This is a genomic window from Devosia sp. GW821-FHT12F11 (genome assembly GCF_058806655.1).
On the sequence record NZ_JBXAPX010000011.1, the window covers coordinates 1 to 57671 of the forward strand.

A 57671-nucleotide genomic window follows, 5' to 3' on the forward strand; every position below is an offset into this window, starting at 1 on the left:
CGACATCAACTTGACCCAGCCCAAAACTGTCAGTCATGTCTCCGAACAGCTGTCAGCTATCTCCCCGGAATGAACACTTGCGGGGAGGGGACAGGGGTGGGGGTCAGCCCACACCGGATATGAAGCCACAAACGACAAAACCCGCCTCGGCTGCCCGGGCGGGTTGGTCGTCAGCTCCGGAAGGTCTCAGCCTTCGCGGTAGTGCTGGATCCAGGTCGTGCGCAGACCAGCAAGGCCATGCTTGTCGATGGCGGCCTGCCAGTTCAGGAATTCGTCGACGGAAAGCGTGTAACGCTGACAGGCTTCCTCGAGGCTCAACAATCCACCGCGAACGGCGGCGACAACCTCGGCCTTGCGGCGGATAACCCAGCGACGGGTGTCCCTGGGAGGCAGATCCGCAATCGTCAACGGACTTCCATCCGGGCCGATCACGTACTTTACACGCGGACGCATTTGTACGGTCATTGTACTCACTTACTCAACCTGACCACATCCCGAACCGTAGCCCATCGCACTTAAAATTCGGCTAAGGCATTACTTAAAATGCGTTAAAAGCCGGGGCTCTCGGGATGTCTCGGCATTAACATTTGCATGAGCTAGGCGCGACCGATTCCAGCGACAAGGCTTGGTCGCAAGTTGCATGAAATGTGTCTCTATTTGACGTTATCGGCTGCATGAAAGGGATCCCCGCCATGGCCAAGGACTTCCCCGCGCTCTCCGCGCACCACCGTGACTTCATCAGCCGGCAGCATTTCTTCTTCACCGCCTCCGCCGCGGCGGGGACGCGCATCAACATCTCGCCGCGCTCGACCGACATGTTCCGGGTGATGGGCGACAACGCGGCCTGCTACCTCGACCGCACCGGCAGCGGCAACGAGACCGCCGCGCATCTCAAGGCCGACGGGCGGATGACCATCATGTTCTGCGCCGTCGAAGGGCCGCCGCTGATCCTCAGGCTCTATGGCCGCGGCCGCATTATCGGGCGCGGCGGCGAAGAGTACGCGCGGCTGCTGCACGAGCAGTTCGCCGATACCGAGCCGCTTGGCGCCCGGCAGATCACCTGGCTGGATTTCGACCTGGTCAAAACCTCATGCGGCTACGGCGTGCCGCTGATGAGTTATGAAGGCGAGCGCGACACCATGGACCGCTGGGCGGAAGCCAAGGGGCAGGGCGGCCTCGAGGCCTATTGGCAGGAAAAGAACTTGCTCAGCATGGACGGGTTGCCGACCGGGTTCGGGGAGATCGCCGACTGATAGGGACGGCCCCCTCCCGGCCTCCCCACAAGCGGGGAGGTGAAGCGTCGAGGCTGGGGCGCGATCGCGCCAGACACTGGATGCGGCACCTCCCCCTTCATGGGGGAGGATGGGAGGGGGCCCTCTGCTTCGGTTCTTGCCTCTACACCGCGGTCTCCTCATCCTTCGGCTCGTCCGCCGCCGTCTTGGCGCGCACCGACAGGATGGCGGAGAGGTTGACGCGGGCGCCGCCGACGATGAGCACCGGCTCGGAGCCGGAGAAGTCGATGCCGGTGACTTCGCCGGTCATTTCGGTGGCGACGCCGACCAGTTTGCCGGTGGCGGTGTCGCGGGCTTCGATGCTGACCGAGTAGGTGCCTTCGGGTTTCTTCTGGCCGTCATTGCCGATGCCGTCCCAGGTGAAGACGCTCTCACCCTTATCGACCGTGCCGGCCTTGGTATAGACGACGTTGCCCTTGGCATCCTTCACCGTCGCGACGATGTCGGCTTTGCTGTCGACGGCGAAGTGCCACTTGGCCTCGCCTTTCACCAGCTCCGTCTTGACGCCCGAGGCGGTAACGATCTTGCCGACATAGCTCACCGCCTGGGAATTGTTGGCGGTCTGCGTCGAGGTCATCATCGCCTCGAGGAATTCGTTGGTCTTCAGCTGCTGCTCGACGCCGGTGAACTGCACCAGCTGCTGGGTGAACTGGTTGGTGTCGAGCGGATCGAGCGGGTTCTGGTTCTTCAGCTGCGTGGTCAACAGCTGCAGGAAGGTATCGAAGTTCTGCGCGATGGTCTGGCGGGTGCCGGTCAGGGCGCTGTTATTGTTCGAGCTGACACCGGATACGGCCATCTGGGCCTCCCTAGTGGGTCAGACGTTCCTGACCCCAAGACAGAAAAAGACTAGAGCGACATCGCCCTAGACGAAGAGATTGAGGCCACTGGCCGAAGCCGTGCCGCGATAGGTGGTGGTGGCGGTTTCCGCGCCAGTGTCGTCGCCGCCGGCAAGGCTGTCGCCGCGGCCACTGAAGCCTTGGTGGTCGCCGCGGCCGTCGCCCATGCCGCCCTGCTGGGCGAATGGGTTCTGGCGCAGTGAGAATTCGAGGTTGGTTTTCGACCCATCGAGCCCGGCCTGCTGCAGCGCCTGCTGCAAGGCGCGCTGGTCGCGCTGCATCAGGTCGAGCGTTTCCGGGCGCTCCACGGTGAGCCGGGCGTTGACCGTGCCGGACTTGTCGACATCGAGTTTCACATCGATCCGGCCAAGCTCGGGTGGATCGAGGCGGATCTGGAAGCGGGTGTTGCCGGCCTCGAACTGGCGCACCACCTCGAAGGCCACCTGCGGCAGGTTCACCTGCTGCAGCGGCGTCTGGTAGGCGGCGTGCACGGCGCGGGCGACGGGGACCGCGGCGGGCTGGGTGGCCGGTGTATTGGCGGTCGCAGCGTCGACAGGCGTCGATTGCGGCTGCGAGGCCTGCGCCGGGGCGGCCGCCGGCTTGCTGTCGCCCGTTTCCGGCTTTTCGGTTTTCGTAGTGGTCGCGGCGGTGACCGGCCGGGCGATCTCGGGTGCGCTGGCTTCGAGCTTTGGCGTGGGCGCCGGCTCAGGGGCCGCAGCGACGGCGGTCGTGGGTTCGGCCTGCTTGGTTGGTGCGGTGACGGCCCGCGGCAGCTCGAGCGTCGGAGCGGTGAAGGGCTTTGCTTCGACCGGCTTGGCGGCGTTGGGCTTGGGCGTCGCGAGCGCTTCGATGATGCGCTTCAATTCACGCTCGGTGACCGCCTGGTCGAGACCGAGCGCGGCCTTCAGGTCCTCGGGCAGTGTTCCGGACTTCAGCGAGGTGGCGAGGGCCTCGAGCTTTTTTGCCAGCTCAGGGTCCTGAGCCGCCAGTTTCTCGCTGAGCTTGCCGATAGAGAGGCCGAGCTGGCGGAGAGCCGGCGGGGCTTGCTCGAGCGTCGTCGCGCCCCTGGAAGGAGTGGGCTCGGGAGTCGTGGCTTCGGGATCCATGGTTTCGGGCGCGGTGGCATCCGGGGCGGCGTCCGCCACCCGCTGTGCAAAGGCTTCCGGCAGATCGGGAACGTCAGCGGCGGGTGCCGGCTGAGTTGCGATGGGCCCCGGCTGGGCGGCGGCCGGCGCGTCGGCAGTCTCGGGGACATCAGTCGCGGGAGCCGCTGCCGCCGGAGGCGTCGCGGGCGTAGGGGCGGTGTCCACCACGCTCGGAATGACGCCGTCGCCGCTGGCGAGCGCAGTGATCTTGGGATCGATCTGCGGGGCGGGCGGCGCGAAGGTGCCGAGATAGGCGGCGACGGCATCGAGGGCGTCGCTGAGCTTGTTGTGGAGCGCCGGATCGACAGGCTTGCCGGCGTCGAGCGCGTCGTTGATGGCGATCAGGGCGTCGCTGAGTGTCTTCAGCAGCGATTTTCCCTGCTCGGTCTGCATCGGAGGCTGGTCGTTGATGGCGATCAGCGGCGTTACCGTGGCCGTCTCGGGTAGCACGGCTGCCGGGCGCGGAACGGCGGTCTCGGCAAGAGCAGTGGCTGGGGTTTCGTTTTCGGGTGTGGGTTGTGGGGCGAGCAGCGCCAGCAGCGCTGCGAACAGACCATCGGGCGCCGCTTCCTCCGGCGCAGCCGCGTCGCCCCCGGTGATCAAACCGGGAGTTGCCGCCGCTGCAAATCCAACCGTAACCGTCACAAACGCCTCGCGGGAAACAATGCTCCACCAAGAGTGATGCAAGGCGCGTGCCGGATGGTGAGGCAAGCAATCTCAATGGGTTGGCCCTGGTTGTCCGGAATCGACAGCGGCAGCTTGCGCCGGTGGCGGCAGAATTTGCCGAGTTACTGTGGAGCTGGTGCGGGCTGACCCCCACCCCTGGGGGTCAGCCCGCACTGGATTTCCGTGTGGCACGTGACACCGGCACACAGAACGACTATACCGCGCCGCATCCGTCGGACCTTGAACCCTTCTGGATGAGAGATATGGACCTGAATTCGCTTGATCTGCCCAAGCGTCCCGAAGACACGCGCGTCGTGGTCGCGATGTCGGGGGGCGTCGATAGTTCCGTAGTCGCCGGGCTCCTGGCCCGCCAGGGCTACGATGTGGTGGGCGTTACACTACAGCTTTACGACCATGGCGAAGCGACGCACCGCAAGGGCGCCTGCTGTGCCGGCCAGGATATTCACGATGCGCGGCGCGTAGCGCAGGCGCTCGGGATTCCGCATTACGTGCTCGACTATGAAGAGCGCTTCAAGAATTCGGTGATGGAGCCGTTCGCCAATGCCTATCGGCAGGGCGAGACGCCGGTGCCGTGCATCGCGTGCAACCAGAGCGTCAAGTTCGTCGACCTGATGGAAGTGGCCAAGGATCTCGGCGCCGACGTGCTGGCCACCGGCCACTACGTGCAATCGAAGCTCGTCGACGGCAAGCGCCGGCTGTTCCGGCCGGTCGATGACTCGCGCGACCAGAGCTATTTCCTGTTCGCCACTACCGAACAGCAACTGGATTTCCTGCGCTTCCCACTCGGCGGCATGACCAAGCCGGCGGTGCGCGAGCTGGCGCGTGAGTTCGGGCTGGAGATCGCCGAAAAGCACGACAGCCAGGACATCTGCTTCGTACCGCAGGGCAAGTATGCCGACGTGATCCGCAAGATGCACCCGGAAGCCTTGGCCGAGGGGGAGATCGTCCACCTCGATGGGCGCGTCTTGGGCAAGCACGAGGGGATCGTCAATTACACCATCGGCCAGCGCAAGGGCCTCGGGGTTGCGGCAGGCGAGCCGCTCTATGTGGTCAAGCTCGAGCATCGCACCGGCCGGGTCATCGTCGGCCCGCGCGAGGCGCTGATGACCAGGACGGTGCGGTTGCGCGACGTGAACTGGCTGGGCGAGCGCGAACTCGCCTCGCTGGCGGCCGGCAATGGCATGCCGATCGAGGTGAAGGTGCGTTCAACCCGGCCGCCACAGTCGGGCGCCGTGCACATGGCCGATGGCGAGGTGTTCGTCACGCTGTTCGCCGGCGAATACGGCATCTCGCCGGGGCAGGCCTGCGTATTCTACGCCGACGAGAGCGAGACCAGCGAAGTGCTGGGCGGCGGCTTTATCGCCGAAGCGGTGCCGCAGGCGCTGGTGGCCTAGGGCGTAGTGCTGGTGGTTTCGGTGGCCGGCTGCGTCGCCGATTCCTTGAGCTGCTGATAGTTGCCGAGCCCGCCCAGCATGGCCGAGATGATGTAGGTCAACAGCAGCGCGCCGAGCAGCAGCAACAAGATGCGGCTGCGGTTGAGGCGGAACGGGCTGTCGGGCTTTTTCGGATCTTCGGACATAGGAATGGGTTAGCCCTCCCGTGCCCTCGTCGCAAGTGCAGCAGGTGCGGCGTGTGGCTGCGGGGCACTTCCCATGCCAAACGCACCGGCCCCATCTCCCCCGCAAGGGGGGAGATGGCAGAGGTTGGGCAGTCCCCCGCGAGAAAAATCTTCACCTCCACCCCCAAGGATCAGTCGGCGTTCATCGTCTTAGTCCTAGAACACCGGCTGAAAGCTCACACAGGTGCTACGGTCCTTGACGCCTGAATTCATCAATAGCGGGGTGCTCGACGCCCCAGTGGCCGATGAAACGCTGATCGCGCGAGCGGTCGGCGGCGATCGGCGTGCGTTCGGCGAACTGGTCGAACGGCACTACGATTTCATCTTCCGCACGGCGTGCAAATGGTGCGGCAAGGTGTCGGATGCCGAGGACGTGGCGCAAGAGGTGTGCATCAAGCTCGCCTCGGTGCTGAAGAGTTTCGACGGGCGTTCGGCGTTCACCAGCTGGCTCTACCGCGTTACCCTCAATGCGGTGCGCGACATGCAGCGGGCGCGCAGCCGGCGCGGGCGCAATGCCGATCGCTATGCCGAGGTGGCGCCGGATGAATACCTGCCCGAGCAGGAAGACGCAGCGACTTCGAAGGAGCTGTGGACCGCAGTGCGCAAACTTCCCGAACAGCAACGGGATGCGGTGCTGCTGATTTACGCGGAGGGGATGAGCCACGCCGAAGCCGGCGTGATCATGGGGTGCAAGGAGGCGACCGTCTCCTGGCACATCCACGAAGCCAAAAAGACCCTGAGGGGGCTCCTATGAGCAACCACATGAACGACGACGACAAGCTCAACGCGCTCAAGCAGGCGCAAACCCCGGCTCCCTCGGAGGCGGCGCGCCGCCGTGCGCTCGATGCTGCCATGCTGGCTTTCGATGCCGAGCAGGCGAACGCCAAAAAGGCCGCCCAAGGAAATCCGCTCACCCAGCGTCTCAGGTCCATCTTCGCCAATGCGAAAGGGACCTGGATCATGGATAACCGCCTCACTTACGGCCTCGGCACTGCAGCCGTGGCACTGCTGCTGCTGCCGCTCGGCTACCAGCTCTACACCAGCACCGCGATTACCCCGGTCGGCGTGCCGCCGGTGACCGTCAGCAGCAAAGATGCAGACCAGCCGGTGGCGCAGCCCGAACCGGCGCCGATGGAACTCGGCCGCGCCGAGGAACCGAAGACGGAAGCGGCCGGCACTGCCGCGACCACGGCGCAGGAAGCTCCGGCAACGGTCGGGACAGATGCCAGCACCTCGAACCTCGCGGCCGCCGCGCCGGACGGCGAGGCCGACCTTGCTTCGCGGGACGAGGAGCAGGGCGTCGCAAACCTCGGCGTCCTGGATGCCGTGCCGCAGAACAGCATGGCGGTGGATGCGGTCCCACCGGTGATGCCGGCGGCGCCGACGGTCGAGATGCGGATGGCGGCGCCTAAGCAGATGGCCGCGCCTGGTGTGATGCAGAACGAAGCCTTAATGGCGGCCCCTGCGCCTGCCGATGCGATGATGGCGAAGCCCACCGAGCCGAGCGGCGACGAGTTTTCGAAGTTCACCGAGTCGCCGCTCAAGCTGGTGAAGACCGATCCGGTCTCGACCTTCTCGATCGATGTCGACACGGCGTCCTATGCCTATGTGCGGCGCTCGCTGACCGAAGGCTGGGTGCCGGAGCCCGATGCTGTGCGCATCGAGGAACTGATCAACTACTTCAACTACAACTACCCGGCGCCAACCGACGCGACGACGCCGTTCAAGCCGACCGTGTCGGTGTACCCGACGCCGTGGAACGGCAAGACCCAGATCGTCCAGATCGGCATCAAGGGTTACGTGCCGGAGGTGACCGAGGATAAGGCGTCGAACCTGGTGTTCCTGATCGACACTTCGGGGTCGATGGATGAGCCGGACAAGCTGCCGCTGCTGAAGCGCGCGTTTGCGCTGCTGGTCGACCAGCTCGGGGCCAACGACACCATCTCGATCGTTGCCTATGCCGGTTCGGCCGGCGTGGTGCTGGAGCCGACCAAGGCCACCGACAAGGCCAAGATCATCGGCGCGCTGGAGAACCTCTCGGCCGGTGGCTCGACCGCCGGCGCCGAAGGCATCGAGCTTGCGTATCGGCTGGCCGAGCAGAACAAGGTTTCGAATGGCGTCAACCGGGTGATCCTCGCCACAGACGGCGATTTCAATGTCGGGATCGACGATCCGGAAGACCTGAAGACCTACATCAAATCCAAGCGCGACGGCGGGGTGTTCCTGTCGGTGCTCGGCTTTGGCCAGGGGAACCTCGGCGACGACACGATGCAGGCGCTGGCGCAGAACGGCAACGGCAATGCCAGCTACATCGACAGCTTCAAGGAAGCCCAGAAGGTGCTGGTCGAGGATGCCGGCGGCACGCTCGAGACCATCGCCAAGGATGTGAAGATCCAGGTCGAGTTCAACCCGGCGGTGGTCAGCGAATACCGGCTGATCGGCTACGAGACCCGGGCGCTGAACCGCGAGGATTTCAACAATGACAAGGTCGATGCTGGCGAGATCGGGGCGGGCACTACCGTCACCGCGCTCTACGAGATCACCCCGGTCGGCTCGGGCGCCGAGCTGAACGATCCTCTGCGCTACAGCACCGATGCCACGGCCGAAACGGCCGGCAATGGTGAGATCGGTTTCCTCAAGATGCGCTACAAGCTGCCCGACGAGGAGACCAGCAAGCTGATCGAGCAGGCCATCGGCAAGGACCAGGCGGTTTCGAGCCTGTCGGAAGCCTCCGAGGACTCGCGCTTTGCCGCGGCAGTCGCGGCCTTCGGACAGAAGCTCAAGGGCTCGAACTATGGCGAGATGAGCTGGGCCGATATCCGGTCCCTGGCTCAGGGCGCCCGCGGCACGGACGAAAACGGCTACCGCGCCGAGTTCATGCAGTTGATCGACATGGCCAGGTCGCTGGCGCCGGAGACGGAAGAACCGCTCTGCACGGCGCCGGAAGGCAACCGTAACTGCCGCTGAGGCGCTTTCGAGAAAAAGCGCCGCTGCCCCCCACGGCGCTTACGAGCGCGGCCCCGCTGCTGTCGGAGCCGCGCTCGACTGTTGTGCGCAGTCTGCAGCGGGGATCGCGCATGGGGAGCCACCGGAGTCTCGGTGATCCTCCCCCGCGTGGCGGGGGAGGGGGACCGCCGAAGGCGGTGGAGGGGGAAGCAAGAGTCGCCGGTTGGTTTTGGCTCCCCCCTCCACCAGCTTCGCTGGTTCCCCTCCCCCGCCACGCGGGGGAGGATCAGGGAGAGGCCGGTGCGAATGAACTACAGCGGCTTCAACCCCGCCTCGATCTCGGCCCGGCGGCCCTCGAGGAACGGCGGAAGCGCCAGGCGCTGGCCGAGGGTTTCGAGCGGCTCGTCGGCGGTGAAGCCTGGGCCGTCGGTGGCGATCTCGAACAGGATGCCGTTGGGCTCACGGAAGTAAAGCGACTTGAAGTAGAAGCGCTCGACCTCTCCGCTGGAGCGGACGCCGAATTGGGCGGTGCGCTTCACCCACTCGTCGAACTCCTCCTTGTTGGGGGTGCGGAATGCCACATGGTGCACGCCGCCGGCGCCCTGGCGGGCCTGCGGCAGGTCGGGGTTCACTTCGACATGCAGCTCGGCAGCGGCGCCGCCCTCGCCCATTTCGAAGACGTGGATTTCGCCGTTCTTCTCGCGCGCCGGGTAGGAGCGGACTTCGCGCAGGTTCATCACCTTCGTCAGCACCGGCTCGGAGCGGCGGAGATCGGGGACGGCGAGGGTGATCGGCCCCAGCCCGATGATCTGATGTTCGGCGGGGATCGGGCTCTCGGCCCAAGGGTGTGCCGGGGCGGATTTTGGGTCGGCGATCAGCCGGAAGCGCTGGCCCTCGAAATCCTCGAAGTCGAGGGAGAGGTGCCCGGCGCGCTCCTTGATGTTGCCCGAGGCGATGTCCTTTTCCTTGAGGTGCTCCTTCCACCAGCTGAGGTCGGCTTCGGAATGGACCCGCAGCCCGGTGCGGGACACCTCGTGGTTGCCGCGCTTGTTCGGAGCCGCCGGCCAATCGAAGAAGGTGAGGTCGGCGCCGGGCGAGGCGATCGCGTCGCCGTAGAACAGGTGATAGGCGCTGACATCGTCCTGGTTGACGGTCTTCTTGATCAGCCTCAGGCCAAGCGTGCGGGTATAGAACTCGACGTTACGCTGCGCCGCTGCGGTGATGGCGGTGAGGTGGTGAATGCCTTTGAGTTCGAGGGTCATGCGGACCTCCTGATGAAAAGCGCTTGCTGACGAAAGCTCGTGACAACCAGATAGGCGGTCCAGGGACAGCCAGATAGCCGGCTGCGGCCGACGCATTGTCCAGCAATCGTGAACGATAGCGCCTAGGGCGTTTCCTGCACGTCATCCTGACATGTCTTTTTGAGTTGAACGGCAGGCGGCCTCAGGAGCAGGGTTCGGCACGAACATAAAGTGAACAAATGACCCAGCTGACCCTGCAGCGAAAACTGTCGATCCTCTCGGATGCGGCGAAATACGATGCGTCCTGTGCGTCGAGCGGATCGGTGAACCGCTCTAGCCTCACGACCGGTGGCATCGGCTCGACCGAGGGCAGCGGTATCTGCCACTCCTATGCGCCCGATGGTCGCTGCATCTCGCTGCTGAAAGTGCTGCTGACCAATTTCTGCGTCTACGACTGCAGCTACTGCATCAACCGCTCGTCCTCGAACGTAGCGCGGGCCCGCTTCTCGGTGGAGGAGGTGGTCGGGCTGACGCTGGATTTCTACAAGCGCAACTACATCGAGGGACTGTTCCTCTCCTCAGGCATCATTCGGTCGCCCGACTACACCATGGAAGAGATGGTGCGGGTGGCGCGGACGCTGCGCGAGGCACACCGGTTCGGCGGCTATATCCACCTCAAGGTAATTCCCAACGCCTCGCCGGAGCTGCTGGCCGAGGCTGGACTCCACGCTGACCGCCTCTCGACCAATATCGAGCTGCCGACCGATATCAGCCTCGAAACGCTGGCGCCGGAGAAGAAGCCGAGCGCCATCCGCACGGCGATGGCGCATATCGAAGCAAAGCGGGAGGAGAGCCGGCCGGACGGCAAGCTCGAAGGCAAGCGCAAGCCGACCAGGCTGGCGCCGGCCGGGCAATCGACGCAGATGATCATCGGCGCAGACCGGGCGACGGACGCCACCATTCTGGGCCGCAGCGCGGCGCTCTATTCGGGCTATGGGCTGAGGCGGGTCTATTATTCGGCGTTCTCGCCGATCCCCGATGCGAGCTCGAAGCTGCCGCTGGCGCCTCCGCCGCTGCTGCGCGAGCACCGGTTGTACCAGGCGGACTGGTTGATCCGCTTTTATGGCTTCGATGTCGACGAGATCGTTTCGGGCGGCGAGGACGGGCTGCTCGACCTGCAGCTCGATCCCAAGCTCGCCTGGGCGCTGGGGAACCGCGGACAGTTTCCGGTCGATGTAAACCGGGCGGCGCGCGAGGCCTTGCTGCGGGTGCCGGGGCTGGGAGTGAGGGTGGTCGACCGCATCCTCGCTTCGCGCCGGCATCATCGCCTGACATTGGCCGACCTGGCGCGGATGGCGGGCTCGATCGACAAGGTCCGGCCGTTCGTGGAAGCGGACGACTGGTCGCCAGGCGGGCTGACCGATGATGCCAAGCTGCGTGGAAAGCTCACGCCGGCGCCAAAGCAGTTGGAGCTGTTCTGATGCGTTCGGTGCGGCTCGTGGCGCTCAACGATTTCGATGAATGGCGGACAGCGGCGCGACGCCTGTTGCTCGATGCGGTGCCGCCCGACGAAGTGTTGTGGCGCGATCCCACGACGCCTGAGGACCTGTTCGTGACGGAAGATGCTCTCGAGCAGGTGACCGAGCGCAAGGTCGGCGTGGTGCCGCAACGCTTCATCGACTGGGCGGAGGCGGGGATCTGCCACAGCGATCCCGAACGCTTCGCGCTGCTCTATCGGTTGCTGTGGCGGCTGCAGAAGGACAAGGGGTTGATGGAGGCGCGCTCGGACCCCGATGTCGGCCGGCTCGACCGACGCGTGTCGGCTGTGCGGCGCGACGCCCACAAGCTCAAGGCGTTCGTACGGTTCAAGTCGGTGGCCGACGATTCCGGGCTCGAGCGCTTCATCGCCTGGTTCGAGCCGGAACATTATGTGCTGGAGCGGGTGGCGCCGTTCTTCGTGCGGCGGTTCACCGGGATGATGTGGGCGATCGTCACACCCTATCGCTCGGCGTTCTGGGACGGCGACAACCTCGAGTTCGGGCCGGGTGGGCACAGGGCCGACGTGCCGGCCGAGGATGCCATGGAGGGGGTGTGGAAGAGCTATTTTGCCTCGATCTTCAACCCGGCGCGGCTCAAGGTACGGATGATGAAATCGGAGATGCCGGTCAAGTACTGGCGCAACCTGCCCGAGGCCGAACTCATTCCCTCCCTGATACGCGGCGCCAAGGCAGCGGAGGTGGAAATGATCGAGCGACAGGCCAGCATCCCATCGTCAAAACACCTGCGGCGGACCGAACGGCGGGTCGAAGGCGAGATACCGGAGGTAGAGATCACCTCGCTGAGCGCCGCCCGCGAGGCGATCGAGGCCTGCCGGCGCTGTCCGCTCTACGAGATGGCGACGCAGGCGGTGTTCGGCGAGGGGCCGAGCAATGCCGAGCTGATGTTCGTCGGCGAGCAGCCGGGCGACCAGGAGGACCTTGCCGTCAAGCCGTTCGTCGGCCCGGCCGGCAAGGTGTTCGATGCGGCGATGGCGAAGGCCGGCCTCGACCGGGAACGGGCTTACGTCACCAACGCGGTCAAACACTTCAAGTTCGTGCCACGCGGCAAGAAGCGGCTGCACCAGCGGCCGAACATGGGGGAGGTGAAGGCCTGCAAATTCTGGCTCGATCTGGAGCGGGAATTCGTCAAGCCCAAGCTGATCGTGGCGCTGGGGGCCACGGCGGTGGCAAGCCTTGCCGGCAGCAGCACGACGCTGAGCTCAGTGCGCGGCAAGATCACCGAACTTGCTGACGGAACGCGGATGTTCGCCACGGTGCATCCGTCCTACCTGCTACGCATGCCGGACCGGGCGGAGGCGGAGCGGGAACGCGAGCGGTTCGTCGCGGACCTGCGAGAAGCCCAAAAGGCAATGGGGCACTGAGTGCCCCATTGTGATCGATTAGTGCATGGTCGGCAGCGCAGCCCTGCGAGCGTAGCTCTCCGGGCTTGCCCTTCTAAAATCGCTCCACTGGAGCGATTTTGCCGCTTTGCGGCCGAAGGTCAGTCCTTGGCGCGCTCGACGTAGCTGCCGTCGGCTGTCATCACGACGACCTTGGTGCCGACGCCGATATGGGGCGGGACCATGGTCTTGACGCCGTTGTTGAGGGTCGCCGGCTTGAACGAGGAGGAGGCGGTCTGGCCCTTCACCACCGGCTCGGTCTCGACGATCTCGAGGGTGACGCGCTGCGGCAGTTCGATCGACAGCGCCACGCCTTCGAAGGTGCGGATGTAGACTTCCATGCCGTCGGTGAGATAGGCGGCCTGGTCGCTGACCACGTCTTCGGAGACGGCGATCTGCTCGTAGGTGGTGGGCTCCATGAAGTGGTAGCCCTCGCCGTCGTGGTAGAGGAACTGGTAGGCGCGCTCGTCGACGTCGGCCTTCTCGACCATCTCGACGGTACGCCAGCTGGCGGCCACCTTCACGCCGTCGGAGATGCGGCGCATATCGACCTTGGTCACCGAGTTGCCCTTGCCGGGATGGATGTTCTCGGCGACCAGCACGATGTAGAGCTTGCCGTCGTCGTGTTCCACGACGTTGCCCTTGCGCAGCGACGAGGCGATGACCTTGACCATTAGTTCTTCCTTGTTCAACGGTTGGCGAGGGCCTAGAGAGCGGCAGCAAAAGGCCGGGCCGAACGCGCTAATCTGATGTATCGGTGCCGCCGATACCCTAATTCCGCGAAAACCGCCAGTCCCGAGCCGAAAGACGCGCCTTGCCCGCCTCCTCATCAGTCCCGCCGGTTTCCCCATGGTGGACGCCCTCGGTGCATGCCGACCGGCGCCCGGCGCTCTTGGCGCGCAACCGCATCGAGCTGGCGGTGCGCAAGTACCTCAGCGAGCGGGACTTTCTGATGGTCGATCCACCGGGGCTGCAGCGCAGCCCAGGTAATGAAACGCACCTCCACGCCTTTGCCACCACGGCGATCGGCAATGACGGGATGGGGGAGACGCTCTACCTCCACACCTCGCCGGAATTCTCGATGAAGAAGCTCCTCGCAGCTGGGGAACGCCGGATCGCCAGCCTTGGACACGTGTGGCGGAATCGCGAGCGGAGCGCGCTGCATCACCCTGAGTTCACCATGCTTGAATGGTATCGGGCGAGCGAGCCCTATGACGCGGTGATCGCCGATTGCTTGGCGTTGCTGCGGATCGCTGCCGAGACGACGGGCGTGACGGTTCTCAAGTTTCGCGGCCGTGAGTGCGACCCGTTCGCCGAGCCCGAGCGTCTGGGCGTGGTCGAAGCGTTCCAGCGTTTCGCCGGGATAGACCTGTTCGCGACGATGGACGCGGCGGGCGAGACCGATGCGGAGGCGCTGGCGGCCCTGATGCGGCAGGTGGGGCTCGAGGTGCCGCGCGAGTACACCTGGTCGTATCTGTTCAGCCGCGTGCTGGTGGAGAAAGTCGAGCCGAACCTGGGGCTGGGGCGGGTGACGGTGCTCGATCGCTATCCGGCAGCGGAAGCGGCGTTGGCCAGGCGGGCAGGAGATGATCGCCGGCTGGCGGAGCGGTTCGAGCTTTACGCGTGCGGGGTGGAACTGGCGAACGGGTTTGGCGAGCTCACCGATGCGCCCGAGCAACGTCGCCGCTTCGCCGCAGAGATGGATGAGAAGCAACGGCTCTATGGGGAAACCTATCCACTGGATGAGGATCTCCTGGCTGCGCTGCCGCTGATGGATGAAACCAGCGGCGTGGCGCTCGGCTTCGATCGGCTGGTGATGCTGGCGGTCGGGGCGCGGCGGATCGAGGACGTGCTGTGGGTGCCGGTGGTCGGAGGCGACAGATGAAGCACGATCGCGCGCTACGGACGGCGAAGGACCTGGTCTCGGCCGGGCTGCTCGAGGCTGGGCGCCTCGGTGAAGCCGAGGCAGTGGCCAAGCAGTACGCCATCGCGGTGACGCCGACGATGGCCGGGCTGATCGACCGGGGTGACCCGAACGATCCGATCGCCCGGCAGTTCGTCCCTGACTTCGCCGAGCTCAGCGTGACCCCGGAAGAGCGAGCGGACCCGATCGGCGACCTCGCGCATTCGCCCCTCGAGGGGATCGTCCACCGCTACCCGGACCGGGTGCTGCTCAAGGCCGTACATGTCTGCCCGGTCTATTGCCGGTTCTGTTTCCGGCGCGAAATGGTGGGGCCGGAGGGGCTGGGGACGCTGGCGCCCGAGGCAATGGACGCCGCCATCGGCTATATCGCCGCGCACCCGGAAATCTGGGAGGTGATCCTCACCGGTGGCGATCCCCTGGTGCTGTCGGCGCGGCGGCTCGAGGAGATGATGGTCCGGCTCAAGGACATCGCACACGTCAAGATCGTGCGCTTCCATAGCCGGGTGCCCGTGGTGGAGCCGGAGCGAGTGGACGACAAGCTGATCGCGGCGCTGAAGGCCAGTGGCAAGACCACCTATGTGGCGCTGCATGCCAACCATCCGCGCGAGCTGACGCCGGCGGCGCGCGCGGCGGCCGGGCGGCTGGTCGATGCGGGTGTGGTGATGCTCAGCCAGTCGGTGCTGCTCCGTGGCATCAACGATGATCCGGATGTGCTGGCCGAGCTGATGCGCGGCTTCGTCGAAATGCGGGTCAAACCCTATTACCTGCACCATCCTGACCTGGCCCCCGGCACGGCGCATTTCCGGCTCTCGATCGCCGAAGGACAGGCGCTGGTCAAAGGCCTGCGCGGCCGAGTGTCGGGGCTCTGCCAGCCGACCTATGTGCTCGATATCCCCGGCGGCTACGGCAAGGCGCCGATCGCGGCCAGCAATGTCGAGGCGACGGGCGCCGATAGCTACGCGGTGTCGGACTGGCAGGGCGCGGTGCACCAGTACCCGCCGGCGGGGAATTACTAGTCGACGCGGTTGGGGAGCGCCCCGTGCATGCGCGCATAGGGGCCATTCGCGGTGATGAGTTCGGCATGCCGGCCCTGCTCGACGATCCTGCCGTGCTCTAGCATGACGATGCGATCGGCGCGTTCGATCGCCGACAGGCGGTGAGCGACGACCAGCACGGCCCGGTCCCTGGCGATGGCCTCGATGGCGTCGAGGATGCCTTCTTCGCGGCGCGTGTCGAGGTGCGAGGTCGCCTCGTCCAGCACCAGCAACGGGCGATTGCGCAGCACGGCACGCGCAATGGCGACACGCTGGCGCTCGCCGCCGGAGAAGCGCTTGCCGCGCTGTCCGACGTTGGTGTCAAGTCCTTCGGGGAGGCGGTCGTAGAGCTCACCAAGCCCTGCCACCTGCAGAGCGTTGATCAACTCGTCGTCGCCCGCATCCTCGCGTCCGTAGTTGAGATTGTCGCGCAAAGGGGCATCGCGCAGATACACGTCCTGGCTGACGAGCGACACCGTGCGCCACACATCTTCCTCGGTGAGGTCTCTGGTATCGACGCCGGCGACCTTGACGCTGCCTCGGCTCGGTCGAACGATGCCACAGGCCAGGGTGACGATGGTGGATTTGCCCGAGCCGGATTGCCCGGCGACTGCGACGGTTTCGCCCTGCGCCACCGAGAGGGAGACGTCGTCGAGGACCCAGGAAGATGCTGCGTCCTCCTCGACCTCGTCGGCCTCGACCAGTCGGGTGAGCGATATGCCGGCAAGGAAACCGCTGGTGGCCGAACTGGCGGCGGCCACGTCGGACAGGCTTCCGACGGCCACGTCCTTTCGGGCAGGGTAGGCATAGCCGACATGCTCGAACACCAGTTGATCGCCAGCCGGCTGAGGTGTTGGCGGGCGGGCGACCGCGGCAACGCTGGCGAGGCCAGTATTGGGTGAGGCCAGCACCTGCTCGACCCGCTCGAGGCCCATGCCGGCGCGCACCAGCGGGTAGCGTTGTCCGACCACTTCGCCCAAGGGCTGGCGCACCAGGCCGACGAAGAACAATGCCGACACGATGCTGCCGATCGAGACCTGGCCGGAGGAGGCCAGCAAGACGCCGATGCCGAGGAACAGCACCGTGACCAGATCGAAGCACAGGCGGTAAGCGACTGCGATCACCGCCCGCCAGGTGTCCATATGTGCGGCGATCGTGACCGAGTCTTCGGAGATCTGGCGAAAGCGCTGCTCCTCGGCGGCGGTCGCTCGCGCCTGGCGCACCAGGCTCACTGCGTCGGCGCTGGTCGTGCTTTCGATCTGCAGGGCGGCGCGCGCGTTCACCTCGTAGGATTGGCGGATCGTGGCGTTGATCCGTCCCTCGGCAAAGCGAACGGCCAGCAGAGCCAGCGGAACGAGCACGAAGGCCGCCAGAAACCAGACGTTGATGAAGGCCAGTGCCGTCGCGACCGCCGCGAGCCCGACCCAGCCGTGAACGAAGGAGATCGGCACGGTCACGAATAGCGGATCCACCATCCGCATGTCGTTGGTCAGGCGGCTATTCAGTACACCGGGATTGATGGTGAAGTAGCTGAGCAACGGCATGCGAAGCAGGCTGCCGTAAAGCTTTTGCGCCAGTTGCCAGGAGAGCCCGTATCCCACCCTTGCACCGAGTGCGTTGGCGCCCAGCTCCGCCGCAGCACCGGCGATGGCGAGCAGCGCGACGAGACCGAGGAGCGGCAGGACTTCAACCAGGCCGGCGCCTTGCAGGGCAGTATCGATGGTGCGGCCGAGCAGGATCGGCAGGCCGACCGGGAGTATTGCGGCGAGCGCCGCGAGGACGAGAACGGGTGAAATGCGAACCCAGTCGATCGAAAGCCCGAGTTTCAGAACTCTGCTGAACATGATCGTGACGTCCCCATAATCGAACGGCAGTATCTGCTACATCTAGAACGCTTCACGGACGAACTGAACCACATGTGGCGTCATCCGTGCGGGGCGTGCTGGCGTTGAACTGACCACCGTCCTCACCCCAGCCACGATGTCATCCCAGCGAAAGCTGGGACCCATCTATCCACCAGCGCTGTGGCGCGTTGGGTCCCAGCTTTCGCTGGGATGACACCCGGTGGGGAGGTGAAAGGGGTGGTTCGGCACCGGAGATAGCGCCGAGTCCCGAGAAGGATTGGGCAGGGCAACAAAACTGTTGGCACGGCGCGGCGGTCAACGCGATAACCGGCCTCGAACCACTCAGAGATCGCCATGACGACACCGACATCGCCGTTCCCGTGGCCCGAGGAGCGCATTCAACATTATACCGCCTATCGCGTGGCTGAGCCGCCTTCGATCGATGGCCGGCTCGATGCAGCGGCCTGGGGGCTGGCGCCACGCTCGCCGCGCTTCGTCGACCTGATCACCGGCAAGCCGACGGTGCACGACACGCGCGCCGCGGTGCTGTGGGACGATACGCATCTCTATGTCGGGTTCTGGGTGGAAGAGCCGTTCGTCGAAGCCGGGCTCACCGAGCGCGACGCACTGATCTGGAGCGAGAACGACGTCGAGCTGTTCGTCGCCGGCGCCGATGCCTATTACGAGCTCGAACTCAACGCGCTGGGGACGATCTACGAGGCGTTCTTCGTCTGGGAGGATGCTTATGAGCGGGCTGGCTTCAGCAAGGCGGCGGAGTTCTCGCGCACCGCGCCGGGGGCCAAACCCTGGAACGGGGTGGGGTTCGACAAGCATCCCAGGGGAACGCGGCTCGGGCTGTTCAGCTGGGACATGCCGGGGCTGAGGGCCGCCGCGTCGATCGACGGGACGCTCAACGACAATACCGACCGCGATCGCGGCTGGACGGCGGAGATCGCCATTCCCTGGGCCAGCCTGGGCTGGCTCGCCACCGACGGCCGCGCCCTGCCGCCGCGCGACGGCGACACCTGGCGCATGGATTTCTCGCGCTTCAACACCTACCGGGCTGCGAAGCCGGCCGAGGATTCAGGCGGCTGGGCGTGGAGCGCGCATGGCGTGTGGGATTCGCACATGCCCGAGCTGTTCCCGTATGTGCACTTTTCGACGAAGGTCGTGGGTGGCGAGGGGTAGGGGGCCGCGGGGAGCGGATTCGGCGCCGATACTTGCCCACCCACCGGCGTTATTCCCGCGCAGGCGGGAACCTAGTGGGATGCTTCAAGGCAAGGGGAAGCTGAGAGATCGCACTGGGTCCCCGCCTGCGCGGGGATGACAGCCGGTGCGGAGGATAGAACCCAAGTCCAATTATGGCGCCAGCCCCTCAGTTCCCCCAATAATCCGGGTCGAGCAGCTTGCCGTGGGCCCAGGCTTCGATCAGGGCGCCGGCGATGGCGCCGGGGCGGGGGCGGTTGATTTCGCGGTGGGTGCCGGCGAGGATTTCGAGCACGTCGCGGCGAGTGACCCAGCGGGCGTCGGACAATTCGACCGGGTCGATGGTGATCGCCTCGCTCGTCGCGTCGCCCTGGCAGCCGAACATCAGCGACATCGGGAACGGCCAGGGCTGCGAGGAGACGTAGCGCACCGGGCCGACCTTGATGGCGCTCTCTTCCAGCGTTTCGCGGCGCACCGCCGCTTCGATGGTTTCGCCCGGCTCGACGAAGCCGGCGAGCAGCGAATACATCCGCTCCGGCCAGCTCGGGCTGCGGCCGAGCAGCAAAAGATCGCCGCGGGTGATGGCCATGATCACCACTGGGTCGGTACGCGGGAAATGCTGGGTGCCGCATTGCGGGCACTTGCGGACCCAGCCGCTGCTTTCGACGGCGCTGGGCGCGCCGCAATTGGCGCAGAAGCGGTGGCTCGAATGCCAGCTGATCAGCGCCCGCCCGGTGGCCACGGTCTCGCCCTCGAGCCGGGTGAGGGTCGGCATCAGGCCGCGGATTTCCACGAACTTCATCTCGGGGAAGCCGGGGTGGACCTGCTGGGTCTGGTCGATGAACTGGCCGATGGTGGTGGCGTCCTCGGGCGGCGACCAGAGCGGCAAGTCGGCGGCGAAGCGCGGCCCATCGGGCGTCAACCCGACGAACAGAGGCGCCTCGCGGCTGTCGGAGAGCGCGGGGTGATCGAGCGGCACGGCGGCGGGGCGGCCCTCGGCATCGGCGAGCAGCTTGCCGCGCCAGAACACCAGCGTCCTGGCGCCCGGATCGGTGCGGGTCTCTTCGGTGGTGCGCAGGTGCGCGACGCGGTCGAGCTCACCCGGCTTGAATGCAAACGCGTAGTCCACTGCTGCCCCCTCGAGTTGGTCGGGGAGGGTGTAGGGGGATGCGGCGCGGGCTGCAAGCGGGAGGCGAGCGCTATGCTATCGGAAATCGGTGAGCGCGCCGTCCGAGATTGTCCACGGCCTCGCCCTACCCACCGGGTGTCATCCCTGCGAAAGCAGGGACCCAACTCACAGCCCGCACGAGCGGATAAATGGGTCCCTGCTTTCGCAGGGATGACATCGAGTGTGAGGGGCGAACCGGGCACCGCCTACCCGCTCAGCCGTTCCACTTCATGCCCATATAGACCCCGCCGACCTCCAGCTCTTCGAGCATCTGGGCGAGGTGCTTGTACTTGGTCGACTCGCGTTTCACCTTGTTGATCCACAGCAGGTAGTCGTTGCGCTGGTAGGGCGGGCGAGCGTCGTAGGCGGCGCGGAGGCCACTGCGTTCGAGCGCATCGCGGACGAAGTCGGGCATTTCCTCGCGCTTGCGCAGTGGCCGCAGCGCCGGGCTCATGCGAGCACCGCCTGGGCCTCGATCTCGATCAGGTAGTCGGGGTTGGCGAGGCCGGCGACGCGCAGCACCGTGACGGTGGGCGGGTTGGAGCGGGCGCCCCAGAAGTTCATCCAGGCGCCGAAAGCGGCGCGGAGATCGGCGTGCTGGTCGATGACGACGGTGACTTTCACGAGATCCTCGAATCTGGCTCCAGCGGCGTCGAGCACCGCCTTGAGATTGCCGAGCGCCTGCGCCGACTGGGCGGCGACATCGCCCTTGCCGACCACCTGACCGTACCGGTCGACGGCATTCTGGCCGCCGATCAGCAGGGTGCGCGCCCCTGATGGCACCAGGATAGCCTGGGTGAACACGGGATTGGAATGCAGCGTCTCGGGATTGAGGTGCTGAACGGGCATGGGACGTCTCCTTGGTTGACGCCCAACCCTGCCGCTGGGCTGCTGACAGCTGAAGTCAGCAGATTTCGCGGTATTCTATTACCGCGCCACGTCCCGGCCAGAATGGTCGAGGCTGTAGAGTCGCCTGCCCGGACGACCCTACAGCCCCCTGATCCGCGATTGCCACCGGCGGATCATTTCCTCTGCAGCGGCTTCGGCGCCCTGCATGTTTGCACTCTGATAAACATCAACCTCGACACCGTTATGCGACAGCTGGTCGACAGCCTCGGCCAGCACGGCGTTGAGGATGAATACGCCCGCGATGGTCGAGGTCGGGCCCATGCGGATGTCGTTGCCCACACTGAGCGCCGCATCGCCGTATTCGCCGCCATTGTCGAGGACGAGATCGGCGACCTGGTAGAGGAGCTTGCCCGAGTGGTGGCGCGAGGTGATGGCGCGCGCGTGGCGGAGCGAGGTGAGTGCGATGGTGGTGGCGCCGCGGGCCTTGCAGGCGAGCGCCATCTCGATCGGATAGGCGTTGCGCCCGGAGTTGGATGCGATGAACACCACGTCGCCCGCCTCGACCGGATAGTCGGCGAGGACGCGTTCGGCGCGGCCGGCTTCGCGTTCGAGCAGGGTGGAGCGCTCGGCGCCGAGGTGCAGCATCAGGTCGGGATCGAGAATGGCCTGCGCCGCAGCGATGCCGCCGGCGCGATAAAAGGCTTCCTCGGCGATCAGGTGGGAATGGCCGGAGCCGGCGACATAGACCAGGTGATCGGTGCCGAGCGCGGTGGCGACGGCGTCACGGGCTGCGTCGAGGGCAGCTGACTGCTCGCCGAGCACGCGGTCGAAGATGGTGGCGAGCTGGTCGCGATAACGCTGGCGCGGGGTGGTCATTCTAGCCTCTGATCTCGCCGACATACTTGTACCGATCGCCGCGATACCAGGTCATTGCATCCTCGACGACGGTGCCGGACAGGCCGTAGCCGAGCTGTGAAACTTCGAGCACCGCGGCGCCCGGGCGGATGCCGAGCTGGGCGGCAAGTGTCTCGTCGGCTTCGGTGGCCGAGAGGCTCTGCAGCACGCGGTGCGGACGGGCGTGGCGCGCGTCCATGCGTTCGTAAAGCGAGCCCGAGCCATCATAGTCGGCGCCGACGGCTTCGACCGGCACCACGGCGCGCTCGAGCGCGATGGCCTCGCCGCCGGCAAGGCGCAGGCGGACCAGCGTGAGAATGGGCGAGCCGAGGGGCAGGCCGGTGCGAAAAGCGGCATCGGCCCCGACCCGACCGATCGAGCATTCAAGCACCCGGGAGGTCGGCACCAGCCCGCGCTGGCGCATGTCTTCGGTGAAGCCCGAGAGCTGCGACAGCGCCTTGGGAATGCGGCCGATCACCACCGTGCCGGCCCCCGGCCGGGTGGCGATGATGCCTTGCTGGGCCAGTTCCTTCAGCCCCTGGCGCAAGGTCGAGCGGGAGACGGCGAGCGCTTCGGCCATCTCGCGTTCGGAGGGCAGCGACTCGCCGGGAGCGATGGCGCCGGAATCGAGCACGGCGGTCAGCGCGTTGCGCAGCCGCTCGCCCAGGGGGCCATGCCGGGCCTCCATCCGTTCGCGTACCGCCGCGTAAAAGTCCAAGCGTCCTCCGACCGGTGAGCTGTGGTTGTTCTTGTCGCAACTGGTATGATTTTGGACTGGCGTTTGCAAGCGGCTTGCGTGGTACGTCGTCGACGTTCTTTTGGGAGTTTTGAGCGCTGGACAAACTGGTCTAAACCAATAACATACCAGTTGGCAGGGGAGATAGCTGCCAAGAGATTTGGGGCGAAAACAGGGTGTTACCGATGATGGCCAAACGATTGGCGCTGACTACAGCGACCGCATTGCTGCTGCTGAGCACGGCCGCGATGGCTGAGACCGAAGTGCGCTTCACGCACTCCATCACCGGCGGGGCGAGCCGCGAGGCGCTCGATTCGATCATTGCCGATTTCCAGGCGGCTAATCCCGACATCAAGATCAAGGAGATCGTCTTCGACGACGATCAGTATTCCAACCAGGGGCTGATCACCCAGCTGAAGAGCAACGAGGTTCCGGACATCTTCTTCGAGTGGGCGGGCTTCCCGGTGCAGCGCGACGTCGCCGCCGGCTATGCCTATGACCTCAGCGAGGCGATGGCCGCCGACGGCTGGAAGGATAGCTTCTCGCCGGCCGTGTGGACCGACGGTGCCGGCACCATGGTCGACGGCAAGCCGTATCTGGTGCCGCTGTCGCTCGATCTGACCAACACCATCTGGTACAACAAGAAAATCTTCGCCGAGCACAACCTGACGCCGCCCAAGACCTGGGACGAGTTCGTCGCGCTTTCGAAGACGCTGGCCGAGGCTGGCGAGACGCCGATCGTCGAGGGCAATAACGAGTTCTGGCCGCTGGGCAACTGGGCCGGCCACATCGCCGCCATGGTGGTGCCGCCGGACGCTTATGTCGCCGCCTTCAAGCAGGAGGCGCCGTTCAACACGCCCGAGTTCGAGAAGGCGCTGAACCTCCTGGTCGGCCTGCACGACGTCGGGGCCTTCAACAAGGACATGCAGGCGCTCGGCGCCGACCCGGCAATGGCGACGTTCTTCCAGGAAGGCGCAGTGATGCACCCGATCGGCTCGTGGCTGGTGTCGGAGACCGGCAACCTCGCCGACGAGGGCTTCGAATACGGCCAGTTCAACACACCGGTGATCGATCCGGCGCACCCGCTGGCCAACAGCGTGATCGGCACCATCACCGGTCTCGTCGTCCACAAGAACGCGCCGCACCCGGCCGAAGCGATCAAGTTCCTCAAGTTCCTGACCTCGGAAGCGAGCCAGATCAAGTGGGCGGAGAGCGGGCAGATGAGCCCGGTGCAGGGCGTCAGCGACAAGGCGAAGCTCGACGAGCAGACCCAGGCCATGCTGGCGCTGATGAGCGGCGCTTCGGGCATCGTGCCGCCGCCGGACAACAAGTATCCGGTGCCGGTCGCCGAGGCCTTCTACCAGGCAGCCGCCTTTGCCGCCTCGGGTGAAAAGAGCGCCAAGGACGCGCTGGTCTGGCTCGACGAGACGCTCGCCGCCATGGGCAAGCAGTAACCGGCGCCAGCAGTTGCAAGATCGCTCGGCTCCCATCAGCACCGGCGCCGCGAACCTGTTGTTCGCGGCGCCCGCGATGCTGTTATTCGCGACCTTCGTGCTGCTGCCGCTCGGCGCCTCGGTCTATTATGCCTTCACCTTCTGGGATGGGTTCAGCGCGCCGCGCTGGGCAGGCTTCGCCAATTTCGCCCGGGCGCTGACCGACCCGACCTTCCTCATGTCGTTCGTGCATGTCGTTCTCTATATCGCCGCGACCCTCGTCTTCGAGGTGACGTTCGGGTTGGTGATGGCGGTGCTGCTCAACTCGGATCGGCGCGGCTTCTCGCTGATGCGCGGCATGTTCTTTGCGCCGGTGGTGCTGTCGATGTCGGCGGCCGGCGTCCTATGGAAGTTCGTGCTCGACTATCGCACCGGGCTGCTCAACTCGACGCTTAGGTCGGTGGGGCTCGGCGACTGGGCGCAGCCCTGGCTGGCGCAGCCGGAGACGGCGCTCTTGTTCATCTGCATCGTCTCGGGCTGGAAATATGCCGGCTTCTACATGGTGATCTTCTTTGCGGCGCTCAGGCGCATTCCGCGCAACCTCTACGAGGCGGCGCGGCTCGATGGCGCCAATGGGGTGCAGCAGTTCACCGCCATCACCCTGCCGATGCTGAAGCAGAACGTCATCGTCTGCATCCTCCTCGCCGTGACCGGCGGTTTTGCCGGGTTCGACCTGTTCTTCACCATGACCAACGGGCAGCCGTTCGGGGCGACCGAAGTGCCGGCGACCTGGATCATCAAGCAGGCCTTTGACCAGAACCAGATCGGCTATGGGGTGGCGCTCACTGTGGTGCTGACGCTGGTCGTTTCGCTGATCTCGATCGCCTATCTCAAGATTTCGGAGCGCGGCAATGTCACGCGCTACTGAACGGCGTCGCAGCACGGCCGAATGGCTGCAGTTCGGGGTGGCCGGCGTCATCGTCCTCGTCATGTTCTATCCGGCGATCTGGATGGTCTACTCGTCGTTCAAATCGAACCGCGAGATCTTCCGCTCGCCCTTCGCTTTGCCGGCACAGTGGCGCTGGGAGAATCTCATCGAGGCCTGGCAGGTCGGCGGGCTCGGGACGCTCTACCTCAACTCGGTGTTCGTGACACTGGTCGCGGTCAGCATGTGCGTGCTGTTCGCCACGGCGGCCGCCTTCGCCTTTACCCGGCTGGAGTTTCCGGGCCGCAAGCTCATGTACCGCACCCTGTTGATCGGGTTGCTGCTGCCCCCGCCTTCGGTCGCCATTGCGCTGTTTACGCAGCTGCGCGACATGCATCTGCTCAATACCCCCTGGGCGCTGATCCTGCCGGGGGCCGCCTGGCAACTGGCCTTCACGGTGTTCCTGATGCGGGCCTATTTCATCTCGATCCGGCCCGACATGGAGGAAGCGGCGCGGCTCGACGGCGCCAATACCTGGGAGATCTTCTGGCATGTGTCGGTGCCGATGGTGTGGCCGGCCATGCTGACCATGGTGGTGCTCAACACCATCAGCGTATGGAATGAGTTGCTCTTCGCGCTGCTGTTCATCACCGACGATGCGCAGCGCACCCTGCCGGTCGGGCTGGTGCGGTTCTCGGGCTATCACAGCACCGACTACTCGCTGGTCTTTGCAGCCCTGACCATCACCACCGTGCCGATCCTGATCCTCTACTTCATCCTGCAACGGCATGTGATCGCCGGGCTCACCGCAACAGCGATGGACTGAACCAGATGGGAACTGTTCACCACTTTCCTGATGTCGCCGCATCGCCGCCGGGGCTTTCCGGCTGGTCGCTGGATGTGCTGCTGGATCAGCCGGATCGACAAGGGGCGGGGCGCGCCAAGGTGCCCACGACGTTCCTCTCAGGCGTCATCGAAGGCTTTTACGGTCGGGCGTGGACGCATCCGCAGCGGGTCGAGATGCTCGACTGGATCGCCAATGCGGGCATGAACAGCTTCGTTTATGGCCCCAAGGACGACATCAAGATCCGCGCCCGCTGGCGCGAACTCTACAACGCGGTGGAAGCCGCAGCCCTCCAGGAGCTGGTCGACGCGGCACGCGCGCGGCAGCTCATTTTCATGGTGGCGATCGCCCCGTGTCTCGATGTCGTCTATTCGGACGCAAGCGACCTCGAGGCGCTGAAGCGCCGGCTCGACCAGCTCCTGGACCTCGGCGTGACGCATTTCGCGCTGCTGTTCGACGATATCCCGCGCACCATGATGCCGGCCGACGAGCGGGCCTTCCCCTCCTTCGCGGCGGCACAGAGCTATTTCGCCAACGAGGCGTTCAAGCACGTCAAGGCGCGGGTTCCCGGAGCGGCGGTGCTGTTCTGCCCGACCGAATATTGCGCGGCGTTCGCCGGGCATGACGTGCCGGGCTCGGCCTATCTCAACAGCATCGGGGCCGACCTCCACCCGGAGATCGGGGTGTTCTGGACCGGGCCGGATATTGTTTCCAAGACCATCAGCGCCGAGAGCCTGCGTGAAGTCGGCCGGGTGCTGCGGCGGAAGCCGGTGATCTGGGAGAATTTCCACGCCAACGACTATGATATCCGCCGCGTCTATGCCGGGCCGCTGGGCGGCCGGCACGCCGATATCCTGCCGCTGATCGACGGGATCATCACCAACCCCAATAACGAGTTCGAGGCGAACTTCGTGCCGGTACACGCGACCGGCGCCTTCGCCGCCGGCTCGGACGACGAGGCCTCGGCTTTCGCGCTGGCGCTGAAGGCGTGGCAGCCGCGCTTCCGGCTGGCCTTCACCGGGCAGACCGAGACGCTGACGATAGAAGAGATCCGGCTGCTGGGTGAATTGTTCTACCAGCCGTTCCGCTGTGGGCCGCAGGTCGAGGGCCTGCTGCAATCGGCGCGGCGGCTGATGAGCGAGAAGCGGCCCGACGTGCGCAGCGAGAGCTGGCAGAACGGGCACGAGGCGCTGGTGCAGTTCCGCGACCGCATCACCGCCTTGTTCCACCGGATGACCGAGCTCGAGAATCGCGACCTGTTTTACGCCTTCCACCCTTATCTGTGGGAAGCGCGCGAGGAGATGACGCACCTCGTCACCTATCTCGACTGGCTGGCGGGCGACCCGCCCCGCAGCGCCGAATTCCCCGACAAGGACCGAATCTACAACTTCTACCGGCAGGGCTTCACCGTGGCAGTGCAGGAGCTGCTGCCGCGCGACCGCAGCGGGCGCTACCGGCATGGTGCTTGATTTCGGCGGCGGCTACCGGCTGCGGGGCGCGCTGGCCGAGGACCATGCGGCGCTCAACCTGGTGTGCCTTCGCACTGGCGACTCGGGCAAAGACGCTACCGCCCGCGAGGACGATCCGGACCTGCTCGGGCTGATCTACGCCGTGCCCTACCAGGTGTACGAACCGGATTTCGCCTTCGTGGTCGATGGGCCCAACGGGGTGTGCGGCTATATCTTCGGGGCGCCGGATACGCCTGGGATCTACGCGAAAATGGCGGCGGAGTGGTTTCCGCCGCTGGCGGCGCGGCTCACCGATCCGGGGCCGGACGAGAGCCGGTGGCAGGGCAGCGACTGGGCGCGATACGCGATCCGTCATCCCGAATTCGTCTACCCCGAGGTGCTGCACCGCTATCCGGCACATGGCCATATCGACCTGCTCGAGGAGGCGCGTGGCCGGGGGATCGGCCGGCGCGGCATGGAGCATGTGATGGCAAAGCTCAAGCGGGCAGGGGCGAGGGGCATGCACCTGCAGGTGAGCCCGGTGAACCGCGGGGCACAGACGTTCTATAAGAAGCTCGGGTTCGAGGTGCTGCGGGATCCGGTGCTGCCGCGGCACACGACGTTCATGGTGACGGGGCTTTAGCCCTCCCTGCGATGTAGGCGTCGGCCAGCCGCTCTCCTTCGGCCAAGGCTGCGGCACAGTACCTCGAGGTCACGGCTGCAGGCTGTTGCGGAGGAATTGGGACCATGGCGACGAAGCGGTGCAGCGTCGCCTCGTAGGTCTCTGGAGCGTACCCGGCGGCGTGCAGCACAGCCGTGCTTTTGTCACGCGCTCTGTCGAGGATAGCGGTGTCACCAAGCGCCGCACTGCAGGCGGCCGCGCTGCCCAGCAGGTTCCAGAGTGCATAAATCACTGGATACTCAATGTAGCGACGCGGCATCAGCTCATGCGGTGGAACGCTGGTCAGCTCCTGCCCGGAGGCCGGCCATGACGCAATCACCATTGCCGCCAACAGCGTGGCGGTTTTTGCCGCTTTCATCATCGCGAATGCCTACCGCGCCGCCCTGACTGGTTCAACTTTGTGGTGCCGCCTAGTCCCGATCCGGCATGATCCTGAAGTCGTTCCCCTCCGGCAATAGCTGGCCGCCATCGACGATGATCGTCGTGCCGGTGATGTAGCTGGCTTCGTCGGATGCCAGAAACAGGAAGGCGTTGGCGACGTCGCGGGGGCTGCCGAGGCGGCCGAGCGGGATGGCGTCTTCCATCGATTTGAGGAACTCGGGGGAGCGGTGCTGCTGCACCGCTTCGGTGAGGATGTTGCCGGGCTCGACCCCGTTGACGGTGATGCCGTAGCCGGAGAACTCGAGCGCGGCGGCACGGATCAAGCCGTTGATGCCGGCCTTGGTGGCCGAGTAATGGCCGTGGCCGGGACTGGTGACGTGCGGCCCGGTGATCGACGAGGTGAAGAGGATGCGGCCATAGCCCTGCGCCTTCATCGGGGTGAGCGCGGCGCGGGCGGCGATGAAGCTGCCACGCAGGTTCACCCCCATGACCCGATCCCAGTCATCGACCGAAGTCTGTTCGAGCAGCTGCCAGGGGTAGATGCCGGCATTCTGCACCAGGATATCGAGCCGGCCATAGCTCTCGAGCGCCAGCGCCACGGCGGCCTCGGCGTCGGCGAGCTTCGAGATATCGGTGAAGATGAACGGCGCGCCGAGCTCGGCGGCGGTCGCCGCGCCGGCCTCGCGTTCGGTGTCGGCGACAACCAGGTTGGCGCCTTCTTCGGCGAAGCGGACGGCGACAGCTTTGCCGATGCCGCGCGCCGCTCCGATGACGAGCGCGGTCTTGCCTTCAAGTCGTTTGGTCATGCGAGTTTTTGCCTGATCGAGAGTTTGAGTGTGTCGAGGAGCACGGCAGCGAGCACCAAGAGGCCATGGATCACCTGGGTGGAGGTGGCGGGCAGCCCCATCAGGTTGATGGCGGTGTTGATGGCCGAGAGCAGCAGCACGCCGGCATAGACGCCGGGCAGGGCGCCGACGCCGCCCTTCAAACTGACGCCGCCGATCACCACCGCGGCGAAGGCGTTGAACAGCAGCCCCATGCCTAGATTGGCGGTGGCGCCCGAGGTGCGGATGGCGAGCAGCCAGCCGGCGAGCGCGGCGATGGCGCCGGCGAGCACGAACGAAGTGATGAGGATACGGTCGACCTTGATGCCGGCGCGGAAGGCAGCGTTCTGGTTGCCGCCGATGATGATCAGGTGCCGGCCAAACCGCGACTTGGCCATGATCAGCGAGAACACCACGAAGCAGAGGATGGCGATCCAGGCGGTGAGCGGCAGGCCGAGCAGGCGCTGCACGCCGAACCAGCGGATGGCGGGCGCCAGGTCCTGCGCCGAGCGGCCGCCGGAGAGCGCCAGCACCACGCCGCGCACCCAGATGTAGGAAGCGAGGGTGACGATGAAGGCGTTCATCTTCAGCTTGACGATCAACAGGCCATTGAAGGCGCCGATGGCGCTGCCCACGCCCAGCGCGATGAGCAGCGAGACCGGGACGCCGAGCCAATCGGGCGTCAATTGCACGCCCATCCCGATACCGGCCGAGCAGAAGACGATGCCGACCGCCATGGCGGAAAGTGCCGCGACGGATTCGACCGAGAGATCCATGTGGCCGGCGATGATCACCAGGGCGAGGCCGATCGACATGACGCCGAGCACCGAGGAGGCCTCGATGATGTTGGCGAAGATGCCGGGCTGGAAGTAGTTCGGCACGAAGATCGAGAACACCAGCAGCACGAACAGCAGCATGAACCAGACGAGGTTATCGAGGATGAACTCGAGGGCGCGGCGGGTGTTGGGGTTCATTGAAAGGATCGCTCGGTTTCGAACTGATGTTGCAGTCGGGCTACCCTCCCCTGGACGGGGAGGGTAGCGGAGCTTGGCCGCTCCTGCGGGCTAGCGCAGCTTGGGTGGGGTGCGAGGTAGGCACGGTCCCGGCTCAGGGCACCCCCCACCCTAGTTCCGCTAGGTCGCTTCGCTCCCAGCTTCACTACCCTCCCCGCGAGGGGGAGGGTGCCCACTGCGGCTTCGTTGGCTTACTCCACCGACTTCACGGTATCCGTCGGGGGCTTCATGTTGCCCCAGAAGGCCGGGTTGTCGATGTTTTCCATGGTGATGGCGGCGCCGGGGATCTTGATGTTGGGACCCCAGGCTTCGATCGTCACGGTGGAGGGGAGACCCAGCACGTCGTACGAGCCGGCCTTGATCTCCTGCTTGTTGACGATCTTGTCCATGAACATGGCGACGGCGGCAGCCTGGGCGTAGAGCGGCTGCTCGACTTCGGCCTGCATCCAGCCCTTGCGGATCAGGTCGAGGCCGACCGGCGCGCCGTTCGAGGAGAGCATCAGCACGTCGCCCGGCTTCTTGCCGGCCGCTTCCAGCGACGCGGCAGCGGCGACCGAAAGGTGGGCGGCGTGGTTGAAGATCAGGTCGATATCGGGGTTGGCCAGCAGCTGGTCGTTGACGATGGTGCCCGCAGCGTCAGCAGCCCAGCCGAGCGCCGGCAGCGAGATGATCTTGACGTCGGGATAGGCCGCCATCTTCTCCTCGAAACCCTTCTGGATATCGAGTGTGTAGGGGTCGCCCGGATCGCCGAGCACCTGCAGCACCTTGCCCTTCACGGCGCCGTTCTTCTTGGTGAGGAGACCCTCGACCACTTCGGCGGCGACATAGCCGATCTCGACGGTGCCGGCGACGGAGGTGAAGGACGACGGCGTCGAGGTGATCTGGCGGTCGAACTCGACCACCGGGATGCCGGCGGCCATGGCTGCCTCGATCGAGGGCTTCAGGGCGTTGAAATCGACGGCGGCGAGAATGATGGCCGCGGGCTTCAGCGCGATGACGTCGTTCATCTGGGATTGCTGCACGTCGGTCTTGTTGTCGGCGTTGAGGGTCTGCATCTCGTAGCCGACCTGCTTCAGGAACATTTCCAGCGCCGAGACCGAGCCGGTCTGGAACTCATCGAGCAGGGTCGGCACGAGGTAGTAGACCTTGCCTTTGGTCTGGGCGAAGGCCGGCGTCAGCAGGGCGAGCGCCACTGCCAGAACGCCTAGGAGGGATAGAAGTATTCGCTTCATTTTCGTTCGCTCCTGTGTGCCGGATTGTGCATGTTCTGCCCCTCAACCAGCCGCTCCGGCAGCGGCCAGGGTTTCCCCGGTGATCATGTTGACCACCGCATCGGGGCTCGTATCCTTGGTTGCAACATCGCCGGCCACGACGCCCTGGCGGATCACCACGATCCGGTCGGCGACCTGGAAGGCCTGCTGCATGATGTGGGTGATGATGACGACGCCAATCCCCTGATTGGCGACGGCGCGGATCATCTCGAGGCCGCGGCGGGTCTGCTCGACGCCGAGCGCCGCGAAGGGTTCGTCGAGCAAAACCAGCTTGCCGCCCCAATGGACGAACCGGTTGAGCTCGATGGCCTGGCGCTGGCCGCCCGAGAGGTGCTCGACCTTGGTGCGGAGCGACGGGATCTTCGTGCCGGCGCTGGCAAGGGCCTTGGCGACGACGGCCTCCATCGCCTTTTCGTCCAGCACCGACATGCCCAGCACCTTCCTGGTGATCTCGCGGCCCATGAAGAAGTTGGCGACGACATCGACATTGGTGGCGAGCGATAGGTCCTGGTAGACCGTCTCAATGCCGGCGGCCTTGGCTTCGGAGGGCGACCTGGCGAGGAAGTCGCGGCCCTCGAACAGCATCTTGCCGGAAGTCGGCTCGAGCCCGCCGGCAATGATCTTCACCAGCGTCGATTTGCCGGCGCCATTATCGCCGAGCAGCGCCACGACCTCGCCCTTGCCGATGGTAAAACTGATGCCCTTCAGCGCTTCGATGGCGCCATAGTTCTTCTTGATGTCGTCGAGGACAAGCAGCGGTTCGAAACGAGTCATGCGGCAAGTCCCTTGAGCTGGGTGTGACCGGGGGCGAAGAGCTGGCCGAAGCGCGGCGACAGCACGCCGGCCACCGCCAGCGCCGCGGCGCCGCGCAGCACGGTGTGCGGGCCGCCATCGGAGATGATCAGCCGGGGCGCCTTGCGGTCGCGGCGGGCGGAGACGGAATTGGGCAGGTCGGCAGCGACGCGGGCCAGCTCGGCGGCTAGTGGGGGAGGGGCGAGGCCGCCGAGGATGATAGTCTCCGGGTCGAACAGGTTCTCGATGGTGATGAGGGCGGCGCGCAGTTGCGGGCCGATGGCGTCGGCATAGGCCGCTTCGCTGAGGCCGCGGCGCGCGAAGGCTTCGAGCGACACGTAACGCTCGAGGCAGCCGCGATTGCCGCAGGGGCAGGGCTCGCCGTCGGGCACCAACGGGAGGTGGCCGATCTCGCCGGCATTGCCCCAGGCGCCGCGCAACGCTGTGCCGTCATGCACCATGACGCCGCCCAGCCCGACGCCGAAGAACAGGTAGTAGAAATCGGCGAACTCGGCGCCATTGCCATAGAGCCGTTCGCCATGCGCGGCGGCGGCCATGTCGGTCTCGATGAAGGCCGGCATGCCGCTCACCTCGGCAAGCCGCTCGCGCAGCCGGACATTGCCCCAGCCGGCCATGGTGGTGGGGCCGACAAAGCTCATCGAGTCGACGTCGAACGGGCCGGGGAGGGCGAGGCCGACGCCGAGCATGCGCACGCCATGACGGAGGGCGCGAAGCTCGGTGAGCATGGCGCCGATCAGCGCAAAGCCCTCGTCGGGCGTGACATGCGCAGCATCGCGATGCGCTGAACCGATGACATCGCCGGCGAGGTTGATCAGCGCGGCATCGAGGCCGAGCGGGGTCAAATGGATGCCGATGGCATAGCCGCCCTCGGGATTGAGGCGCAGCGTTGTCGGCGGCAAGCCGCGGCCGCGCGGTTCCTCGCGGCTGGAGAGGATGTAACCCTGCTCTTCGAGCTCGCGGATGATGGTGGAGACGGTCTGGACGGTGAGGCCAACCTCCGCCGCGATGCGCCCACGGGTGGTCGGGCCAGTCGCGCGGATGGCTTCAAGGACGATGCGCCGGTTGTACGGCCGTCCGAATTCCTGGTTCGTCCCCCTGAGGCCCAAGGCGTCCCTCCTAGGCTGGACCGGGAGACTGTGACGGTGGATTTATTAAGTCAAATGGAATTCAGAAATCGGCGCTGAAATGATGGGCAGGGTTGCGAAGGCGGCGCTTGATTGTGCAGCTCGAACATGCCGATAACACCCCATGCCGGTACAGGACCTCGCCATTCTGGTGATCGACGAGAACCGCATCCGTGCCTCGATCATCGAGGACGGATTGCGCGAGGCCGGGCATTTCCGGGTCACGGTGGTCAACGAGATCAACGAGGTGGCGCGCGTCATCGAGCGCGACATGCCCGACGTGGTGGTGATCGATCTCGAGAACCCCAACCGCGATCGGCTGGAGCATTTCTTCACGCTGAGCCGGGCGCTCAGGAAGCCGATCGCCATGTTCGTCGACCGCTCGGACGCTTCGGCGATCGAGGCGGCGGTGGAAGCGGGGGTCTCGGCCTATGTGGTCGACGGGCTGAAGAAGGAGCGGGTGAAGCCGATCCTCGACATGGCGGTGAGCCGCTTCAACGCCTTCGCCCGGCTGACGCGGGAGCTGGAGCAGGCGCGCAGCGAACTCGAGGATCGCAAGGTCATCGACCAGGCCAAGGCAATCCTGTTGCGCACGCGCGGGCTCAGCGAGGCGGATGCCTATAAGCTGCTACGCAAGACCGCAATGAACCAGAACCGCCGCATCGTCGATATTGCCCAGAGCCTGGTGACGGCCGACAGCCTGCTCGGCCCAGAGGAATAATCATGTCGCTCATTGCCCTCTCCGCCGGTTTCCTGCCCTTGCTCGACAGCGTGCTGCTGGTGCTGGCGCGCGAGAAGGGTTTTGCAGCGGCCGAAGGGCTCGACCTGCATCTGGTCAAGGAGACCTCGTGGGCCAATATCCGCGACCGGGCGGCGCTGGGGCACTTCGATTTCGCCCAGATGCTGGCGCCGATGCCGATCGCCGCGACGCTGGGCCTGAACCCGCTATCGGTGCCGATGATCACCCCGATGATGCTGGGGCTGGGCAATAATGGGGTGACGGTGAGCGCCGAACTCTGGGCGAGGCTCGCCGATGCCGGGGCGCCGGCAACGCTGGCGGCGGGGCCGGTGGGAGCGGCGCTCAAGCGGGTGGTCGCGTCGTCCGAGCAGAAACTGCGGTTCGGCGTGGTGCACCAGACTTCATCGCATAATTACGAGCTGCGCTACTGGCTGATGGCGAGCGGCATCGTGCCGGAGCGCGATATCGAGATCGTGGTGCTGCCGCCGCCGCTGTTGCCCGAAGCGCTCGGCTCGGGCGGCATCGACGGCTATTGCGTCGGCGAGCCGTGGAACACTGTGGGGGTGAAGAATGCCGGGGCGCATATCGCCACGGTGAAGGCCGCGATCTGGCGCTCGAGCCCCGACAAGGTGATCGGCATGCGGGCGCATTGGGCCGAGGCCAATAGCGAGATCGTCGCCGGGCTGATCCGGGCGGTGCACCATGCTGCGGTGTGGTGCGGCGAGAGCGCCAACCATCAAGAGATCGCCGCGATCATGGCGGCGCCGCATTATCTCGGGCTGCCGGCCGAGCTGATCCTGCCGGCGCTGAGCGGTGAATTCGATATCGGCGGTGGGGTGGTGGCGAGCGTGCCGGACCACTTCGTCCCCTATGCCGGGGCAGCCAATTTCCCATGGACCAGCCACGCCGCCTGGTTCTACAGCCAGATGGTGCGCTGGGGCGAGGTCGAGCACAAAGCCGAGCGGGCGCGCGCAGCGGCAATGACCTTCCGTCCGGATGTTTATCGCGCGGCCCTGGCGCCGCTCGGGGTGCCGATGCCGCTCGCCGACAGCAAGGTCGAGGGGCTGCTGACGGCGCCGACCGAGGTGCCATCGACATCGGCGACGCTGGTAATCGGGCCGGACGGGTTCTTCGACGGGGTGCCGTTCGATCCGGACCTGGTCGAGGCGTATATTGAGGGGCAGCGGGCGCCGTAGTTTAGGCGCGTCACTGAAGCAGACGGCCCCCTCCCATCCTCCCCCATGAAGGGGGAGGTGCCGCATCGAGAGTTTGGGACGAACGAAGACAGAGCCTCGACTCTTCACCTCCCCCATTATGGGGGAGGCCGGGAGGGGGGCGTCTCTATCAGTCAGGTGGCCCCTAGCACCGTCACCTCGACCTTTGCGCAAACGATAGGCATATCCTGCAATTGCCTATTCTATGCGCAGATTGTGGGCATGTGGATTCCGATTGAGCAGAATCCGCTCCTGCCCAAATTCCAACCACGCACCTAACCATCTGAAATCTCATCACTTATCGCCGTCACTCAGTTTGGCACGGCGCGTGCATTGCAATCTCCGAACGCAAAATCGCGATCATTCGGCGTCCAACGGTGGGCGCCCCAATACAGGCAAAGCCGCCAACAGGAACGCCGACTGGTCTTCGGGCCAGCGCGCAAGACCTGTTGGCGGCTTTTCTGTTTGGGGCCGAGGGCACTTCGGGGCGCCGGCTTGATCGCATCACTCGGAGAGACTTGATGACCAGACCGACCACCACCTCCCTCCTCACCCGTCGGGCTTTCCTCGCGGGCACTACCGCCACCGCGGCAACGCTCGTGGCGGCCAAGACCCTGTTCCCCTCCGGCGCCTTTGCCCAAGGGTCGGGCCCGGAAGTCACCGGCGCCAAGCTCGGCTTCATCGCGCTGACCGACGCTTCGGCGCTGGTCATTGCCAAGGAGAAGGGGCTCTTTGCCAAGCATGGCGTGCCCGATGTCGAAGTGCTGAAGCAGGCCAGCTGGGGCGCGACGCGCGACAACCTGGTGCTGGGCGGCGCCGCCAACGGCATTGACGGGGCGCATATCCTGACGCCGATGCCCTACCTGATTTCGACCGGCAAGGTGACGCAGAACAACGTGCCGCTGCCGATGTCGATCGTGGCGCGGCTCAATCTCGACAGCCAGGCGATCTCGGTGGCGCAGGCTTACAAGGATGTCGGCGTCGGCCTCGACTCCTCGCCGCTCAAGGATGTGTTCGCCAAGCGTAAGGCCGAAGGCAAGGAAGTCACCGTGGCGATGACCTTCCCGGGCGGCACGCATGACCTTTGGATCCGCTACTGGCTCGCCGCCGGCGGCATCAACCCCAATACCGAGGTTTCGACCATCACCGTGCCGCCGCCGCAGATGGTGGCGAACATGAAGGTCGGCAACATGGATGCGTTCTGCGTCGGCGAGCCGTGGAACGAGCAACTGGTCAACCAGGGGATCGGCTTTACCGCGACGTCGACGGGTGAGCTCTGGAAGGGGCACCCGGAAAAGGCGCTGGGGCTCAGGAACGATTTCATCGAGAAGAACCCGATCGCCACCCGCGCCATCCTGATGGCGGTGATGGAGGCGGCGCAGTGGGCCGACGACATGGCCAACAAGGAAGAGCTGAGCCAGATCCTCGGCAAGCGCGGTTGGTTCAACGTGCCGCCGGCCGATGTGCTGGGGCGGCTGAAGGGCGACATCAATTACGGCAACGGCCGCGTCGTCACCGCCACCGGGCTCGAGATGAAGTTCTGGAAGGACCATGCGTCCTATCCGTTCAAGAGCCACGATGCGTGGTTCCTCACCGAAGATATCCGCTGGGGGTACCTCCCGGCCGAAACCGACGTGAAGGCACTGGTCGATCAGGTGAACCGCGAGGACCTGTGGCGCGATGCGGCCAAGACGCTCGGCGTCGCGGCAGCCGACATCCCGGCCACCAGTTCGCGCGGGCCGGAGACCTTCTTTGACGGCAAGGTGTTCGATCCCGAAAACCCGTCCGCTTATCTCGAGAGCCTCGCGATCACTGCGCTGGGCTGACCGGGGTAGATGTCCCCTGACTGGCGCCGGGCTCTATCCCGGCTCGGCGCCACTTTTTCCCTCATTCAGTAACGGACCCCGCGAGCATGAGTGCAGAGGCCCAGTTCGAAACCGTCGTGCCGACCAAGAAGGCGAAGGTGTTCGCCTTTCCGGCGCAGCCCGCCAGCCGCAGGATCGACATGCAGAAGGTCACCAGGGGCGTCGCGCGCTCTGTCGTGCCGCCGCTGATCGTCATCCTGTTGATCCTGTTGATCTGGCAGATCGCCTGCTCGACTCCGGGCGCCTCGCTGCCGCCGCCATCGGTGGTGTGGGAGCAGGCGGGCGAGCTGATCTGGAACCCGTTCTTCGACTATGGCAATGGCGATATCGGGCTCGCCTGGCGGGTATTCGCCTCGCTGCAGCGGGTCGCCATCGGCTTCGGCCTTGCCGCCTTGGTGGGCGTGGCGGTCGGGGCGTTTATCGGGCAATCGGTGTGGGCGATGCGGGGGCTCGACCCGATCTTCCAGATCCTTCGCACCGTGCCGCCGCTGGCCTGGCTGCCGCTGTCGCTGGCGGCATTTCGCGATAGCCACCCCTCGGCGATCTTCGTCATCTTCATCACCGCGGTGTGGCCGGTGATCATCAACACTGCGGTGGGCGTAAGGAACATCCCGAACGACTACCGGAACGTCGCGGCGATCCTCCGGCTCAACCCGATCGAGTTCTTCTTCAAGGTGATGGTGCCTGCCGCGGCGCCCTACATCTTCACCGGTTTGCGAATCGGCATCGGGCTCAGCTGGCTCGCCATCGTCGCAGCGGAAATGCTCACCGGCGGGGTCGGTATCGGCTTTTTCATCTGGGATGCGTGGAACTCGTCGCGCCTGCCCGACATCATCGTGGCGCTGGTCTATATCGGCGTGATCGGCTTCGTGCTCGATCGCCTCGTTGCCGGCTTCGGCGCCTTCATCACCCGCGGCACGGCCGCGAACTGAGGGACCCGAACATGACTGGCTATCTCAAGATCGAACACGTCGACAAAAGCTTCGAGCGGAACGGGGTGACCTCGGAGGTGCTGAAGGACATTTCGCTGGAGATTTCCGAGGGCGAGGTGATCTCGATCATCGGGCATTCGGGCTGCGGCAAGTCCACGCTGCTCAACCTGATCGCCGGGCTGACCGAGGTGAGCTCGGGGGCGATCGTCCTTGGCTCGGAAGTGGTGAGCGGGCCGGGGCCGGAGCGGGCGGTGGTGTTCCAGAACCATTCGCTGCTGCCCTGGCTGACGGTCTACGAGAACGTCAACCTGGCGGTCAGCAAGGTGTTCGGCGGCAAGAAGTCGAGGGCCGAGCGGCATGAGTGGATCATGCACAATCTCGACCTGGTGCAGATGGGCCACGCGCGGGACAAGCGTCCGGCGGAGATCTCGGGCGGCATGAAGCAGCGCGTCGGCATTGCCCGGGCGCTGGCGATGGAGCCGAAGATCCTCTTGCTCGACGAGCCGTTCGGGGCGCTCGACGCGCTGACCCGGGCGCACCTCCAGGATGCGGTGATGGAGATCCACGAGCGGCTCCACAACACCATGATCATGATCACCCACGATGTCGACGAGGCGGTGCTGCTGAGTGACCGCATCGTGATGATGACCAACGGGCCGGCAGCGCGGATCGGCGAAGTGCTGGATGTGCCGCTGGCCCGGCCGCGCCGGCGGCTCGAGCTCGCCGGTGACCGGACCTATCTCAAGTGCCGTGAGGCGGTGCTGAAGTTCCTGTACGAGCGGCATCGGTTTGTTGAGGCGGCGTGAGGGCGGGGTCAGGGGAGCCGATCCGGCGCTACGGGTGACCACCGAGGCTCCCTCCAACTCGGTGTCATCCCAGCGAAAGCTGGGACCCAACTATCGGCTGGCGCAGGCGGTGAGATGGGTCCCAGCTTTCGCTGGGATGACATCGGTGGGGAGGGGTGTTCACTGGGTCGTTCGGACTATTGCTCAATATTTGGACGCCGAATCCGTGTGGTCAAATTCTGTGCAATATCCCGTCCGCTCTGGACTCAAATTAGTCAGTCCTGCTGCCCGATCATTTTCGCGGCATCCTTCTAAATAACTGCCAAACCTAGCGTTTTCGCTTCAACCCCAGTTTGGCACGCTATGTGCATTACTGTTCTCATGAGACGCGGTTTCCGCGCTTCTCATCCGGCGTCCAACGGTGGGCGCATCCCCAACAGGCAAAGTCGCCCTCAGAAGCACGGTCCACGACGGACTGCGCCTCGCAGGAGTTTTTTGTTTTGGCTCTCATCCCAGCGGAGAGAATTCATGAGCGCCCCTGATGCTCAAATCGCCTCGCAGCGCCGTGCGCTGACGCTGTCGACCATCGCCTTCACCGTCTGCTTTGCCGTCTGGACGATCTTTTCGATCATCGGGGTGGCGCTGAAGGATCAGCTCGGTCTTTCCGAGACGCAGTTCGGCCTGTTGATCGGCACGCCGGTGCTGACCGGCTCCTTGGTGCGCATCGCGCTCGGCATCTGGACCGACCGCTATGGTGGGCGGCTGGTCTACACCATGACCATGCTGGCGGCGGCAGTCGCCACCTCGCTCCTCGTCTTCGCGCAGACCTACGAGCAGTTCCTCATTGCGGCGCTCGGGGTCGGCCTTGCCGGCGGTTCGTTCGCGGTCGGCGTCGCCTATGTGTCGCGGTTCTATCCGCAGAAGCAGCAGGGCACGGCCCTCGGCATCTTTGGCGCCGGCAATGTCGGGGCGTCGGTGACCAAGTTCGTCGCGCCGTTCGTCATGGTGGCGTTCGGCTGGCAGGCGGTGGCGCTCAGCTGGGCCGCGGTGCTCGCCGTCATGGCAGTGGTGTTCTGGTTCACCACCGAGGACGATCCGGTGCTGATCAAGCGCCGCCAGGAAGGCGCGCCGCAGCGCAGCCTCGCCGCCGAGTTCGCGCCGCTGCGGGATATCCGGGTCTGGCGCTTCGGGCTCTACTATTTCTTCGCCTTCGGGGCGTTCGTGGCGCTGACCTTGTGGCTGCCGCGCTACCTGATCGGGGTCTACGGCTTCGACATCAAGACCGCCGGCATGGTGGCCGCCGCCTACTCGATCCCGGCCAGCCTGTTCCGCGCCTATGGCGGCTCGCTCTCCGACAAGATCGGGGCGCGCACGGTGATGTACTGGACCTTCGGCGTTTCGGCCGTGGCGACCTTCATCCTCGCCCTCCCGCCCAGCGACATGCTGGTGCACGGCATCAGCGGCAGTTTCACCGTCAATTTCGGCATCAGCCCCTGGGCTTTCATCGGGCTGGTGTTCGTCCTCGGCTTCTTCATGAGCCTCGGCAAAGCGGCGGTCTACAAGCACATCCCGGCCTATTACCCCGAAAATGTCGGAGCGGTGGGCGGCCTCGTCGGCATGATCGGTGGGCTCGGCGGCTTCATCCTGCCGCTGCTGTTCGGCTGGCTCAACGACGCGACGGGGCTGTGGAGCAGCTGCTTCATGGCGCTGTTCGTGCTGGTCGCCGTGTCCTTCGCCCTCATGCACATCGCCGTGCGCCGCATGACCCGCGTGCAGCCGGCTGCCCACCTTCAACTGGAGACGGTTCAGTGAAAGAAAAACTCGTCATCATCGGCAACGGCATGGCGCCCGGGCGGGCGCTGGAAAAGCTGTTCGAGACCGATCCTGATCGCTACGAGGTGGTGATCTTCAACGCCGAGCCGCGGGTCAATTACGACCGCATCATGCTGAGCCCGGTGCTGTCGGGCGAGAAGAGTTTCGACGACATCGTCATCCACGGCGACGCCTGGTACATCCAGCACGGCATCACGCTCTACAAGGGCTGCAAGGTCGAAAGCATCGACCGGGTGAACAAGACCGTGACCTCGGTCAACGGGATCACCGAGAGCTACGACAAGCTGGTGATCGCCACCGGCTCGGTGCCGTTCATCATCCCGGTGCCGGGCGTGAACCTCGCTGGTGTGGTCACCTATCGCGACCTCGACGACGTGAACGTCATGATGCTGGCCGCCAAGTCGAAGGGCAGGGCGGTAGTGATCGGCGGGGGCCTCCTCGGCCTCGAGGCGGCAGCCGGGCTCAACGAGCAGGGCATGGACGTCACCGTGGTGCATGTCATGCCGACGCTGATGGAGCGCCAGCTCGATCCGGCGGCGGGGTACCTGCTCGGGGAATCGATGAAGGCGCGCGGCATCAAGGTGATGACCTCGGCCAATACCAAGCAGATCCTCGGCGACAAGCGGGTCACCGGCGTCGAGTTCGCCGATGGCTCGGTGATCCCGGCGGACCTGGTGGTGATGGCGGTCGGCATCCGGCCGAACGTCGCCCTCGCCAAGACCGCCGACCTCGCCGCCAATCGCGGCATCGTGGTCGACGCGCAGATGCGCACCTCGGACCCCTCGATCTACGCGCTGGGCGAATGCGTCGAAGTCAACGGGGCGACCTTCGGGCTGGTGGCGCCGCTCTACGACATGGCGAACGTCCTCGCCGCGCAGCTCTGCGGCGACGAGAAGGCGACGTTTACCCCGGTCGCCACGGCGACCCGGCTCAAGGTCACCGGCGTCAACCTCTACTCGGCGGGCGATTTCGCCGAGGGCGACGACCGCGAGGAGATCGTGCTGCGCGATGCCAGCGCCGGCGTCTACAAGCGGCTGATCCTCAAGGACGACAAGATCATCGGCACGGTGCTCTACGGCGATACCGGCGACGGGCCGTGGTTCTACGACATGCTGAAGCGCAACGTCGATACGCGCGAAATGCGCGACACGCTGATCTTCGGCCAGAACTACCAGGGTGGTGCCCCGCTGGACCCTACGGCGGCCGTTGCAGCCTTGCCGGATGAGGCAGAGATCTGCGGTTGCAACGGCGTATGTAAGTCGAAGATCACTGGTACCATTACCGCCAAGGGCCTGACGTCGCTCGACGATGTCCGCGCCCATACCAAGGCCTCGGCGAGCTGCGGCTCGTGTACCGGGCTGGTGGAAAAGCTGCTGCTGTTGACGCTGGGCGACAGCTACAACCCCGCCGCGGTGCAGCCGATGTGCAAGTGCACCGATCTCGGCCATGACGATGTGCGCCGGCTGATCATCGCCAAGGAGTTGCGCTCCATCCCGCAGCTGATGCAGGAGCTCGAGTGGAAGACCTCGTGCGGCTGCGCCAAGTGCCGGCCGGCCCTGAACTACTATATGATCGCCACCTGGCCGGGCGAGTATGAGGATGACGGGCAGTCGCGCTTCATCAACGAGCGTGTGCACGCCAACATCCAGAAGGATGGCACCTATTCGGTGGTGCCGCGCATGTGGGGCGGCATGACCAGCCCGAACGAGCTGCGCGCCATCGCCGATGTCGCCGACAAGTTCAAGATCCCGGCGGTGAAGGTCACCGGCGGGCAGCGCATCGACCTGCTCGGGGTGAAGAAGGAAGACCTGCCCGGCGTCTGGGCCGATCTCAATGCCGCCGGCATGGTTTCGGGCGCTGCCTACGCCAAGGGCCTGCGCACCGTGAAGACCTGCGTCGGCTCGGACTGGTGCCGGTTCGGCACGCAGGATTCGACCGGGCTCGGCATCAAGCTCGAAAAGTTCATGTGGGGCAGCTGGACCCCGGCCAAGGTGAAGATGGCGGTCTCGGGCTGCCCGCGAAACTGCGCCGAGGCGACCTGCAAGGATGTGGGCGTGATCTGCGTCGACAGCGGCTACGACATCGTCTTCGCTGGTGCCGCCGGTCTCGACATCAAGGGCACCGAGCCGCTCTGCCACGTCGACACCGAGACGGATGCGATCGAGGTGATCGCGGCGCTAACCCAGCTCTACCGCGAGCAGGGCCGCTATCTCGAGCGCATGTACAAGTGGCTGAAGCGGGTGGGGATGGAGTCGATCCAGGCCTCGATCGTCCGCGACCTCACGAAGCGCCGCTTCTACTACGACCGGTTCGTCTTCAGCCAGAAATTCGCCCAGGTCGATCCGTGGGAAGAGCGGGTCAATGGCAAGGACGCGCACGAGTTCGCCGCGCTGGCGGAATTCGGCGTGCCGCAGGCAGCGGAGTGATGGACATGAACGACTGGATCGAGATCGGGCGCCTCGAGCAGGTTCCGTTACGTGGCGCGCGTTGTGTCAACACGCCAGCCGGCAAGATCGCGGTGTTCCGCACTGCCGATAACCAGGTCTACGCCATCGAGAACCGCTGCCCGCACAAAGGTGGGCCGCTCAGCGAAGGCATCGTGCATGGCGGCTCGGTGACCTGCCCGCTGCACAACTGGGTGTTCGATCTCGCGACCGGCGAGGCGCAGGGCGCCGACGAGGGGCAGGTCAGGACCTTTGCAGTGAACGTGGTCGATGGCCGCATCTTCATGGCGGCCGAGGTCATGCTGATGGCGGCGGAGTAGGCTGGCATCGTGGCTTACCTGCCCCTCATCCACCCTTCGGGCACCTCGCGGCGAGGGCGTTCGCTCTCGTCCGCTGACCTCAAGGGGAGAAGGACGACCGCCTCGACATCTCAGTCAGGATGCCCTTCTCCCCTTGAGGGAGAAGGTGGATCGGCCGCAGGCCGAGACGGATGAGGGGCAGGGAAGCCACTATGTCAAAATCCTCCTCACCCATCCGCACCACCTGTCCCTATTGCGGCGTCGGCTGCGGGGTGCTCGCGACGTCGCAGCCGGACGGCTCGGTGACGATTGCCGGCGATCCCGAGCATCCGGCCAATTTCGGCCGGCTGTGCTCGAAGGGCTCGGCGCTGGGCGAGACGCTGTCGCTGGAGGGGCGGCTGCTCTACCCCGAGATCGGCGGCGAGCGGGCGAGTTGGGACCAGGCGCTGGACCTCGTGGCGAAAACCTTCGCCGAGACCATTGCCGAGCATGGACCGGACTCGGTCGCCATCTACGGCTCGGGTCAGTTGCTCACCGAGGATTATTACGTCGCCAACAAGCTGATGAAGGGCTTCATCGGCTCGGGCAATATCGATACCAACTCGCGGCTCTGCATGGCCTCGTCGGTGGCCGGGCACAAGCGGGCCTTCGGCTCGGACACCGTGCCCGGGAATTATGAGGATCTCGAGCTCGCCGACCTGATGATCCTCGTCGGCTCCAACCTCAGCTGGTGCCACCCGGTGCTGTACCAGCGGATCGTCAAGGCCAAGGCCGAGCGGCCGGGCATGCGGATCGTCCTGATCGACCCGCGGCGGACCACCACCGCCGACCAGGCCGATCTGCACCTCGCGATCAAGCCGGATGGCGATACGGCTTTGTTCGTCGGGCTGCTCAAATCGCTGGCCGAGCGGAACGCCGTCGATGCCGAGTTCATCGCCGAGAGCACCAACGGGTTCGGCGCGGCGCTCGACGTGGCACGCAGCTGGGGCCTCGAGCGGGTGGCGGAAGCCACTGGGCTCAGCGTGCGCGACATCGCGGTGTTCTACGATTGGTTCGCCGAGACGACGCGGACAGTGACGGTCTATTCGCAGGGGGTGAACCAGTCCGCGACCGGCACCGACAAGGTCAACGCCATCGTCAACGTGCACCTCGCCACCGGCCGGATCGGCATGCCCGGGATGGGGCCGTTCTCGGTGACCGGGCAGCCCAACGCGATGGGCGGACGCGAGGTCGGCGGGCTCGCCAACATGCTCGCAGCGCACATGGATTTCGAGCCCCAAAATATCGACCGGGTGAAACGGTTCTGGCGCTCGGAGCGGGTGGCTGCGAAGCCCGGGTTGAAGGCGGTCGAGCTGTTCGAGGCGATCGCCCAGGGCAAGGTGAAGGCGCTCTGGATCATGGCGACCAACCCGGTGGATTCGATGCCCGAGGCCGACAAGGTGCGGGCGGCGATCCGCGCTTGCCCGTTCGTCGTGGTGTCGGACATGAATGCCGCGACCGATACGGCGGTGGAAGCGCACGTGCGGCTGCCGGCGGCGGGCTGGGGCGAAAAGAACGGCACGGTGACCAATTCCGAGCGGCGGATTTCGCGTCAGCGGCCGTTCCTCGCCGCGCCGGGGGAGGCCAAGCCCGACTGGTGGATCGTCACCCAGGTGGCGCGCCGGATGGGGCATGCCGAGGCTTTCGCCTATGAGCGGCCGGCCGAGATCTTCGCCGAGCACGCGGCGCTGTCGGGGTTCGAGAACGAGGGCAACCGCGATTTCGACCTCTCGGGGCTGCTGCATGCCGAGTATGACGGGCTGCAGCCGGTGCAGTGGCCGGTGCGGGCGGTGCGCAGCACGGCGCGGATGTTCACCGATGGGCGGTTCTTTACGCCCGACAGCCGGGCCCGCTTCGTCGCCGTGGCGCCGCCGCCGCCGCTGACGCCACCGCCGGGCATGCTGGTACTCAATACCGGCCGGGTGCGCGACCACTGGCACACCATGACGCGCACCGGCAAGGCGGCGCGGCTCTCGGCCCACATGGCCGAGCCGTTCGCCGAGCTGCACCCCGACGATGCCTCGGAAAAGAGCATCCGGCACGCCAGCCTGGTGCGGCTCGAGAACCGCCACGGCAGCGTGCTGGTGCGGGCGCTGGTCACCGAGCGGCAGCAAAAAGGCTCGGTGTTCGTGCCGATGCACTGGACCGACCGGTTCTCGGCGCAGGGCCGGATCGATGTGCTGGTGGGCGGGCAGACCGACCCGCAATCGGGGCAGCCGGCGCTCAAGTCGGCAATGGTGGTGGCAGGGCCGGCTTTGGCCCGGCGTTATGGTTTCGCGGTCAGCCGGGTGCGGCCGGAATTCGCCGGCACCGACTACTGGGCGATCGCCGAGACCACGGGCGGATGGCGGGCGGAGCTCGCCTTCATCACCGAGCCCGAGGATTGGGTCGGCTGGGCCCGGGCGGCGTTCGGGGTGGGGAAGAAGGTCGAACTCCTCAGTATTGCCGACAAGGCGAGCGGAAGGCAGAGCCTCGCGCTGTTCGAGGGCGGCAAGCTGATCTTTGCGCTGTACCTCTCGCCCGACCCGGTGCTGGTGTCGCGACAATGGGTGGTGTCGCTGCTGACCGAAACGATCAAGCCGGCGCGGCGGGCAGACATCCTGGTCGGGCGGCCGGGCGCCGACCGTCCGGATCCGGGGCCGATCGTCTGCGCCTGCTACGGCGTGGGCGCCAACCAGATCGCCGAAGCGGCGCGCGGCGGCTGTCACACGGTCGAGGCGATCGGGGTGGCGCTGAAGGCGGGGACCAACTGCGGCTCGTGCCGCGCGGAGATCCGGGGGATCATTGAGGTGAACAGGTTAGAGGCGGCGGAGTAGGGCACACCGAAGCCACTGCGAGTCGCGGTGCCACACGTCAACGACAAATCCCCAGCATTCCCACCCGTCATTCATTTGTCGTTCAGCCCCAGTCATCATAGGGTGAGGTAGAGGTACTAACTACGATAGGGGTTTGGGAATGCAGCGGCTTTTTCGGTCGATCTGGTGGCTTGTCGTTGCCGGAACCCTTGCTCTCAGTCCCGCGCATGCGGCTGACCGCAACATCACGCTGCTGCCCGGCACGGATCTCCCCGGTTTCGATTATTCGGTGCTGAAGGATGTCGATATCGACGCCTGCTCGGCCGCCTGTACCGACGACAAGATCTGCCGCGCCTTCACCTATAACGAGAAGGCCAACTGGTGCTTCCTCAAGGGTGATGTCGGTCCCGAGACGGCGTTCAAGGGCGCCACGTCCGGCCGCGTCGATTTCACCCCGCCGCTGGCCGAGACCGTCGAGGCGCGGCTGAGCGAGCTGCCGTTCCCGGCGCAGGATCTGGTCGATTCCGCCCGCTACATGGCGACCAGCCTGCCGCAGACCGATCCGCCGCCACCGGATGTGAGCTATGCCGACCTGGTGGCCGCCGGCGACGAAGCCTCGGCGCAGTCGAACCCCTCGGCTGCCATGGTGTCGTATCGCCAGGCGCTGGCGATCAACAAGAACGATCCCTCGGTCTGGCTGAAGCTGGCGGCCGAAGGCGAGGCCCGGATGGTGATCGAGGCGGCCGCCGGTAACGGCGTCTATGATCTTGCGGTCAACTCGTCCTACGCGGCGATGAACGCGCTGATGCTGTCGGAAACCGTCGCCGAACGCGCCGACGCGCTGGGTGCGCTGGCGCTCGCGCTGTCGCGCCGCGAGATGTGGCGCGAAACCATTGCCACCTATCGCGCCAGCCTCGCGCTGGTTGACAACGCGACGCGCGAAGCGGCGCTGGAACAGGCGGTTGCAGAGCACGGCTTCCGCGTCACCTCCAACCAGGTCGATGCCGAAGCCGCCAATCCGCGCATCTGCGCGGTGTTTTCCGATTCGCTGCCCTCGGGCGACACTGATCTGTCGAGCTATGTCGTCGTCGATAACGCGCCGACCGTGGCGGTGGAAACCGAACAGAGCCAGATCTGCATCACCGGCGTCGAGCATGGCCGGCGCTATCACATCAAGCTGCGCGCCGGGCTGCCCTCGGCCAATGGCGAAGAGCTGCGCGCCGATGTCGAGCTCGACCTGTTTGTGCCGGATCGCGCGCCGTTCGTCGGCTTTGCCAACAATGCCTATGTGATGCCCGCCGGGCTTGGCGGTGGTCTGCCGATCACTTCGGTGAACGCCAAGACCGCCGACGTGGTGATCTACCGGATCGGCGATCGCTCGATTGCCACCGCGGTGCGCAACGGGGTGTTCCAGCGCACGCTCGATGGCTATTCGGCCGAAGACGTCGCCAATTCGACCGGTGAGGAGACCTGGGAAGGCCAGGTCGACCTGGCGCAGGGCGCGCCCAACGCCATGACGGTGACCGCCATTCCGGTCGCCGAGATCGTCAAGGAACTGCAGCCGGGCGCCTATGTGGTGACCGCCAAGGTCAACGGCGTGCAGCAGGAGTATTGGAAAGAAGTCGCAACGCAGTGGTTCATCGTCACTGACCTCGGGCTGACCACGGTCACCGGCGATGATGGCCTCCATGCGTTCGTGCGCTCGCTGACCAGCGCGCAGCCGGTGGCCAATGCCAAAGTGCGGCTCGTCGCCGTCAATAACGAGATCCTCGGCGAAGCGGTGACCGATGCCGATGGCCGGGCCGATTTCGCGCCGGGCCTGTCGCGCGGCGAAGGCGGCCGGGCGCCGCAGCTGATCACTACCGAGACCGATGGCGGGGACTATGCCTTCCTCGACGTCTCCAAGGCGGCGTTCGATCTCACCGATCGCGGCGTCGAGGGCCGGCCGTCGCCGGGTCCGCTCGACCTGTTCGCCACGACCGAGCGCGGCGTCTATCGCCCGGGCGAGACGGTGTTCCTCACCGCCATCCTCCGCGACGTGAAGGCCAAGGCGGTGACCGACCTGCCGCTGACGCTGGAAGTGCAGCGCCCGGATGGCGTGATCTCGAGCACTGAACTGCTGAACGACGCCGGCGCCGGCGGCTATTTCAGCGCTGTGACGCTCGACCCTGAAGCCATGCGTGGCTCGTGGACGATGCGGCTCTATGCCGACCCCAAGGCGGATGCCCTGACCAATGTCGGGTTCCTGGTCGAGGATTTCGAGCCGGAACGGCTGGCCTTCGAGATCAGCGCTGCCGATGCGCCGATCAAGACCGGCGAAGTGACGCCGGTCGAGGTGACCGCCAAGTATCTCTATGGCGCCACGGCGCCCGACCTGGCGGTCGAGGCCGATGCCGTGCTGCGGCCGGTGACGTCGCTGCCGGCTTATCCGGGCTATACGTTCGGCCGTCTCGACGACACGTTCGAGACTTCGCGCGAGCCGCTCGGCGTCGTCGGCACCACCGACGAAGCCGGCAACGTGACTGCCGAAGTCAACGTCAGCGCGCCGCAAGCGACGACGCGGCCGCTCGAGGCGCAACTGATCCTGCGCCTCGTCGACAGCAATGGCCGCGCCATCGAGCGCAGCCTCACCCGTCCGGTGCTGGCCGATGGCAATCGCATCGGGCTGAAGCCGCAATTTGCCGATGCCAGCGGGCTGGCCGAAGGCAGCGAGGCGATGTTCGACGTGATCGCGGTGGCGCCCGACGGTGCAACGGTCGATGAGGCCGGCCTCGAATGGTCGCTGTCGCGGGTCGAGACCACCTATCAGTGGTATCGCAACAGCGGCACCTGGAAGTGGGAAGCCATCACCACGACGCGCGAAGTGGCCAACGGCACCGTCGATGCGCTCGCTTCCGGCCCGGTTGCCATTGGCGCAGCCGTCAGTTGGGGCCAGTACCGGCTCGAAGTGTCGAGCACCGGTGAAGGCGCCACCTCCTCGAGCTACGAGTTCTATGCCGGCTACTACTATCCGGAAGCGGGCTCCGACACGCCGGATACGCTGTCGGTGGCCCTCGACAAGCCGGCCTACCGGAAGGGCGAGACTGCCAACCTGAAGCTCGATCCGCAGTTCGCCGGCACCGCTTTGGTGATGGTGGTCGACGATCGCATCATCGCCATGAAGGCGGTCGAAGTGCCGGAAGGCGGCACCACCGTGCCGCTCGAAGTCACCGATGACTGGGGCCCGGGCGCCTATGTGACGGCGATGCTCTATCGTCCGGCCAGCGCGGAAGCCAAGCGGATGCCGGCGCGCGCCCTCGGCCTCGCGTTCGCCGATGTCGAGCCGGGTGACCTGAAGCTCGATTTGAGCCTCGATGCGCCCAAGGAAGCGCTGCCGCGCCAAGCCTTCACCACCACGGTGAAGCTTGCCAACGTCAAGCCGGGTGACAAGGCCTATGTCGCGGTTGCGGCTGTGGACCTCGGCATCCTCAACCTCACCAAGTTCCAGGTGCCGGATCCGGATGGCTGGTTCTTCGGCCAGCGCCAGCTCGGTGTCGAAGTGCGTGATCTCTATGGCCAGCTGATCGACCCGATGCAGGGCACGCCCGGCGCGTTCCGCACCGGTGGTGACGAGGGCGCTTCGCGCTTCGGCACGCCGCCGGCGACCACCGTGCTGGTGGCGTTGCACTCGGGCATCGTGGAAGTGGGTGCCGACGGCACCGCGACGATCAGCTTCGACATGCCGGATTTCAACGGCACGGTGCGGCTGATGGCGATGGCGTGGAGCGCCGGCGCCGTGGGTCATGGCTCCGCCGACGTGATCGTGCGCGATCCGGTGGTGGTGAACCTGAGCCCGCCGCGGTTCCTGCGTCTCGAGGACACGTCGCGGCTGCTGGTCGAGGTCAACAACGTCGCCGGCCAGCCGGGCACCTACAAGGTGGCGCTGGAAACCGGTACGGGGCTCTCGACTGATGCGGCCGAAACCAGTGTCGATCTGCCGACGGGCGAGCGCACCGCGCTCAACCTCAGCCTCACCGGCACCGAGATCGGCGACCAGACGCTCAAGGTGATCGTCACCGCGCCGGATGGGACGACGCAGACCAAGGAGCTGACGCTCGGGGTCCGTGCCGCCAGCGCTCCGGTGACCACCAGCCAGCTGATCCCGCTGGAAGTGGGTGCGACGACGACGCTCGATAAGAGCTTCTTCGCCGACATGGTGCCGCATACCGGGGAACTGACGCTCGCGGTCGGGCCGATCGCCCGCCTCGATGTGCCGGGCCTGCTGATGCAGCTCGATCGCTACCCCTATGGCTGTGCCGAGCAGACCTCGAGCCGGGCCCTGCCGCTGCTCTATCTCAACGAAGTCGCCTCGATGATTGGTCTGGGCGATGACGAAGCGATTACCCAGCGGGTCAAGGACGCGATCAAGAACCTGCTCGCCAAGCAGACCTCCAGCGGCGGTTTCGGCCTCTGGGGACCGTATGATGGCACCGACCTGTGGCTCGACTCCTACGTCACCGAGTTCCTGCTCCGAGCCAAGGCGGAAGGCTACGCGGTGCCGGATCTGGCGATGACCCGGGCGCTCGACAACCTCGGCAACCAGGTGTCCTACGCCACCGACTTCACCGTCGGCGGAGAGGATGTGGCCTTCGCGCTCTATGATCTGGCGCGCGCCGGCCGGGCTGCCATCGGCGACCTGCGCTACTATCTCGAGGCGCGCCTCAGCGCCTTCGGTTCGCCCTTGGCCAAGGCCCAGCTCGGCGCCGCGCTCGCCCTCTATGGCGACCGGACCCGTGCGGCGACTGCCTTCCAGGCTGCCGTCGAGGACCTGCAGGCACGCGAGGATCGGGCGAAGTACCGCAACGACTATGGCAGCCAGCTGCGCGATACGGCCGGGGTGCTCGCACTCGCCGCCGAGTTCACGCCGTCGGGTGTCGATATCGCGGCACTGACGAGCAAGCTCGCGACGCTGCGCGACCAGGCCCGCTGGACCTCCACCCAGGAGGACGCGTGGACCCTGGTGGCCGCCGCGGCGCTGGCTCGTGAGGCGGGCGATGGCTCGGTGACGATCAATGGCGATCCGCTCACCGGCACCGTCTACCGCCGCTACGACCAGGAGGCGTTCGACAGCGAGGCCGTCGAGATCGTCAACAACGGCAACCGGCCGACCGAGATGAAGGTGACCGTCACCGCCATCCCGGCGACCCCGCCGGCGGCGAGCTCTGCCGGGTTCACCATCCAGCGGGACTACTACCTGCCGAATGGCGAGCCGGCCGACCTCAGCAACATCCACCAGAACGATCGCTTCGTGGTGGTGCTGACGACGCAGCCGACCCAGCTCGGTTCCGGCCAGTATGTGGTGGCCGATCCGCTGCCGGCGGGGTTCGAGATCGAGAACCCCGACCTGCTGCAGGGCTCGGGCGTCGCCGATCTCAGCTGGCTCACCGTCGATACGCCGGCGCATGTTGAAGCGCGGACCGACCAGTTCGTTGCCGCCTTTAGGTTCACCTCGGCGGCCAGCAGCGTTACCACCGCCTACATGGTGCGTGCCGTCTCGCCGGGCAGCTTCGTGATGCCGGGCGCCACGGTCGAGGACATGTACCGGCCGGAGCTCCGCGCCAATACCGACGCGGGCTCGATCGAGGTCAACGCGACCGGGCCATGAGCACGGCCGCGCACAAACAGCAGCCCCGGCGCAAACGCGCGCCGGGGCTTTTTACTGCGACGCTGATTGTCCTCGCGGGCGTGGCGCTGGTCGGCAGCCAATACGGGCTCGCCGTGCTGCGCGATGTCCGCGCCACGCTGCCGCCCACGCCGGTAGTGTCGGCGGTGCCGGTATCGACCGCGGTGGTCGACAATGCCGGGCTGCTGCTCCGGCCGTTCACCACGGCCAACGGGCGCTGGCGGCTGCCGGTAAGCATCGAAGAGGTCGACCGGCGCTTCATCGACATGCTGCTGGCCTATGAGGACCAGCATTTCAGCGAGCACCACGGCATCGACTGGCCGTCGATGCTGCGTGCCGCGGTGCAATATGCCGGGGCAGGGCGGATCGTCTCAGGCGGCTCGACCCTCACCATGCAGGTGGCGCGGCTGATCGGCGGCGAGCCAACGCGCAACATTGCCGGCAAGCTGCGCCAGATGGTGCATGCCGACATGCTGGAGCGGACGCTCAGCAAAGACGAGATCCTGACGCTCTACCTGACCCTTGCCCCCTATGGCGGCAATATCGAGGGCATCCGCGCCGCCAGCCTTGCCTATTTCGGCAAGGAGCCGGGCCGGCTGACCACCGCGGAATGCGCGCTGCTGGTGGCGCTGCCGCAATCGCCCGAGGCGCGACGGCCGGACCGCGATCTCGAAGTGGCGCGGGCGGCACGCAACCTGGTGCTCGACCGCATGGTCGGGGCCAAGGTGATCAGCGCCGAGGAGGCGGAAGCCGCCAAGCTCGAACCGATGCCCAAGGCAAGGCGCGATTTCCCGATGTATGCGGCGCATCTGGCCGAGGCGGCGGTGAAGGCGCACCCCAATGCACGCAAGATCGAGTTGACCATCGAGCGGAAGCTGCAGGCCAAGCTCGAGCGGCTCGGCGCCGATCGCGCGGCGCAGCTCGGCTCGAAACTCTCGGTGGCGATCGTCGTCGCCGACCAGCAGACCGGCAATATCCTCGCCTCGGTCGGCTCGGCCGGGCTCTTCAATGCCGAGAGCGACGGCTATGTCGATATGACCGAGGCGGTGCGCTCGCCCGGCTCGACCCTGAAGCCGTTGATCTACGGGCTGGCGTTCGAGCTGGGGCTAGCCCATCCCGAGAGCCTGATCGAGGACCGGCCCACCGCCTTCAACGGCTATGTGCCGGTCAATTTCGACGGTTTCAACCGTGGCACGGTCAGCATCCGGCAGGCGCTGACCGAGTCGCTGAACATTCCCGCCGTCGTGGTGCTCGACGCGGTCGGGCCGGCGCGGCTGGTGGCGCGGATCAAGCGGGCGCATGCCGCGGCGCGGCTGCCGGCCGATACGGCGCCGAGCCTGGCGGTCGGCCTTGGCGGCGTCGGCGTGACGCTGCGCGACCTCGTCTCGATCTATGCAGCGATCGGCCGGGGCGGCACGCCGGTGGTGCTGCGCGACGGCGTGAAGCCGGTGGCCGAGGAAACCGAGACGCCGGCGCCGGTGCTCGATCCGATTGCCGCGTGGTATGTCGCCAACATCCTCGCCGACGTGCCGCCGCCGCTGAATGGTTCGGCCGGGCGCATCGCCTACAAGACCGGCACCTCTTACGGCTATCGCGACGCCTGGGCCATCGGCTTTGATGGCAAGACCGTGATCGGGGTGTGGGTCGGCCGGCCCGACAACTCGCAGATCCCCGGGATTACCGGCATCGGCGCCGCGGCCCCGATCCTGTTCGAGAGCTTTGACCGGCTGGCCGAAAAGACCGTGCCGCTGCGCGACGCGCCGCCGGGGACGATCTTTGCCTCGAACTCCGAATTGCCGCTGCCGCTGCGCCGTTTCCGGCATCCGGACGAGCAGAAGGTGAAGCGCGATGCGGCGCCGCAGATCGCCTATCCGAGCGATGGGGTCGACGTCGACCTGGGCCTCGCCTCGGGCAATGAAGCGCCGCTGATCGTCAAGGTGCGCAACGGCGTTCCGCCCTTCACCTTCTTCGCCAACGGCGCGCCGTTCGGCCGCTCCGCCTTCGCGCGGCAGAACAGCTGGCGGCCGGATGGGCCGGGGTTTGTGACGCTTTCGGTGGTCGATGCCGAGGGCCGCTCGGACACGGTGAAAGTGTTCCTGGATTAGGAACTGGGCCGGCTGGCTTCCCTTCGCCCTTCTGCCGAGAGGGGCGGGGCAATGTGCGGGACCGAGCGAGAGCCCGGCGCAGCGGCGTCCGTTAGGGCGCATTCGCCGCCAATTAGATAAGACTGCGGCCGATAGGCTTCACCAAAACGGAACAGCGCCGCCTCGATACTCCGGAAGCCTCACTTGGCCGCTCGGCATCCAATCCGCCGGGCGGCTCCATTTCGTAAGCGCCCAGGCGCTACAGTGAGGACTCCCAATGGGCAAACGTCCCCTTACCCTCGCCGCAGAAGCGGCAACAAAGGTGCAGGATTCCGTGTCCGCTGGAGCAGCGGACATTGGGGAGCGCCACGAGGCCAGATGCGATTGGAGGCTCCCTCCTCCCCATCTCCATTCGCGGCCGCCCCGTGGCGCTCGTCTCCCGCAGTCGACGGTCGTTACCGGTAATCATCGTCCCTGTAACTTTTCGCAAATCTCCGCAGCGTGTACGTCATGGCACAGGCGTATAAGGTTAGGTCAGCGAGTACTGGTTGTCGCAATTGTGATATGAAGTTCGCAAACGTACGGTGACGTCCGAAAATTGATTGAAGAGCGTCTAGAAGTGAGTCGTGTTGATTCTGACTTTCATTAATACTTGTATCTAACATGGAGCCTATCGAACGGAGTTGAGATGTGAGGCCTTGGCTGCGTTCGGTTCGACCAACAGCTCAATGTTCCGGGTGGCTCCCCCATCGCTGACTCGCGAGCCCCTAAGGCCACCACAGACCGATGTAACCCTCGGTCGGAACGGCAAGCGGTCGATCGGCCATCCGGGTGGAGGCCCTGCCGTCCGGATGGTCGCCCCTTCAGCCGCGCGCTGCGGCGTTCTCCGCCAAGGCTGCAGCAGATCCGCCCAGAGCTTGGAGATACCTTGAGGGCGCCTGCGTTCGCGTTATGTCGCCGCTCGGGCGGTTGAGTTTGATGTTGAACGGCGGGGCTCGGCACCGCTCCCCAGGTACGGCGGTCTCGCTCTATGTCGGCGCGAGACTGTCCTAATGGTGGAGTGCATCCAGCGTTAGTGAAAGGTAAAGGCAGCGCCGCCAAGAAACCGGCTGCAACGTGGCGCTGCTGCGGATCGCCTTGGGCAAGCGGCATTTCCACCGTTATTTCACTGGCGCGAAAACGATACATGAGATCTGTCCGTATTTCTGTCGCAATTCATTTCTCATTCTGCGTCTGTGGGGTCGTTACCGACTCCGGGGCCGATCGACCAGAATGTTGCCTTGATCACCCTCCGCGCCTGATGTAGCGTTCGGATGCGTCGGCAATATCAATGATGCGTCTGTACGAATTCGTACAGTTTGACAGAAGTATTGAGTGGCGTTTGGGGCGTATTGCAGGGAAAGCCTGCTACTACCTTGAGGCACATCGCCGAACAACAAGCAGTTGCGGGGCTCGGCGAGCAACCAGGTGGCAGAAGCCGCCAGCGCACTGACCGCTGCCTGACAGGGGCAGCGGCGGCGCGAGAGGGAATCTGCGGGGGGCGCAGTTTCACCTGACATTGGTGTTTTTGGCATGAGCAGTTGCCCATGACCATTTGTTGCGGCGCGTCGCGCCGGCCCCTGAGTAGGGAAACAACTGGCGGGGTGCTGCGCAAAGCAGGAGCGCAGTCGCTTGTCTTTTCTGTCACCGCGGTTCGAGAACGGCCTGCTGTCGCGACTATCCGAACAGGACCTGGCGCTGCTGGGGCCGATGGAGCGGGTCGACCTTGCGCCGCACAACGCACTCGAAGTGGCCAACCGCAGTGTCGAGTCGATCTACTTCATCGAGCGCGGCTTTGCCTCGGTGGTGGCTGACGACGCCGATGGCGGCATCATCGAGGTGGGCCTGATCGGGCCGGAGGGCATGACTGGCCTGGCGGTGGTGCATGGGGTCGAAAAGACCCCGTTCAGCACGGTGGTGCAGGGTGGCGGCAGCGCGGTGCGCATCGACCCCGAGCACCTGCGCGCGGCGCTCGCCGACAGCCCGTCCCTGCATCAGCTGTTCATGCGTTACGCGCAGGCGTTCGCGGTTCAGGTCGCCTCGACCGCCTCGGCCAATGGCCGGCTGCTGCTGGAGCAGCGGGTGGCGCGCTGGCTGCTGATGGTGGGCGACCGGCTGGGCGAGTCGTTCCAGATCACCCATGAATTCCTGTCGGTGATGCTGGCGGTGCGTCGCGCCGGGGTGACCCGCGCCCTGCAGGACCTCGAGGCCCGCGGGTTGATCCGCACCATGCGCGGCGTGGTGGCGATCGTCGATCGCGCCGGCCTCACCGAGTTCACCAATGGCGCCTACGGCCTCGCGGAAAGGGAGTATGCCAACCTGCTGGGCCCGGAAAGCGAGCCGGAGCTGGTCGAGCCGCGGCAGCCGAAATATTACCGCAAGGTGAGTTATTAGCTGAGGTTAACTGCTGGACCGAGCAGCCGGCGCACCGAATGCGAAGGGCTCCTTCCGGAGCCCTTTTTTTCATTTCGCGGATCTCGTCGCCCTACTTCGCGATAATCATCGCCTCAAGCTTCGCCACATCCGTCGGCAGCTCTGTGTCGCCGGCCATGAGGCCGTTGACCGAGAGGATGTAGGCCACGAGATCGGCGTAGGTTTCGTCGCCCAGTTCGCCCGGGCGTGAGGGCGGCATGCGGTCGTGGACGTGGGTGTAGAGCGCGCCCACGGTCTGGCCCACCCATTTGCCCTCGAAATAGGGGCCGGCCAACGGCGGGCCGTAATTGGCGCTCACCAGGTCCGGACCGTGGCAGGAGACGCAGTTGGCATCGTAGGCCGCCTTGCCGCGCGCCGCCTGCTCGGCGGTGAAGGTCGCCGGCTCCCCGGCCGCGACGGTGCTTGCTGCCGCCTCGGCAGCCGGGGCCGCCTCGGTGGTGGTCGCTGCCGCCGCGCCGTCGCCTTCGCCGGCATAGGTGTAGACGAGGATGGCGCCCGGGTTCTTGAGCTCGGTGCCGGCGCCGCCGTCCATGGTGCCGACGAGGCCGCTGACATCGGTGGCTACGTACATGGTCTTCATGTCGGGGCTGAGCGCCATGTCGCGCAGGCGGTTCTCGGATTGGAAATAGCGCTCGATCGGGCCGGCGATGGTCTTGCCGTCGGGCCCAAGCGGCACGCGATAGATCGAGCCGCGCTTCAGCGTGGTGACCAAGAGCGAGTTCTCCCAGCCCGGAATGCCCTCTCCCGCTTTGGGGAAATAGGCTTGCATCGACGAGGTGGCGACGGTCGGCCAGCAGATGAAGTCGATGCCGCCGCAGGCCGGGTCGGTGAAATCCCAGTCGCTGGGGACGGTGAACAGCGTTGCCAGCGGATCGTGCTGCTGGCCCGGCCAATCGGTTTCGTTTTCGACCGGCACCGAGGGGTCGATGGTGATATCGGAGAAGGTCAGTTGCGCGCAGGGCGTGGTGGCCAGATCCCAGCGGGCCATCTGGTAGGCCTTGTCGTCCTTGAAGCCGACGACATGCGGCCAGCCATAGTTATCGCCGCCAACCAGCACGTTGACCTCGTCATCGGTCTTCGGACCCTGCTCGGAGGCGTAGAGCGTGCCGTCCGGGCCGAAATCGATGCCCTGCATGTTGCGGTGGCCATAGGTGAAGACGTGACTTCTGACGCCATCGATCTCGGGGTTGTCCTCGGGGATCGAGCCGTCGAGATTCAGCCTGAGCGATTTGCCCTGATAGGCGATCCAGTTCTTGGCCGAGAGCTCATCGGCGGTCGGCAGGCGCTGCGCCTCGATCGGGATGCACCAGTTGCCGAGCTGGCCCTTACCGCCATCGCCGATGGTGTAATAGAGCTTGCCGTCCGGGCCGAATTTCAGCCGGCCGGAATTGT

Annotated in this window: 45 protein-coding genes (1 of these 45 running past the window's edge); 26 read left to right on the forward strand and 19 right to left on the reverse strand. The window is 65.8% G+C overall.

Features of this window, described 5'->3' with window-relative positions:
• Positions 1–186: 186 nt before the first annotated feature.
• On the reverse strand, positions 187–465 hold the full coding sequence (gene sciP / locus AC1ROK_RS25990) for a CtrA inhibitor SciP (RefSeq protein ID WP_055877479.1): 279 nt from the start codon (positions 463–465) through the stop codon (positions 187–189).
• Positions 466–692: 227 nt separating this feature from the next.
• Between sciP and AC1ROK_RS25995 the strand changes: the two genes are divergently transcribed.
• Positions 693–1253, forward strand: coding sequence for a pyridoxamine 5'-phosphate oxidase family protein (locus tag AC1ROK_RS25995; protein ID WP_492852377.1), 561 nt, complete (start codon positions 693–695; stop codon positions 1251–1253).
• Positions 1254–1395: 142 nt separating this feature from the next.
• On the opposite strand, the gene AC1ROK_RS26000 is transcribed toward AC1ROK_RS25995, so the two are convergent.
• Both AC1ROK_RS26000 and AC1ROK_RS26005 read right to left on the reverse strand, forming a co-directional pair.
• Positions 1396–2088 carry a flagellar hook assembly protein FlgD gene (locus AC1ROK_RS26000; RefSeq protein WP_492852379.1) on the reverse strand — a complete coding sequence of 231 codons (693 nt, stop codon included), beginning with the start codon at positions 2086–2088 and terminating at the stop codon, positions 1396–1398.
• A 66-nt stretch (positions 2089–2154) separates the two neighbouring features.
• Positions 2155–3918: a flagellar hook-length control protein FliK gene (locus AC1ROK_RS26005; RefSeq protein WP_492852380.1), complete on the reverse strand. Its 1764-nt coding sequence runs from the start codon at positions 3916–3918 to the stop codon at positions 2155–2157.
• A 284-nt stretch (positions 3919–4202) separates the two neighbouring features.
• Between AC1ROK_RS26005 and mnmA the strand changes: the two genes are divergently transcribed.
• On the forward strand, positions 4203–5354 hold the full coding sequence (mnmA, locus tag AC1ROK_RS26010) for a tRNA 2-thiouridine(34) synthase MnmA (protein ID WP_492852382.1): 1152 nt from the start codon (positions 4203–4205) through the stop codon (positions 5352–5354).
• Here the strand turns inward: mnmA and AC1ROK_RS26015 are convergent.
• Entirely contained in the window at positions 5351–5539 is a 189-nt protein-coding gene (locus AC1ROK_RS26015; RefSeq protein WP_492852384.1) for a hypothetical protein, read from the reverse strand. The two genes, mnmA and AC1ROK_RS26015, sit on opposite strands and share 4 nt — an antisense overlap.
• A 235-nt stretch (positions 5540–5774) precedes the next feature.
• On the opposite strand from AC1ROK_RS26015, the gene AC1ROK_RS26020 reads away from it, so the two are divergent.
• Together AC1ROK_RS26020 and AC1ROK_RS26025 are read left to right on the forward strand one after the other, a co-directional pair.
• Positions 5775–6332, forward strand: coding sequence for an RNA polymerase sigma factor (locus AC1ROK_RS26020; RefSeq protein ID WP_492852386.1), 558 nt, complete (start codon positions 5775–5777; stop codon positions 6330–6332).
• Complete coding sequence (locus AC1ROK_RS26025) at positions 6329–8545, forward strand: vWA domain-containing protein (protein WP_492852388.1); 2217 nt, start codon at positions 6329–6331, stop codon at positions 8543–8545. The genes AC1ROK_RS26020 and AC1ROK_RS26025 overlap by 4 nt, the downstream gene beginning before the upstream one ends.
• A gap of 290 nt (positions 8546–8835) precedes the next feature.
• Here the strand turns inward: AC1ROK_RS26025 and AC1ROK_RS26030 are convergent, their stop codons facing one another.
• Entirely contained in the window at positions 8836–9786 is a 951-nt protein-coding gene (locus AC1ROK_RS26030; RefSeq protein WP_492852390.1) for a ring-cleaving dioxygenase, read from the reverse strand.
• Positions 9787–10004: 218 nt separating this feature from the next.
• Here AC1ROK_RS26030 and AC1ROK_RS26035 point away from each other — a divergent pair, with 218 nt between their 5' ends.
• Together AC1ROK_RS26035 and AC1ROK_RS26040 are read left to right on the forward strand one after the other, a co-directional pair.
• Complete coding sequence (locus tag AC1ROK_RS26035; RefSeq protein WP_492852392.1) at positions 10005–11246, forward strand: putative DNA modification/repair radical SAM protein; 1242 nt, start codon at positions 10005–10007, stop codon at positions 11244–11246.
• The gene (locus AC1ROK_RS26040; RefSeq protein ID WP_492852394.1) at positions 11246–12685 is read left to right on the forward strand and encodes a UdgX family uracil-DNA binding protein; all 1440 of its coding nucleotides are present in this window, start codon (positions 11246–11248) and stop codon (positions 12683–12685) included. The genes AC1ROK_RS26035 and AC1ROK_RS26040 overlap by 1 nt, the downstream gene beginning before the upstream one ends.
• A 119-nt stretch (positions 12686–12804) precedes the next feature.
• On the opposite strand, the gene efp is transcribed toward AC1ROK_RS26040, so the two are convergent.
• Positions 12805–13377 carry an elongation factor P gene (efp, locus tag AC1ROK_RS26045; protein ID WP_055046059.1) on the reverse strand — a complete coding sequence of 191 codons (573 nt, stop codon included), beginning with the start codon at positions 13375–13377 and terminating at the stop codon, positions 12805–12807.
• A 191-nt stretch (positions 13378–13568) separates the two neighbouring features.
• Here efp and epmA point away from each other — a divergent pair, with 191 nt between their 5' ends.
• Both epmA and AC1ROK_RS26055 read left to right on the forward strand, forming a co-directional pair.
• Positions 13569–14588: an EF-P lysine aminoacylase EpmA gene (epmA, locus tag AC1ROK_RS26050; RefSeq protein WP_492852396.1), complete on the forward strand. Its 1020-nt coding sequence runs from the start codon at positions 13569–13571 to the stop codon at positions 14586–14588.
• On the forward strand, positions 14585–15643 hold the full coding sequence (locus AC1ROK_RS26055) for a lysine-2,3-aminomutase-like protein (RefSeq protein WP_492852398.1): 1059 nt from the start codon (positions 14585–14587) through the stop codon (positions 15641–15643). The genes epmA and AC1ROK_RS26055 overlap by 4 nt, the downstream gene beginning before the upstream one ends.
• On the opposite strand, the gene AC1ROK_RS26060 is transcribed toward AC1ROK_RS26055, so the two are convergent.
• Positions 15640–17505: an ABC transporter ATP-binding protein gene (locus tag AC1ROK_RS26060; protein ID WP_492852400.1), complete on the reverse strand. Its 1866-nt coding sequence runs from the start codon at positions 17503–17505 to the stop codon at positions 15640–15642. The two genes, AC1ROK_RS26055 and AC1ROK_RS26060, sit on opposite strands and share 4 nt — an antisense overlap.
• Positions 17506–17859: 354 nt before the next feature.
• Between AC1ROK_RS26060 and AC1ROK_RS26065 the strand changes: the two genes are divergently transcribed.
• Positions 17860–18693, forward strand: coding sequence for a carbohydrate-binding family 9-like protein (locus tag AC1ROK_RS26065; RefSeq protein WP_492852402.1), 834 nt, complete (start codon positions 17860–17862; stop codon positions 18691–18693).
• Positions 18694–18880: 187 nt separating this feature from the next.
• On the opposite strand, the gene nudC is transcribed toward AC1ROK_RS26065, so the two are convergent.
• The 5 genes from nudC to AC1ROK_RS26090 form a co-directional block, all read right to left on the reverse strand.
• Entirely contained in the window at positions 18881–19840 is a 960-nt protein-coding gene (gene nudC / locus AC1ROK_RS26070; protein ID WP_492852404.1) for an NAD(+) diphosphatase, read from the reverse strand.
• Positions 19841–20093: 253 nt separating this feature from the next.
• Positions 20094–20333, reverse strand: coding sequence for a YdeI/OmpD-associated family protein (locus tag AC1ROK_RS26075; RefSeq protein WP_492852406.1), 240 nt, complete (start codon positions 20331–20333; stop codon positions 20094–20096).
• The gene (locus tag AC1ROK_RS26080; protein WP_492852408.1) at positions 20330–20728 is read right to left on the reverse strand and encodes a RidA family protein; all 399 of its coding nucleotides are present in this window, start codon (positions 20726–20728) and stop codon (positions 20330–20332) included. The genes AC1ROK_RS26075 and AC1ROK_RS26080 overlap by 4 nt, the downstream gene beginning before the upstream one ends.
• Positions 20729–20866: 138 nt before the next feature.
• Entirely contained in the window at positions 20867–21604 is a 738-nt protein-coding gene (locus tag AC1ROK_RS26085; protein WP_492852410.1) for a sugar isomerase domain-containing protein, read from the reverse strand.
• A gap of 1 nt (position 21605) precedes the next feature.
• Entirely contained in the window at positions 21606–22340 is a 735-nt protein-coding gene (locus AC1ROK_RS26090; protein WP_492852412.1) for a GntR family transcriptional regulator, read from the reverse strand.
• Between the two features lie 203 nt (positions 22341–22543).
• Here AC1ROK_RS26090 and AC1ROK_RS26095 point away from each other — a divergent pair, with 203 nt between their 5' ends.
• The 5 genes from AC1ROK_RS26095 to AC1ROK_RS26115 all read left to right on the forward strand — a co-directional run bounded on the left by AC1ROK_RS26095 (position 22544) and on the right by AC1ROK_RS26115 (position 27651).
• Positions 22544–23812, forward strand: a complete 1269-nt coding sequence (locus tag AC1ROK_RS26095; protein WP_492852414.1) for an ABC transporter substrate-binding protein — start codon at positions 22544–22546, stop codon at positions 23810–23812.
• 76 nt (positions 23813–23888) lie between these two features.
• On the forward strand, positions 23889–24719 hold the full coding sequence (locus AC1ROK_RS26100) for a carbohydrate ABC transporter permease (protein ID WP_156384658.1): 831 nt from the start codon (positions 23889–23891) through the stop codon (positions 24717–24719).
• Entirely contained in the window at positions 24703–25542 is an 840-nt protein-coding gene (locus tag AC1ROK_RS26105; protein ID WP_492852416.1) for a carbohydrate ABC transporter permease, read from the forward strand. Before AC1ROK_RS26100 ends, AC1ROK_RS26105 begins: the two co-directional genes overlap by 17 nt.
• A gap of 5 nt (positions 25543–25547) precedes the next feature.
• The gene (locus tag AC1ROK_RS26110) at positions 25548–27029 is read left to right on the forward strand and encodes a beta-N-acetylglucosaminidase domain-containing protein (RefSeq protein ID WP_492852418.1); all 1482 of its coding nucleotides are present in this window, start codon (positions 25548–25550) and stop codon (positions 27027–27029) included.
• A complete protein-coding gene (locus AC1ROK_RS26115) occupies positions 27019–27651 on the forward strand; it encodes a GNAT family N-acetyltransferase (RefSeq protein WP_492852420.1) in 633 nt (210 codons plus the stop codon). Before AC1ROK_RS26110 ends, AC1ROK_RS26115 begins: the two co-directional genes overlap by 11 nt.
• Here the strand turns inward: AC1ROK_RS26115 and AC1ROK_RS26120 are convergent.
• The 6 genes from AC1ROK_RS26120 to AC1ROK_RS26145 form a co-directional block, all read right to left on the reverse strand.
• Positions 27632–28051: a hypothetical protein gene (locus tag AC1ROK_RS26120; RefSeq protein ID WP_492852422.1), complete on the reverse strand. Its 420-nt coding sequence runs from the start codon at positions 28049–28051 to the stop codon at positions 27632–27634. The two genes, AC1ROK_RS26115 and AC1ROK_RS26120, sit on opposite strands and share 20 nt — an antisense overlap.
• A gap of 49 nt (positions 28052–28100) precedes the next feature.
• Positions 28101–28877: an SDR family NAD(P)-dependent oxidoreductase gene (locus AC1ROK_RS26125; protein WP_492852424.1), complete on the reverse strand. Its 777-nt coding sequence runs from the start codon at positions 28875–28877 to the stop codon at positions 28101–28103.
• The gene (locus AC1ROK_RS26130; protein ID WP_492852426.1) at positions 28874–29869 is read right to left on the reverse strand and encodes an ABC transporter permease; all 996 of its coding nucleotides are present in this window, start codon (positions 29867–29869) and stop codon (positions 28874–28876) included. Before AC1ROK_RS26130 ends, AC1ROK_RS26125 begins: the two co-directional genes overlap by 4 nt.
• 230 nt (positions 29870–30099) lie before the next feature.
• The gene (locus AC1ROK_RS26135; protein WP_492852428.1) at positions 30100–31140 is read right to left on the reverse strand and encodes a sugar ABC transporter substrate-binding protein; all 1041 of its coding nucleotides are present in this window, start codon (positions 31138–31140) and stop codon (positions 30100–30102) included.
• A 42-nt stretch (positions 31141–31182) separates the two neighbouring features.
• Positions 31183–31953 (reverse strand): ATP-binding cassette domain-containing protein, encoded by a 771-nt coding sequence (locus tag AC1ROK_RS26140; RefSeq protein ID WP_492852430.1) that lies wholly within the window; start codon positions 31951–31953, stop codon positions 31183–31185.
• Positions 31950–33098, reverse strand: a complete 1149-nt coding sequence (locus AC1ROK_RS26145) for an ROK family transcriptional regulator (protein ID WP_492852432.1) — start codon at positions 33096–33098, stop codon at positions 31950–31952. Before AC1ROK_RS26145 ends, AC1ROK_RS26140 begins: the two co-directional genes overlap by 4 nt.
• A gap of 142 nt (positions 33099–33240) precedes the next feature.
• Here AC1ROK_RS26145 and AC1ROK_RS26150 point away from each other — a divergent pair, with 142 nt between their 5' ends.
• The 12 genes from AC1ROK_RS26150 to AC1ROK_RS26205 all read left to right on the forward strand — a co-directional run bounded on the left by AC1ROK_RS26150 (position 33241) and on the right by AC1ROK_RS26205 (position 56240).
• The gene (locus tag AC1ROK_RS26150) at positions 33241–33837 is read left to right on the forward strand and encodes an ANTAR domain-containing response regulator (protein ID WP_492852434.1); all 597 of its coding nucleotides are present in this window, start codon (positions 33241–33243) and stop codon (positions 33835–33837) included.
• 2 nt (positions 33838–33839) lie between these two features.
• A complete protein-coding gene (locus tag AC1ROK_RS26155; RefSeq protein ID WP_492852436.1) occupies positions 33840–35051 on the forward strand; it encodes a CmpA/NrtA family ABC transporter substrate-binding protein in 1212 nt (403 codons plus the stop codon).
• Positions 35052–35590: 539 nt separating this feature from the next.
• Entirely contained in the window at positions 35591–36895 is a 1305-nt protein-coding gene (locus AC1ROK_RS26160) for a CmpA/NrtA family ABC transporter substrate-binding protein (protein ID WP_492852438.1), read from the forward strand.
• An 86-nt stretch (positions 36896–36981) separates the two neighbouring features.
• Positions 36982–37866 (forward strand): nitrate ABC transporter permease, encoded by an 885-nt coding sequence (gene ntrB, locus AC1ROK_RS26165; RefSeq protein ID WP_492852440.1) that lies wholly within the window; start codon positions 36982–36984, stop codon positions 37864–37866.
• Positions 37867–37877: 11 nt separating this feature from the next.
• Positions 37878–38672: an ABC transporter ATP-binding protein gene (locus AC1ROK_RS26170; RefSeq protein ID WP_492852442.1), complete on the forward strand. Its 795-nt coding sequence runs from the start codon at positions 37878–37880 to the stop codon at positions 38670–38672.
• Positions 38673–39179: 507 nt separating this feature from the next.
• On the forward strand, positions 39180–40463 hold the full coding sequence (locus AC1ROK_RS26175; RefSeq protein WP_492852444.1) for an MFS transporter: 1284 nt from the start codon (positions 39180–39182) through the stop codon (positions 40461–40463).
• Positions 40460–42910 carry a nitrite reductase large subunit NirB gene (nirB, locus tag AC1ROK_RS26180; protein WP_492852446.1) on the forward strand — a complete coding sequence of 817 codons (2451 nt, stop codon included), beginning with the start codon at positions 40460–40462 and terminating at the stop codon, positions 42908–42910. The genes AC1ROK_RS26175 and nirB overlap by 4 nt, the downstream gene beginning before the upstream one ends.
• Positions 42910–43248, forward strand: a complete 339-nt coding sequence (nirD, locus tag AC1ROK_RS26185; protein ID WP_492852448.1) for a nitrite reductase small subunit NirD — start codon at positions 42910–42912, stop codon at positions 43246–43248. The genes nirB and nirD overlap by 1 nt, the downstream gene beginning before the upstream one ends.
• Positions 43249–43439: 191 nt before the next feature.
• Positions 43440–46082, forward strand: coding sequence for a nitrate reductase (locus tag AC1ROK_RS26190; protein ID WP_492852450.1), 2643 nt, complete (start codon positions 43440–43442; stop codon positions 46080–46082).
• Between the two features lie 139 nt (positions 46083–46221).
• Positions 46222–51705 carry an alpha-2-macroglobulin family protein gene (locus AC1ROK_RS26195; RefSeq protein ID WP_492852452.1) on the forward strand — a complete coding sequence of 1828 codons (5484 nt, stop codon included), beginning with the start codon at positions 46222–46224 and terminating at the stop codon, positions 51703–51705.
• A complete protein-coding gene (gene pbpC, locus AC1ROK_RS26200; protein ID WP_492852454.1) occupies positions 51702–53828 on the forward strand; it encodes a penicillin-binding protein 1C in 2127 nt (708 codons plus the stop codon). The genes AC1ROK_RS26195 and pbpC overlap by 4 nt, the downstream gene beginning before the upstream one ends.
• 1650 nt (positions 53829–55478) lie before the next feature.
• Complete coding sequence (locus AC1ROK_RS26205; protein ID WP_492852456.1) at positions 55479–56240, forward strand: Crp/Fnr family transcriptional regulator; 762 nt, start codon at positions 55479–55481, stop codon at positions 56238–56240.
• Positions 56241–56331: 91 nt separating this feature from the next.
• Here AC1ROK_RS26205 and AC1ROK_RS26210 read toward each other — a convergent pair whose 3' ends face one another.
• Positions 56332–57671, reverse strand: the 3' portion of a protein-coding gene (locus AC1ROK_RS26210; RefSeq protein WP_492852458.1) for a glucose/sorbosone family PQQ-dependent dehydrogenase. 520 nt of this gene lie beyond the right edge of the window; the window shows 1340 of its 1860 coding nt (coding positions 521–1860); its start codon lies off the right edge, out of view — the gene reads right to left on this strand; the stop codon is at positions 56332–56334.

Bases quoted from the DNA above. Each gene is read 5' to 3' on its own strand.
- AC1ROK_RS26110 (WP_492852418.1), top strand. From the start codon at position 25,548: ATGGGAACTGTTCACCACTTTCCTGATGTCGCCGCATCGCCGCCGGGG.
- nirD (WP_492852448.1), top strand. From the start codon at position 42,910: ATGGACATGAACGACTGGATCGAGATCGGGCGCCTCGAGCAGGTTCCG.
- AC1ROK_RS26065 (WP_492852402.1), top strand. From the start codon at position 17,860: ATGACGACACCGACATCGCCGTTCCCGTGGCCCGAGGAGCGCATTCAA.
- AC1ROK_RS26015 (WP_492852384.1), bottom strand. From the start codon at position 5,539: ATGTCCGAAGATCCGAAAAAGCCCGACAGCCCGTTCCGCCTCAACCGC.
- AC1ROK_RS26080 (WP_492852408.1), bottom strand. From the start codon at position 20,728: ATGCCCGTTCAGCACCTCAATCCCGAGACGCTGCATTCCAATCCCGTG.
- AC1ROK_RS26025 (WP_492852388.1), top strand. From the start codon at position 6,329: ATGAGCAACCACATGAACGACGACGACAAGCTCAACGCGCTCAAGCAG.
- AC1ROK_RS26035 (WP_492852392.1), top strand. From the start codon at position 10,005: ATGACCCAGCTGACCCTGCAGCGAAAACTGTCGATCCTCTCGGATGCG.
- AC1ROK_RS26125 (WP_492852424.1), bottom strand. From the start codon at position 28,877: ATGACCAAACGACTTGAAGGCAAGACCGCGCTCGTCATCGGAGCGGCG.
- efp (WP_055046059.1), bottom strand. From the start codon at position 13,377: ATGGTCAAGGTCATCGCCTCGTCGCTGCGCAAGGGCAACGTCGTGGAA.
- AC1ROK_RS26000 (WP_492852379.1), bottom strand. From the start codon at position 2,088: ATGGCCGTATCCGGTGTCAGCTCGAACAATAACAGCGCCCTGACCGGC.
- AC1ROK_RS26195 (WP_492852452.1), top strand. From the start codon at position 46,222: ATGCAGCGGCTTTTTCGGTCGATCTGGTGGCTTGTCGTTGCCGGAACC.
- ntrB (WP_492852440.1), top strand. From the start codon at position 36,982: ATGAGTGCAGAGGCCCAGTTCGAAACCGTCGTGCCGACCAAGAAGGCG.
- AC1ROK_RS26115 (WP_492852420.1), top strand. From the start codon at position 27,019: ATGGTGCTTGATTTCGGCGGCGGCTACCGGCTGCGGGGCGCGCTGGCC.
- AC1ROK_RS26085 (WP_492852410.1), bottom strand. From the start codon at position 21,604: ATGACCACCCCGCGCCAGCGTTATCGCGACCAGCTCGCCACCATCTTC.
- AC1ROK_RS26150 (WP_492852434.1), top strand. From the start codon at position 33,241: ATGCCGGTACAGGACCTCGCCATTCTGGTGATCGACGAGAACCGCATC.
- AC1ROK_RS26100 (WP_156384658.1), top strand. From the start codon at position 23,889: ATGCTGTTATTCGCGACCTTCGTGCTGCTGCCGCTCGGCGCCTCGGTC.
- AC1ROK_RS26060 (WP_492852400.1), bottom strand. From the start codon at position 17,505: ATGTTCAGCAGAGTTCTGAAACTCGGGCTTTCGATCGACTGGGTTCGC.
- AC1ROK_RS26155 (WP_492852436.1), top strand. From the start codon at position 33,840: ATGTCGCTCATTGCCCTCTCCGCCGGTTTCCTGCCCTTGCTCGACAGC.
- AC1ROK_RS26160 (WP_492852438.1), top strand. From the start codon at position 35,591: ATGACCAGACCGACCACCACCTCCCTCCTCACCCGTCGGGCTTTCCTC.
- AC1ROK_RS26170 (WP_492852442.1), top strand. From the start codon at position 37,878: ATGACTGGCTATCTCAAGATCGAACACGTCGACAAAAGCTTCGAGCGG.
- AC1ROK_RS26175 (WP_492852444.1), top strand. From the start codon at position 39,180: ATGAGCGCCCCTGATGCTCAAATCGCCTCGCAGCGCCGTGCGCTGACG.
- AC1ROK_RS26135 (WP_492852428.1), bottom strand. From the start codon at position 31,140: ATGAAGCGAATACTTCTATCCCTCCTAGGCGTTCTGGCAGTGGCGCTC.
- AC1ROK_RS26075 (WP_492852406.1), bottom strand. From the start codon at position 20,333: ATGAGCCCGGCGCTGCGGCCACTGCGCAAGCGCGAGGAAATGCCCGAC.
- sciP (WP_055877479.1), bottom strand. From the start codon at position 465: ATGACCGTACAAATGCGTCCGCGTGTAAAGTACGTGATCGGCCCGGAT.
- AC1ROK_RS26130 (WP_492852426.1), bottom strand. From the start codon at position 29,869: ATGAACCCCAACACCCGCCGCGCCCTCGAGTTCATCCTCGATAACCTC.
- AC1ROK_RS26120 (WP_492852422.1), bottom strand. From the start codon at position 28,051: ATGATGAAAGCGGCAAAAACCGCCACGCTGTTGGCGGCAATGGTGATT.
- pbpC (WP_492852454.1), top strand. From the start codon at position 51,702: ATGAGCACGGCCGCGCACAAACAGCAGCCCCGGCGCAAACGCGCGCCG.
- AC1ROK_RS26105 (WP_492852416.1), top strand. From the start codon at position 24,703: ATGTCACGCGCTACTGAACGGCGTCGCAGCACGGCCGAATGGCTGCAG.
- AC1ROK_RS25995 (WP_492852377.1), top strand. From the start codon at position 693: ATGGCCAAGGACTTCCCCGCGCTCTCCGCGCACCACCGTGACTTCATC.
- AC1ROK_RS26030 (WP_492852390.1), bottom strand. From the start codon at position 9,786: ATGACCCTCGAACTCAAAGGCATTCACCACCTCACCGCCATCACCGCA.
- AC1ROK_RS26095 (WP_492852414.1), top strand. From the start codon at position 22,544: ATGATGGCCAAACGATTGGCGCTGACTACAGCGACCGCATTGCTGCTG.
- AC1ROK_RS26040 (WP_492852394.1), top strand. From the start codon at position 11,246: ATGCGTTCGGTGCGGCTCGTGGCGCTCAACGATTTCGATGAATGGCGG.
- AC1ROK_RS26055 (WP_492852398.1), top strand. From the start codon at position 14,585: ATGAAGCACGATCGCGCGCTACGGACGGCGAAGGACCTGGTCTCGGCC.
- AC1ROK_RS26190 (WP_492852450.1), top strand. From the start codon at position 43,440: ATGTCAAAATCCTCCTCACCCATCCGCACCACCTGTCCCTATTGCGGC.
- AC1ROK_RS26140 (WP_492852430.1), bottom strand. From the start codon at position 31,953: ATGACTCGTTTCGAACCGCTGCTTGTCCTCGACGACATCAAGAAGAAC.
- mnmA (WP_492852382.1), top strand. From the start codon at position 4,203: ATGGACCTGAATTCGCTTGATCTGCCCAAGCGTCCCGAAGACACGCGC.